This is a genomic window from Pontibacterium sp. (assembly GCF_964228735.1).
GTDB lineage: Bacteria > Pseudomonadota > Gammaproteobacteria > Pseudomonadales > Balneatricaceae > Pontibacterium.
In genome coordinates this window covers 1-57,671 of the sequence record NZ_CAXRBQ010000032.1, presented here as the reverse complement: position 1 = coordinate 57,671, position 57,671 = coordinate 1, and the positions used below count along the sequence as shown (strand labels likewise).

44 protein-coding genes and 1 pseudogene are annotated in these 57,671 nt (G+C 56.5%); 29 read left to right on the top strand and 16 right to left on the bottom strand.

Annotation, left to right across the window (positions count from 1 at the left end):
* Positions 1-96: 96 nt before the first annotated feature.
* Positions 97-657 (bottom strand): hemerythrin domain-containing protein, encoded by a 561-nt coding sequence (locus ACEQ15_RS03355; RefSeq protein ID WP_370277622.1) that lies wholly within the window; start codon positions 655-657, stop codon positions 97-99.
* A gap of 214 nt (positions 658-871) precedes the next feature.
* Entirely contained in the window at positions 872-3,103 is a 2,232-nt protein-coding gene (locus ACEQ15_RS03350; protein ID WP_370277621.1) for a bacteriohemerythrin, read from the bottom strand.
* 491 nt (positions 3,104-3,594) lie between these two features.
* Here ACEQ15_RS03350 and ACEQ15_RS03345 point away from each other — a divergent pair, with 491 nt between their 5' ends.
* The 8 genes from ACEQ15_RS03345 (at position 3,595) to ACEQ15_RS03310 (ending at position 13,287) form a co-directional block, all read left to right on the top strand.
* Entirely contained in the window at positions 3,595-4,419 is an 825-nt protein-coding gene (locus tag ACEQ15_RS03345; protein WP_370277620.1) for an alkaline phosphatase family protein, read from the top strand.
* The gene (locus ACEQ15_RS03340) at positions 4,419-5,105 is read left to right on the top strand and encodes an HAD family hydrolase (RefSeq protein ID WP_370277619.1); all 687 of its coding nucleotides are present in this window, start codon (positions 4,419-4,421) and stop codon (positions 5,103-5,105) included. The genes ACEQ15_RS03345 and ACEQ15_RS03340 overlap by 1 nt, the downstream gene beginning before the upstream one ends.
* Before the next feature lie 27 nt (positions 5,106-5,132).
* On the top strand, positions 5,133-7,190 hold the full coding sequence (locus ACEQ15_RS03335; RefSeq protein ID WP_370277618.1) for an ABC transporter substrate-binding protein: 2,058 nt from the start codon (positions 5,133-5,135) through the stop codon (positions 7,188-7,190).
* Positions 7,191-7,338: 148 nt separating this feature from the next.
* Complete coding sequence (locus tag ACEQ15_RS03330) at positions 7,339-8,535, top strand: ABC transporter permease (RefSeq protein ID WP_370277617.1); 1,197 nt, start codon at positions 7,339-7,341, stop codon at positions 8,533-8,535.
* 2 nt (positions 8,536-8,537) lie between these two features.
* Positions 8,538-9,779: an ABC transporter permease gene (locus ACEQ15_RS03325; RefSeq protein ID WP_370277616.1), complete on the top strand. Its 1,242-nt coding sequence runs from the start codon at positions 8,538-8,540 to the stop codon at positions 9,777-9,779.
* Between the two features lies 1 nt (position 9,780).
* On the top strand, positions 9,781-11,493 hold the full coding sequence (locus ACEQ15_RS03320) for a dipeptide ABC transporter ATP-binding protein (protein WP_370277615.1): 1,713 nt from the start codon (positions 9,781-9,783) through the stop codon (positions 11,491-11,493).
* Position 11,494: 1 nt separating this feature from the next.
* Positions 11,495-12,415, top strand: a complete 921-nt coding sequence (locus ACEQ15_RS03315) for a LysR family transcriptional regulator (RefSeq protein ID WP_370277614.1) — start codon at positions 11,495-11,497, stop codon at positions 12,413-12,415.
* Between the two features lie 152 nt (positions 12,416-12,567).
* Positions 12,568-13,287, top strand: a complete 720-nt coding sequence (locus ACEQ15_RS03310) for an ureidoglycolate lyase (protein WP_370277613.1) — start codon at positions 12,568-12,570, stop codon at positions 13,285-13,287.
* A gap of 607 nt (positions 13,288-13,894) precedes the next feature.
* Here ACEQ15_RS03310 and fghA read toward each other — a convergent pair.
* Both fghA and ACEQ15_RS03300 read right to left on the bottom strand, forming a co-directional pair.
* The gene (gene fghA, locus ACEQ15_RS03305; protein ID WP_370277612.1) at positions 13,895-14,743 is read right to left on the bottom strand and encodes an S-formylglutathione hydrolase; all 849 of its coding nucleotides are present in this window, start codon (positions 14,741-14,743) and stop codon (positions 13,895-13,897) included.
* A gap of 49 nt (positions 14,744-14,792) precedes the next feature.
* Complete coding sequence (locus ACEQ15_RS03300; protein WP_370277611.1) at positions 14,793-15,923, bottom strand: S-(hydroxymethyl)glutathione dehydrogenase/class III alcohol dehydrogenase; 1,131 nt, start codon at positions 15,921-15,923, stop codon at positions 14,793-14,795.
* Between the two features lie 115 nt (positions 15,924-16,038).
* On the opposite strand from ACEQ15_RS03300, the gene ACEQ15_RS03295 reads away from it, so the two are divergent.
* Positions 16,039-16,908, top strand: coding sequence for a LysR substrate-binding domain-containing protein (locus ACEQ15_RS03295; RefSeq protein WP_370277610.1), 870 nt, complete (start codon positions 16,039-16,041; stop codon positions 16,906-16,908).
* Positions 16,909-17,023: 115 nt separating this feature from the next.
* Complete coding sequence (locus tag ACEQ15_RS03290) at positions 17,024-17,500, top strand: DUF6882 domain-containing protein (protein WP_282352049.1); 477 nt, start codon at positions 17,024-17,026, stop codon at positions 17,498-17,500.
* Between the two features lie 60 nt (positions 17,501-17,560).
* Here the strand turns inward: ACEQ15_RS03290 and ACEQ15_RS03285 are convergent, their stop codons facing one another.
* Positions 17,561-18,112, bottom strand: coding sequence for a winged helix DNA-binding protein (locus ACEQ15_RS03285; RefSeq protein WP_370277609.1), 552 nt, complete (start codon positions 18,110-18,112; stop codon positions 17,561-17,563).
* A 497-nt stretch (positions 18,113-18,609) separates the two neighbouring features.
* Between ACEQ15_RS03285 and ACEQ15_RS03280 the strand changes: the two genes are divergently transcribed.
* A complete protein-coding gene (locus tag ACEQ15_RS03280; protein WP_370277608.1) occupies positions 18,610-21,129 on the top strand; it encodes an EAL domain-containing protein in 2,520 nt (839 codons plus the stop codon).
* A gap of 117 nt (positions 21,130-21,246) precedes the next feature.
* On the opposite strand, the gene nhaB is transcribed toward ACEQ15_RS03280, so the two are convergent.
* Positions 21,247-22,755 carry a sodium/proton antiporter NhaB gene (gene nhaB / locus ACEQ15_RS03275; RefSeq protein WP_370277607.1) on the bottom strand — a complete coding sequence of 503 codons (1,509 nt, stop codon included), beginning with the start codon at positions 22,753-22,755 and terminating at the stop codon, positions 21,247-21,249.
* 239 nt (positions 22,756-22,994) lie between these two features.
* Between nhaB and nadE the strand changes: the two genes are divergently transcribed.
* A complete protein-coding gene (nadE, locus tag ACEQ15_RS03270) occupies positions 22,995-23,780 on the top strand; it encodes an NAD(+) synthase (RefSeq protein WP_370277606.1) in 786 nt (261 codons plus the stop codon).
* 36 nt (positions 23,781-23,816) lie between these two features.
* Here nadE and ACEQ15_RS03265 read toward each other — a convergent pair whose 3' ends face one another.
* Together ACEQ15_RS03265 and ACEQ15_RS03260 are read right to left on the bottom strand one after the other, a co-directional pair.
* Positions 23,817-24,761 carry a DMT family transporter gene (locus ACEQ15_RS03265; protein ID WP_370277605.1) on the bottom strand — a complete coding sequence of 315 codons (945 nt, stop codon included), beginning with the start codon at positions 24,759-24,761 and terminating at the stop codon, positions 23,817-23,819.
* 92 nt (positions 24,762-24,853) lie between these two features.
* Positions 24,854-25,783 (bottom strand): LysR substrate-binding domain-containing protein, encoded by a 930-nt coding sequence (locus tag ACEQ15_RS03260; RefSeq protein WP_370277604.1) that lies wholly within the window; start codon positions 25,781-25,783, stop codon positions 24,854-24,856.
* A 162-nt stretch (positions 25,784-25,945) separates the two neighbouring features.
* Here ACEQ15_RS03260 and ACEQ15_RS03255 point away from each other — a divergent pair, with 162 nt between their 5' ends.
* The 5 genes from ACEQ15_RS03255 (at position 25,946) to ACEQ15_RS03235 (ending at position 30,846) form a co-directional block, all read left to right on the top strand.
* The gene (locus ACEQ15_RS03255; RefSeq protein ID WP_370277603.1) at positions 25,946-26,293 is read left to right on the top strand and encodes a RidA family protein; all 348 of its coding nucleotides are present in this window, start codon (positions 25,946-25,948) and stop codon (positions 26,291-26,293) included.
* 112 nt (positions 26,294-26,405) lie between these two features.
* Complete coding sequence (locus ACEQ15_RS03250) at positions 26,406-27,383, top strand: TRAP transporter substrate-binding protein (RefSeq protein WP_370277602.1); 978 nt, start codon at positions 26,406-26,408, stop codon at positions 27,381-27,383.
* Between the two features lie 150 nt (positions 27,384-27,533).
* Entirely contained in the window at positions 27,534-28,103 is a 570-nt protein-coding gene (locus tag ACEQ15_RS03245) for a TRAP transporter small permease (protein ID WP_370277601.1), read from the top strand.
* Entirely contained in the window at positions 28,103-29,413 is a 1,311-nt protein-coding gene (locus tag ACEQ15_RS03240) for a TRAP transporter large permease (protein WP_370277600.1), read from the top strand. Before ACEQ15_RS03245 ends, ACEQ15_RS03240 begins: the two co-directional genes overlap by 1 nt.
* 149 nt (positions 29,414-29,562) lie before the next feature.
* On the top strand, positions 29,563-30,846 hold the full coding sequence (locus tag ACEQ15_RS03235; protein WP_370277599.1) for an NAD(P)/FAD-dependent oxidoreductase: 1,284 nt from the start codon (positions 29,563-29,565) through the stop codon (positions 30,844-30,846).
* Positions 30,847-30,900: 54 nt separating this feature from the next.
* Here the strand turns inward: ACEQ15_RS03235 and ACEQ15_RS03230 are convergent, their stop codons facing one another.
* The 5 genes from ACEQ15_RS03230 to ACEQ15_RS03210 form a co-directional block, all read right to left on the bottom strand.
* Positions 30,901-31,527: a response regulator transcription factor gene (locus ACEQ15_RS03230; RefSeq protein WP_370277598.1), complete on the bottom strand. Its 627-nt coding sequence runs from the start codon at positions 31,525-31,527 to the stop codon at positions 30,901-30,903.
* Positions 31,528-31,583: 56 nt separating this feature from the next.
* Complete coding sequence (locus ACEQ15_RS03225; protein ID WP_370277597.1) at positions 31,584-33,143, bottom strand: PAS domain S-box protein; 1,560 nt, start codon at positions 33,141-33,143, stop codon at positions 31,584-31,586.
* A gap of 263 nt (positions 33,144-33,406) precedes the next feature.
* A complete protein-coding gene (locus ACEQ15_RS03220) occupies positions 33,407-35,068 on the bottom strand; it encodes an acyl-CoA synthetase (RefSeq protein WP_370277596.1) in 1,662 nt (553 codons plus the stop codon).
* A gap of 96 nt (positions 35,069-35,164) precedes the next feature.
* Positions 35,165-35,710, bottom strand: coding sequence for a hydrolase (locus ACEQ15_RS03215; RefSeq protein WP_370277595.1), 546 nt, complete (start codon positions 35,708-35,710; stop codon positions 35,165-35,167).
* A gap of 17 nt (positions 35,711-35,727) precedes the next feature.
* The gene (locus tag ACEQ15_RS03210) at positions 35,728-36,162 is read right to left on the bottom strand and encodes a MaoC family dehydratase (RefSeq protein WP_370277594.1); all 435 of its coding nucleotides are present in this window, start codon (positions 36,160-36,162) and stop codon (positions 35,728-35,730) included.
* Between the two features lie 249 nt (positions 36,163-36,411).
* Between ACEQ15_RS03210 and ACEQ15_RS03205 the strand changes: the two genes are divergently transcribed.
* The 3 genes from ACEQ15_RS03205 to nhaD all read left to right on the top strand — a co-directional run bounded on the left by ACEQ15_RS03205 (position 36,412) and on the right by nhaD (position 40,010).
* On the top strand, positions 36,412-37,791 hold the full coding sequence (locus ACEQ15_RS03205; RefSeq protein WP_370277593.1) for a malonyl-CoA decarboxylase: 1,380 nt from the start codon (positions 36,412-36,414) through the stop codon (positions 37,789-37,791).
* Between the two features lie 23 nt (positions 37,792-37,814).
* On the top strand, positions 37,815-38,558 hold the full coding sequence (gene phbB, locus ACEQ15_RS03200) for an acetoacetyl-CoA reductase (RefSeq protein WP_370277592.1): 744 nt from the start codon (positions 37,815-37,817) through the stop codon (positions 38,556-38,558).
* A gap of 207 nt (positions 38,559-38,765) precedes the next feature.
* On the top strand, positions 38,766-40,010 hold the full coding sequence (gene nhaD, locus ACEQ15_RS03195) for a sodium:proton antiporter NhaD (RefSeq protein WP_370277591.1): 1,245 nt from the start codon (positions 38,766-38,768) through the stop codon (positions 40,008-40,010).
* Positions 40,011-40,074: 64 nt separating this feature from the next.
* Here the strand turns inward: nhaD and ACEQ15_RS03190 are convergent, their stop codons facing one another.
* Entirely contained in the window at positions 40,075-40,779 is a 705-nt protein-coding gene (locus ACEQ15_RS03190; protein ID WP_370277590.1) for an aspartate/glutamate racemase family protein, read from the bottom strand.
* Between the two features lie 290 nt (positions 40,780-41,069).
* Between ACEQ15_RS03190 and ACEQ15_RS03185 the strand changes: the two genes are divergently transcribed.
* The 6 genes from ACEQ15_RS03185 to ACEQ15_RS03160 all read left to right on the top strand — a co-directional run bounded on the left by ACEQ15_RS03185 (position 41,070) and on the right by ACEQ15_RS03160 (position 49,668).
* On the top strand, positions 41,070-41,981 hold the full coding sequence (locus tag ACEQ15_RS03185; RefSeq protein WP_370277589.1) for a LysR substrate-binding domain-containing protein: 912 nt from the start codon (positions 41,070-41,072) through the stop codon (positions 41,979-41,981).
* On the top strand, positions 41,981-43,663 hold the full coding sequence (locus tag ACEQ15_RS03180) for a transporter substrate-binding domain-containing protein (protein ID WP_370277588.1): 1,683 nt from the start codon (positions 41,981-41,983) through the stop codon (positions 43,661-43,663). Before ACEQ15_RS03185 ends, ACEQ15_RS03180 begins: the two co-directional genes overlap by 1 nt.
* A complete protein-coding gene (locus ACEQ15_RS03175) occupies positions 43,660-45,069 on the top strand; it encodes a sigma-54-dependent transcriptional regulator (protein ID WP_370277587.1) in 1,410 nt (469 codons plus the stop codon). Before ACEQ15_RS03180 ends, ACEQ15_RS03175 begins: the two co-directional genes overlap by 4 nt.
* Positions 45,070-45,445: 376 nt before the next feature.
* A complete protein-coding gene (locus tag ACEQ15_RS03170; RefSeq protein WP_370277586.1) occupies positions 45,446-46,843 on the top strand; it encodes an aspartate ammonia-lyase in 1,398 nt (465 codons plus the stop codon).
* 60 nt (positions 46,844-46,903) lie between these two features.
* On the top strand, positions 46,904-48,184 hold the full coding sequence (locus ACEQ15_RS03165; RefSeq protein WP_370277585.1) for a dicarboxylate/amino acid:cation symporter: 1,281 nt from the start codon (positions 46,904-46,906) through the stop codon (positions 48,182-48,184).
* A 137-nt stretch (positions 48,185-48,321) separates the two neighbouring features.
* The gene (locus tag ACEQ15_RS03160; RefSeq protein ID WP_370277583.1) at positions 48,322-49,668 is read left to right on the top strand and encodes a DEAD/DEAH box helicase; all 1,347 of its coding nucleotides are present in this window, start codon (positions 48,322-48,324) and stop codon (positions 49,666-49,668) included.
* Between the two features lie 77 nt (positions 49,669-49,745).
* On the opposite strand, the gene ACEQ15_RS03155 is transcribed toward ACEQ15_RS03160, so the two are convergent.
* Positions 49,746-52,517, bottom strand: a complete 2,772-nt coding sequence (locus ACEQ15_RS03155) for a hypothetical protein (protein ID WP_370277582.1) — start codon at positions 52,515-52,517, stop codon at positions 49,746-49,748.
* 471 nt (positions 52,518-52,988) lie between these two features.
* On the opposite strand from ACEQ15_RS03155, the gene ACEQ15_RS03150 reads away from it, so the two are divergent.
* Both ACEQ15_RS03150 and ACEQ15_RS03145 read left to right on the top strand, forming a co-directional pair.
* Complete coding sequence (locus ACEQ15_RS03150; protein ID WP_370277581.1) at positions 52,989-55,280, top strand: ABC transporter substrate-binding protein; 2,292 nt, start codon at positions 52,989-52,991, stop codon at positions 55,278-55,280.
* Positions 55,281-55,326: 46 nt separating this feature from the next.
* Positions 55,327-55,674, top strand: coding sequence for a VanZ family protein (locus ACEQ15_RS03145; RefSeq protein WP_370277580.1), 348 nt, complete (start codon positions 55,327-55,329; stop codon positions 55,672-55,674).
* 459 nt (positions 55,675-56,133) lie between these two features.
* Here the strand turns inward: ACEQ15_RS03145 and ACEQ15_RS03140 are convergent, their stop codons facing one another.
* Positions 56,134-57,084, bottom strand: a complete 951-nt coding sequence (locus ACEQ15_RS03140) for a DUF3179 domain-containing protein (protein WP_370277579.1) — start codon at positions 57,082-57,084, stop codon at positions 56,134-56,136.
* A 250-nt stretch (positions 57,085-57,334) separates the two neighbouring features.
* On the opposite strand from ACEQ15_RS03140, the pseudogene ACEQ15_RS03135 reads away from it, so the two are divergent.
* A pseudogene (locus tag ACEQ15_RS03135) lies at positions 57,335-57,671 on the top strand (ribonuclease R); the annotation flags it as partial.

The following is a 57,671-nucleotide window of genomic DNA, read 5'->3' as shown; positions in this document are numbered from 1 at the left end:
GAGCAATCAAACGTTTGTTTAAATGCAAATCAGGGAGAACGGCGGTGTATCAAAATAGCAGTTTGATACACCATCCAGATTAGAACAGCACGGGGCTTAGATGTAGTTTGGGATGCTCACATCGGTGTGACGCATATGCAGGGACAGCCCTAGGGAAGACAAGCCACGCTCGCCCAGAATTTTAGCGGACAGCGGCAGAAATTCCTGCTCTTCGAAGTTGGCATGCGCCAGGTATTCCGTCGCCAGCTTCGCGGCAGCGTCCTGATCCAGCGTCGCAGGTTTGCCTTTGGAGAGCAGTTTAATATCCGCTTGAATCGCTTTCCACTGCGCCTCCAGAGAACGATGCTCTTTGGTGAGCTGATCGATCATCGCCAGCGCTTTGGCTGCATCATCGCCACCATGGCGGGCAGAATCCGTAACTTCTGCGAACAGTTCCTGCTCCTCTTCGGAGTGATGCTCCAGCACCACATCCTGGAAAAACGCCAGCAAACTTTTGGCAGCGTCTTTCACCTCCGCTTGCACGGGCACTTCAATCTCGGTTTCCGCCAGCTTACGCAGACGTTCGAAGTTCTTGGTAATGCCTACGTGACAGTTGGAAAAGTCCATCAATGGATCTTCGTTGCTTCCTGCACCTGTTGAGTTTGGCTCATTAATCATCGGTGTAAACCTCGGCTATCGGGATCAGCCCATTGGTATGCGGAATGCGACCTCTGATCCGGTTCGGATGGGGATCGGTGAGTCTGTCTTAATGATAGGAGAGGCCTGGCTTGCCCGTTAATGACGAAAGTCAATTAATGATACACTTAGCAAACATTAAGCATTATTAATGTATCGCTTTATTGACAATATAGCCGGCCGATGTAATGGCAGGTTAAACGTCCAAGGCCCGAGTCTTTTCCGTTTCCAGCTGGCAGTGTTCATCGTAACCAACCACGCGGTCACGGCCCGATTCCTTGGCGTAATACAGCGCCTGGTCCGCCTGCTCCAGCATATCGCTAATGGTTTGTGCCTGGTCAACATCCCAGGCGGTAACACCGATACTGACGGTCAGGGTATTCACCCGATCACGGGTCCCCACCTTCACCACCAACTGACTGATGGCGTAGCGGATACGGGCGGCTAGTTCCAGCGCCTGCTTCAAATCGGTTTCCGGCATCAGGATGGCGAACTCTTCACCGCCCAGGCGAGATACAACATCTGTACTGCGCACCTTGCCGTAACAGGTCTGGTAAAACATCCGCAGCACATCATCCCCGGCGGCATGCCCATAGGTATCGTTAACCCGTTTAAAGTGGTCAAGATCCAGCATCATCACCGACAATGGCCGCTTGTAACGCTCGGCACGTTCGATCTCGTTCTCCGCCAGTTCAGTGAATTTGCGCCGGTTTACTGCGCCGGTTAGAGGATCCGTTGAAGCAAGTACCCGGAAGCGCTCCTTTTCACGGATACGGGCCTGCAGTTCCACCTGCTGTCGATGGTTGCTCACGGTCGATGCCACATCCGCCCGCAACAGGCTGCGACGACACTCCTCGTACGCCGCCGCCATCCGTCCCAGCTCGTCCCGCGCAAAGTGGTCGGTAAAGCGCAGGTCCCGCTCGCCTTCGGCCAGGCGAGTCATGGCACGGGTCATACGGCGTACAGGATCAATCACACTGCGGTTAAGCAGCCAGGAGAGCAGAATGGTCAGGCTCAGGATGATCATCAAGGTGATCGTGGTGATCACAAGCCCCCATTTGAGTTCGCTGACCTGCTGGGTCGCCCGGGCATCAATCACCTCACCCAGTTGATCGGCCAGTGTTTTCAGACCGTCAATACGCGCCGAGGTCACTTCAAACCAGCGCTGGCTGTCCAGCATGGCCAGCCGATCTTCCTGTATCGCACGGTCGATCAGGCTCTCGAACCCCTGCATCCGGATCGCTGCAGGGCCTTGGATATGGGCCTGCCAGAGTTTTTGCTGCTCGGGGCTCACGAACTGGTTAAACACTTTGCTAAAGCTACGTTGCTCGCCGATCAGACTCGCATAACGCTGGTACAGTCCCGGTGAAAATTCGCCTTGCAGGATCGCCTGGGTACCGATCGCCCGCTGTACCCCCGCCGCTTCTTTCATATGCAAAAGTGCGGTGTACGCTGTCATGGAGTTGACCAGGTCCGAATCCATTTCCAGCTTGAGCGTGCCTTCCGGAATCTTCTGCAGACTATCGATCAGCGTAGAGTAGTAGCCCAGTGACTGGATCACCGTCAGCGAACCGCTGTCGATCTGATCACGCAGACCGGCCAGTTCATCCAGCTTCTGGCGGGTGATCTGAATCTGCGTGGCCAGCAGGGGATCTAGTTCAGGTAATCCCTGCAATTGATCGAGAAAATCCGTCACCGCCTGATCAGTCTGCTGCCTCTGGGACTGCAGTGAGGGCTTAAACGCAGCATATTCACTGGAGATTACCCCTGCGCTCAGACCACGTTCCTTCTGCAGCTGATGGCTGAGGTCGTTTATCTCCTGCACAATCGCAGTCACCCCCATCAACTGCTGTACGTGGTAGAAGCGCTGGAAACTTATCCACAGCACCAACACGCTGAGCAGACTGACGCCGACAATCGGGATCAATGCAGTCAGGAAAATCCTGCGACCTAACGTCAGGCGGTTGCCCAACCAAGCGGTCATACGGCGCAGGCGGGAAGGTTTGCGCTGCTTCTTGGTACTGAGACCGGAATCATGCGCCAACTGGGCAAAACACATATCCTCGCCAACGATATGGTTCATCAGCCAGTCGAACAGGAACAGGTTGATTTCCGCTGCCACTTCCGTGGAGTCGGCGTTGAGCAGTTCCCGTTTTAATTCCGGCACCTTGGCGGTGAACTGACGGTGTTGTTTGATGTGGGCTTTCAGATCGGGATAGCGGCATTGGCGCATCAGCGCCTCTTCCCGGGAGAAGTGCTCGACCACATAAGCTTCGAGTTGAGCGAATACATCCTCAATAACAGCGGGTGCTTTGTTCCGATCAATGGCATCGGAGATCTCGTTAATCAGTGCCAGGAGCTGCTTGTGGTCGTTGTCGATCGCCTCGACCCCAACGCTCATCCCCTCATCCCACTCTAATCTTTGCATCAATCTGATCTTGTTATTCAGGACTACCCGGCCAGCTACTTGGGCCGCTCAAAAGATGGAAATTATATACCATTTTTTGCAGTGCAAACCCCTTACCATCGTCTTGCACCACACTTCCGTGTTTGAAACGCGGTGAACGCTCCCCGTACAACAAACCAGAAGTGCCCCTTAAAAAGTTCTTTTATGACAGCCAATCCTGGCACCAAACCACGAACCCGATCGCACCTCCACGCTTAAACCACCGCAACAGCCCCTGACTAACCCTTATATTTCAATGGGTTTCACTCAACCTCCTCTAACCATCAATTCAATTACAAAACCCAAGAATTAGTTATACACATAAGCTCAAACCACCACCTTTCATCATTTTTACTTATTTCCTACACAGACCAGTCACACAGCAACCGTATCTTAGACCCTGTTTTCAACGCCTGTCCGCGCACACCTGATCCATAACACGCGGGCAGCTAAAGGCTGAGCTACAGGTTTCTATGTCTAAAAAAGTCATTCTGGTTGTGCTGGACGGTCTCAACTATCAGGTCGGTGAGACCTGCATGGGTTACCTTCAGGCACTGAAAGAGCAGGGGATTGCGACCCTGTACAAGGTGGAATGCGAACTGCCTTCCATGTCCCGTCCTCTGTACGAAGCGATCCTGACCGGTGTCGCACCGGCAGTCAGCGGTATCGTGCATAACCATGTGACCCGTAATTCCAACCAGCAGAGCATCTTCAGTCTCGCGCGTAACGCGGGTCTGACCAGCGCTGCCGCGGCATACAACTGGGTGAGCGAGCTGTACAACCGCACCCCGTACGACGCGATCCGTGACCGTTACACCATCGACCCGGAACAGTTGATCCCCTACGGCATCTTCTACCACGAAGACCACTACCCGGATTCCCACCTGTTCCTGGACGCGGAACACCTGCTACGTACCTACAACCCGGAATTCCTGCTGGTACACCCGATGAACATCGATGATGCCGGCCACCGCGCGGGCATCGATAGCGGTCACTACCGCAACACAACCCGCCGCACCGATGCGGCACTATCCGATCATCTGCCGGCCTGGATCCAAGAGGGCTACCAGATCCTGATCACCGCCGACCACGGCATGAACGAAGACAAAAGCCACGGCGGCCTTCTGCCGGAAGAGCGTGAAGTGCCACTGTTTGTGATCGGCAATGGTTTCAGCCACAGCCACAGCGCGGAACCACAGCAACTGGAGCTGTGCGGCGTTGTATGTGAACTGTTGGGTATCAACAACCACGGCAAACCGGTAACCGAAGGCCTGCTGAGTGGGGAAAGGGGACTGTAATGGCACTGGCAATTTTTGATCTGGACGAAACCCTGGTGGCGGGTGATTCCGCATCCCTGTTCTGCAGCTACCTGAAGGCACGGGGTCTGGCAGACGAAGAGTACATCCGCCGCGATGCGGTGATGATGGAGCTGTACAACAACGAACAGCTTTCCATGAACGAATACGTCGAGTTTCTGGTGGAACCGGTACTCGGCCTGCACAGCGATGAGATCGACGCCCTGCTGCCGGACTTTATCAGCGATTACATCCGCCCGCGCATCTACCCGGAAGGCCGCGCACTGCTGCAGGCACTGAAGGCAGAGGGCCATCGCCCGCTGATCATCTCCGCCACCGTGACCTTTATCGTGAAAGCAGTGGCACACGAGCTGGGTGTTGAAGATGTGCTGGCGATCGACCTGGTGAAGAACGACGACGGTTACTACACCGGCGCCATCGACGGCATCCCATCCTTTCGCGAAGGCAAGGTGCAGCGTCTGGCGATCTGGTGTGAAGAACAAAACGAAGCTCTGACCGATGCGCTGTTCCACAGCGATTCGATCAACGATCTGGCCCTGCTCGAGCAGGTGCCTAATCCGGTGGCAACCAACCCGGACACCAAGCTTTCAGAGATCGCCAGCCAGCGTGGCTGGTGTACCTTGAATTGGCAATTGACCGAAACCGAAGCTCCTACTTTAACCCTTTGATAAACCTAAAAATTCAGGAATCAAACCATGTCTAAGTTACTGTTCGCAGGCGCAGCTGCGCTGCTGGCTACCAACGTGATGGCCGCTTGCCCGTCAGTATCCGGTCCTAATGAAGGTGGTGCATTCCCGCACCTGTTTGAACGCGCTGAGTTTGAACAGAAGTACGGCTGTGCGATGTCTTTCTCCGAGAACCCAGCTATCGCTAAGCTGAACGCACGCATCGCCGGTAACCCAGACCTGATGCCGCTGGCTAAGCGTCTGCCAGCTGAACCTCTGGTGATTGCACCTTACGGCCAGATCGGTATCTACGGCGGTGTTCTGGACGGTATCTCCAAGGCAACTGAATCAGGCACGTCCGACCTGCTGTCTGTACGTCACGTGAACCTGGTGCGTTACAACGACGACCTGCAGACTGTGGTACCAAACATTGCTAAGTCCTGGACATGGAACGAAGACTTCACTCAGCTGACTTTTGAACTGCGTAAGGGCCACAAATGGTCTGACGGTTCTGCCTTCACCGCAGACGACATCGCGTTCTGGTACAACAACATGCTGATGGACACCAACATCATCGAGAAGCCAAAGGATCGTTTCATGTCCGAAGGCAAACCGATGAAAGTTGAAGCGCTGGACGAAACCACCGTGCGTTTCACCCTGAACGCGCCAAAACCAGGTCTGCTGGCTAACTTCGCACTGGACTACGCTCAGCCATTCCAGCCTAAGCACCTGCTTTCCAAGTTCCACCCTGAATTCAACAAAGACGCTGACAAGCTGGCAAAAGAGCTGGGCTTCGATAACGGCTACGCGGTAATCAACTTCTACTACGGTCAGTCTGACTGGAAAGACGTTCCAACGCCGTTGCTGAAAGACAAAGCCGCGTCCGACCGTTTGGTAAAAGCGGGCTTCACTGCCATCGCCCCAACCCTGGAATCTCACCTGGTTGTAGAAGAGACGCTGGAAGGCCGCCGTCTGGTTGCTAACCCATATTTCTTCCAGGTTGATACTGCGGGTAACCAGCTGCCATACATCAACGAAATCAACGAAGTATTCATCGGCGATCAGGATATCCAGACCGCTAAGCTGATCGCAGGCGACGTGGACTACAAGTCTCAGGCCGTTAACCTGCCGCAGGCACCGGTACTGCTGGAAAACAAAGAGCAGGGCAACTACGAGATCGCACTGCGTCCAACCATTGGTGAAACCACGTTCGCCTTCAACCTGACCGATAAGGACATGGAGAAGCGCGCAGTATTCAACGACGTGAACTTCCGTCGTGCAATGTCTGTTGCGGTTAACCGTGATCAGATCAACGAGATTGCATACTTCGGCTTGGGTAAACCCACTCAGTACACTGCATTCGACGCTGACACTGCATCTTTCGTAACTGAAGATCTGAAGAGCGCGTGGACTCAGTTCGACCAGAAACTGGCGAAAGAGCTGCTGGACAAAGCGGGTGTAGTCGACAAAGACGGCGACGGCCTGCGTGACCTGCCTTCCGGCAAGAAGTTCGAGCTGAACATCCAGTACGCAACTCAGGGCGCCGCAACCGAAGTGGTTGAGATCATCGCCAACAACTGGAACGACGTGGGTGTGAAAGCGACCATCAAGGAAGTCACTTCTGACGAGTACCGTAACTCTCAGACGGCTAACGACCTGAGCGTAATGTTCTGGGTAATGGGCCGTCCACTGGCGACTCTGGCAAGTGATACTCAGACTCTGCTGCCTCCTTACGACAACTTCTTCGGTCTGCGTACCGGCATGCTGTGGGCTCAGTACCGCGACACCAACGGTACTGAAGGTGTGAAGCCACCTCAGACAGTAAACGAAATGCAGAAGATGGCTGACCGCTTCGTAACCCTGCCATCCGGTTCTGACGAGTCTAACAAGCTGGGGGTAGAGATCGCTAAACGTGTTGTTGATGACCTGTTCATCATCGGTACTGTGAAAGCGGTTAACCCAATCTACCGCAGCAACAAGCTGGGCAACTTCGAAACACCGAAGACCTGGTCTTACGACTACTACCGCGTATACCCATACCTGCCATCCCAGTGGTACCTGGACGAGCAGGGCGTTGCTAAATACTAAGCATCACTGATGCCTTAGAAGCAAAGGGGGAGGCATTGCCTCTCCCTTTTGTTCGTTTAAAAAACACCTGATTCAACCCAACGCATATCAGCTTACTAATCCAATGCCTGCCCAGAGGCATTCGCTTAGTAGGTTAAGGATTTTTATTGTGATCGCAGAATCTATCTCTAACTTTTTCGCCGATAGCTGGCTACTGTGGATTCTCCTCAGTATCGGCAGCTTACTCTGGTGGAGCGGCCGCGACAGCCAGTATTTCAACTACGTCTTTAACCGCTTTGTACTGGCGTTGATCACATTGTTGATCGTCAGCGGCATTGTGTTCTCCCTGATGGAAGTCCTACCGGGTGACTGTGCCGAGAAATACATCGCCTATAAAAATACCCAGGGCGAAACCATCACCCAGGCGGATATCGACGCTGAACGCGCCCGCATGGGCCTGGATCAGCCCCTGGCTATTCGCTGGGCGAGCTGGGTAACCGATCTCACACTGCGCGGCGACCTGGGCTTCAGCTGCGCCAAACGTCAGTCCGTAAACCTGGCGCTGGGTGACCGTTTCTGGATGAGCTTTATGTTCTGCATGGCCGGTCTGGTGTTCTCTTACCTGATCGCCGTACCGTTTGGCATCCTGTCTGCGTTCACTATCAACAAGACCTGGACCGACAAGAATCCACAACACAGCAAAACCGAGCGCATTATCAACAGCATCGGCCTGAGCTGCCAGAAAGTGCTCGACCTGGTGCTGCGTATTGTCAGTTATCTGGGCCTGGCGCTGCCAAACTTCCTGCTGGCACTGACCATCATCCTGCTGTACGTCTTTGCCGGTGAATCCATGCCAACCGGGTTGTACTCCGATGAATGGCGTAACGTACCGTGGTTCGGTACGGACGGTTTCTCCTGGGGCAAACTGGACGACTTTCTGGGCCACATCTGGCTGCCAATCTTTGTCATTGGCTGGTCTGCCACCGCGCTGCAGCTGCAGACCGTGCGTGCGCTGGTGGTGGACGAGTCCAACAAACTCTACGTCGACGCGGCCCGTGCACGTGGCGTGGACGGCGTGGCACTGTGGGCCGGTTACCCGGTACGTCACTCCATCAGCCCACTGTTCAACTCTGTGGGTTTCGACTTCCAACGTGTCTTCAACGACCTGCCTATCGTAGCGATCGTCATCGGCCTGACCGACGCCGCTGCACTGCTGATCGAAGCCCTGGCGATGACCAATGACCAGGAGCTGGCAGCAGGCATCCTGTTCCTGGTTGCGCTGGTGGTTATCAGCATGAACTTCTTCACCGACGTAGTTCTGGCTGCGATCGATCCACGCGTCCGTAAGAGTGTATTGGGGAACTGATGATGAATGCACTGTTAGCTCGCTTCGGGCGTAAATCGAAGCCAAAAAACGACGATTCCTACTACACCGCGGGTCAGTTCGCGCTGATCAAAGCGCGCTTCAAGCGCAAGACCTCTGGCGTGGTGGCGGCCTGGATTCTGGGCACGCTGGTGCTGATGGGCTTCTTTGCACCGTTCTTCTCACCGGTAGACCCAACCATCCGTGGTGCCGACGCAGATTACCGCCGCGGCGCCCCGCAGGTGTTGTACTTCTGGGATGACAACGGTTTCTCCCTGCGCCCGTTTACCTATACCTACACCAAGGAAAAGCCAAAGCTGGACCTGAGTGCGCTGGCAGGTGGCAACCTGAACGCCCTGGATGCACTGACCTCCGGCAACGCACTGAAAGCGTCCAGCCAGAACAAGTTCACGGTGGATAAAGAGCAGCGCCGTTATATACAGTTCTTTGTCAAAGGCTGGGAGTACAGCCTGATCGACCTGAGCGTCGCTGGCCTGGACCTGGATATCCGTTGGGATCGCCACCTGTTTGGCGTGGAGCAGGGCCAGATCCACCTGATGGGGACCGACGAAGACGGCAAGGACGTGTTCTCCCGCACCCTGCACGCTATCTGGGTAACCATCAGCATCGCCATCGTGGCGCTGATCGTAAAACTGTTTACCTCGCTGCTGGTGGGCGGTGTGAGTGGTTACTTTGGTGGCCGCATCGATGCCATTCTGATGAGCATCACCGAAGCGGTGCGTGTGATCCCTGCCATCCCAATCTATCTGGCCTGTGCCGTAGCGCTGTCGCAGATGGACCTGACCCCGATCCAGCGTTACTTCGCCATCGCAGTGGTAATCGGCGCACTGGACTTCGCCGCCCTGGGCCGTCGCCTGCGTACCCACATCCTGACCGAACGTAACCAGGATTATGTGCTCGCCGCACAGCTCTGCGGCTCCGGCGCCGGTCGCATCATCTGGCGACACCTGATCCCAAGTTTCACCAGCTACATCATCGTCGACACCCTGATCAACTTTCCCTACGTGATCCTGGCGGAAACCAGCCTCAGTTTCCTGGGCCTGGGCCTGACCGAACCGGTCAACAGCCTGGGTGTACTGCTGCAGAAAGCGCAGGACCCGGACATCCAGCAGAACATGATCTGGCAGTTCTTCCCGGTGGCGGTGTTTGTATTCCTGATTATGGCGTTTGTATTTGTTGGCGATGCCCTGCGTGATGCAGCGGATCCTTACTCGGAGAAGAAATAAGATGATGATCAATCAAAGCATGAACAACAAACTGCTTGAGATCCGCGATCTGACCATCGACTTTAATACCGATGAAGGGCTGGTGCGGGCGGTGAACAACGTCAACCTGACCGTGCGTCCGGGTGAGGTGATGGGCCTGGTAGGGGAGAGTGGCTCAGGTAAATCCGTGACCGCCAAAACCATTATGCGTCTGACCCCGGGCAATGCAGTGATCCAGCACCCAAGCCAGATCAGCCTGCAGCACGAAAACCGGGACCTGAACATCCTCAAGCTGCGTGGCCGCGACCTGCGCTTAGTGCGTGGAGACGCGGTCTCCATGATCTTCCAGGAGCCGATGGCCAGCTTCGCCCCGGCCCTGCGCATCAGCGACCAGATGATCCAGACCATGCAGATCCACCTCGGCTACAGCAAGGACCAGGCACGCCATCGCGGTATCGAGCTGTTTGAGCGTGTCGGCATCGTGGATCCGGAAAAACGTTTCGACCAGTACGTATTCGAGCTGTCCGGCGGTATGCGCCAGCGCGCCATGATCGCCATGGCCCTATCCACCGAACCCAAACTGCTGATCGCCGACGAACCCACCACCGCACTGGACGTCACAATCCAGGCCCAGGTACTGGACCTGATGCTGGAGCTGCGCGAACAGATGGGCATGGCGATGATCTTTATCACCCACGACCTGGGTGTGGTCTCCAAGATTGCCGACAACGTCACCGTAATGAAGAAGGGTGAAGTGGTGGAAGCGGGCACTGCCGAGCGCGTGTTGTTCCGTCCGGAGCACAGCTACACCAAACGCCTGCTGGACGCCTTGCCACACTTGGAAGATCTGCCGGAAGCGCCTAAACACACCCCGGACCCGCTGCTGTCCGTTAAAGACCTCTCCATCACCTACCCGCTGGCAGGTAACGGCCGCAAAACCGAGTATTTCACCGCCGTGAAGAACATCAGCCTGGATCTACCAGAAGGCCAGGTCATCGGTCTGGTGGGGGAGAGTGGCTCCGGTAAAACCACCCTGGGTAAAGCGATGCTGGGCGCAGCCCCGATCAGCTCGGGTCAGGTAGAATACTTCCACACCAAAAAAGAGGTGAAGTTTGGTGCGGGCATGAAGATCAAGCGCAAACGTCTGGCTCAGACCGCACAGCTGGTCTTCCAGGATCCGTACAGCTCCCTCAACCCCCGTATGACCGTACGTGACATCATCGCCGAACCACTGGAAGCGATGAAGATCACCAAAACCCGCGAAGAGACCGACGCCCGCGTGATTGAAGTGGCCAAGCGCTGCCATATCGAAGTGGAACACCTGCGCCGTTTCCCGCACGCCTTCTCCGGCGGTCAACGTCAGCGTATCAGTATCGCCCGCGCCCTGGTGTGTAATCCGAAATTTATCGTCGCCGACGAATCGGTGGCAGCGCTGGACGTATCGATCCAGGCGGAGATCCTGAAGCTACTGAAGGAGCTGAAAGAGGAACTGGGCCTGACCATACTCTTTATTTCCCACGACCTGAGCGTGATCGCCAACCTGTGTGACCGAGTCTGTGTCATGAAACACGGTGAGTTCGTGGAGGAGGGCACGGTGCGTGAGATCTTCCTTGAACCTAAACAGGCCTACACCCAGAAACTGATCGCGTCCATTCCGTTGCTGGAAGCACCGGATAAAACACGCCTGCGCACCGGCGCCCAGGTCGCAGCAGAACCTGTAATGGAGAGTTTCTGATATGGACCTGACCCTGACCGAAATCCGCGCCTTCAACGCGACACTGCAAACCGGCAACTACACCCGTGCAGCGGATGCGCTTGGGGTCAGCCAACCCGCAATCACCGCCCAGATCCGCAAGCTCGAAGGTCGCTTTGACCATCCGCTGCTGGAGCGTGTCAATAAAGGTGTTCGTGCCACCGAACTCGGCATGAAGCTGTACCGTATCACCCGCCAGTACGACGACCTGGACAACTCCATCGACGCCCTGATGCATCCAGGGCTGGAGTCCGGTATGCACACCGTGCGTGTAGCCACCGCGTCTCCTCTGATCTTTATGCCACTGATCGCGGAGTTTAACCGCCGCTTTCCCGGTGCAACGTTGAAGATCAGCACTGCAACAACCGACGAGTGCAAGGCAAAGGTCCTCAATCGCGAAGTGGATATCGGCCTATTCCCGATGCATGACAACGAAACCAACATCTCCCGTCTGGCATACTACGTGCACAGCCTCACAGCCGTGGTCCATCCCGATCACCCTCTGGCCAATGAGCGCTCCCTCAGCGTGCACCAGCTGAAAGATGAATCACTAATCTTCTACCGCGAGCAGGCGTTCACCCAGCAGTTGGCCAACCGCACTTTTGCCCGCCACAACCTGCACCCGACCTCCCACGTGATCATGGAAACCCGCCAGGATATCTGTGAAGCGGTGGTACACGGGCTAGGGATAGGCTTTGCGCTGGCCAGTGATATTCGCCAGGACAACCGCTTCCGCTCCATCCCGGTGGAGGAAGCCACCGAGCAGGTAACGGAACATGTTGTGTGGCTGAAAACCCGCAGCAACCTGCCGGGTATCAAAGATTTTGTCGAGCTGGCATTGGAACGCCAATGTAAAAGCATCGGCATGACTCCGTCGGTCGCTACTCCGGTTACAATCGAATGAGCATTTCAATTCCCAGAGAACCTGAGAAGTAAAAGACGCGTTCTTATAGCCAGCGGAGCCTCATTAGCAAAGCTGGCATTTTTTTGTAACAAACCACTGGTATATACCAGATACAGAATTTGATTTTAGCCATCATCAATGAGGTATCTCATATGAGCCTTGCACCTGAATCCGCTAACCCAACTATGCCGGAACCCAGCTCCACCATTCCAATGGAAGGCCCGGTATCCCTGCACGCAGACAACATCAAAGTACACGAAGTACCGCTGGTCATCGCCACACCGAAAACCTTCGAAGAGGCCGGTTACGGCAAGATCGAGAGTTCTTTCGAAGATGCGGTGGTGGATATCGTCACCTGGCCAAAGCAGGGCTGGCGCGACGTGGTACCGGGCACCGGTAACGAAGGCGGCATCACCCAGGGCGAGTTTGTCTTCACCTGGGAAGGCGATATGGCCGTAGCCCGCAACCACGCGGTAGACGGCCACTACGTAACTGGCTGGTTCACCGACCCGATGACCGCATCCTTCGACAACAAAAACGTCAACCGCTCCCGTATCTTTGTGCGTGAAGCCAACTACCACCCGGACGGCTCCCAGATCTTCTGCCCGAAGGACGGCAAACCGTTTGTGGCGCTGCTGGCCTTACCGGGCGATGATGTAAAGCCGGAAGATTTTGTGGCGTTCTACTGTGATGGTACCTTCGGTATCAAGATCCACCCGAATATCTGGCACCAGCCGCTGTTCCCGATCGCGGAACGGGCGGTATTTGAGGACAAGCAGGGTAAGGTACATGCGTGTATTGCAGTGGATTTTGTTGAGGAGTTTTCGACGTATTTGAGTGTGCCGTTGCCGGTGGAGAAGCCTGTGATTTGAGGCTTTGCTTTGTCTCTTTTCGCCCAGATTGGGCGAGATAAGGGGAGTCTCTGAACTCCCCTTATCAATGCCTGCGCGGCCCGCCCGGCAGCCCTACAGTTTGGTTGGCTACGCCAACTTCCCTGCGCGTTTCGCTTTCCCGGGAGGCTGCGGAACTCGTCGCTGCGCGCCTCAAACAGTCCTCGCCTTGAATCCCGGAAAACCTGCAATGCTCGGCTGCACTGAAGGGAGGATTATCCGTGCCAATCTGAAGCTTAATTCTGCGAACTATCTATCGGATGGCACGGGCCGTATTCCCCTCTACGCCGCCGAGCATTTCATAAATGAAACGATTAAAAGCAAATTCTGTTTGAGGCCGAAGGCCGAGTTTATTTGCTTCGTTTTATTTGTGGAACGCACAGGGAACCGGGCTTTGCACGGCAAGTAGCGGGGTTGGCTGGGATTGGTAAGGGAGGGCCAACACCCTCCCTTGCCTCGCCCAGCAGGGCGAAAGTAGGGGTATGTGTATCACTATATAAACCGGCTAACCGCATAATCTAGATACAAAAAAGACGAAATCACCTCTCAGCAATTCCGCCTTTCCAAGCACCTTAATGCCAATTAATCCTCACACTCCCAGATGCTTCCCATGGAAACGCAGGTGGTCTTCAATAAAGCTGGCGATAAAGTAATAGCTGTGGTCGTAGCCCTCATGACGGTTCAGCTCCAGCGGGTAACCACTGGCCTGTGCCGCCGCTTCCAGAGTTTCCGGACGCAGCTGACTCTCCAGGAAGTCATCCGCTTCACCCTGGTCCACCAGCGCAGGCAGAAACTGCTCGCTGCAGGCCTGCTGCATCAGCACGCTGGAATCGTACTGCTGCCACGCCGCCGGGTCATCACCCAGGTAGGCACGGAATGCATCCTGTCCCCACTGACAGCTGATCGGGTTGCAGATCGGGCTGAACGCTGACACGGAGCTGAACCGTTCCGGGTTCTTCATCGCAATGGTCAGGGCACCGTGACCACCCATGGAGTGACCGGAGATCGCGCGCTGATCCGTTACCGGGAACAGTTCCTCCACCAGCGCAGGCAGCTCGTTCACCACGTAGTCGTACATGCGGTAATGCTGCGCCCATGGCTCCTGGGTGGCGTTCAGGTAGAAACCGGCGCCTTTACCCAGGTCGTAACGCTCTGCTTCGTCAGCTACGTCGTCACCACGCGGGCTGGTATCCGGCGCAACAATCGCGATACCCAGTTCAGCCGCGACCCGCTGAGCGCCGGCTTTCTGCATGAAGTTTTCGTCGGTACAGGTCAGGCCCGACAGCCAGTACAGGACCGGTACCTTCTCACCGTGCGCGGTCTGGGGCGGTAGGAAGATGGCAAAGCGCATCTCGCAGCCCAGGCTGCTCGACTGATGCTTGTACTGCTTGTGCCAGCCACCAAAGCTACGATTCTGGCTCAGGTTTTCCACTGTCATTTTCTGCTCCTTGGCCGCCCCGCCTTAAACGAAGCGGCGACAAACGGGATTACTTGTCGTAGTGGACAACGCTGCGGATACTCTTACCTTCGTGCATCAGGTCGAAGGCTTCGTTGATCTCATTCAGACCCATGGTGTGGGTGATGAAGTCATCCAGCTTGAACTCACCGTTCATGTATTGATCCACGATGCCCGGCAGTTCGGAACGGCCTTTAACGCCACCGAATGCGGTACCACGCCATACACGCCCGGTTACCAGCTGGAATGGACGGGTGGATATCTCCTGACCGGCACCGGCTACACCGATGATCACGGACTCACCCCAGCCTTTGTGACAGCACTCCAGCGCCGCACGCATCACGTTGACGTTACCGATACATTCGAAGCTGTAATCTACGCCACCGTCTGTCAGCTCAACGATCACTTCCTGAATCGGTTTGTCGTAGTCATTCGGGTTGATGCAGTCGGTCGCGCCCAGCTGCTTCGCCAGTTCAAACTTGCTCTCATTGATGTCGATGGCAATGATGCGGCTTGCTTTCGCCATGGTCGCACCAATAACGGCAGCCAGACCGATACCGCCCATACCGAAGATCGCGACAGTTGAGCCTTCCTCAACTTTGGCGGTGTTCTTTACTGCGCCCATACCGGTGGTGACACCGCAACCCAGCAGGCAGACCTCTTCCAATGGTGCTTCTTTGTTAACTTTCGCCAGGGAGATTTCCGGCAAGACGGTGTATTCGGAGAATGTGGAGCAACCCATGTAGTGGTAGATCGGCTTACCGTCTTTGTAGAAACGGGTGGTGCCGTCCGGCATCAGGCCTTTACCCTGGGTCTCACGGATCTTCTGACACAGGTTGGTTTTGCCGGATTTACAGAACTTACACTCGCCACATTCCGGGGTGTACAGTGGGATGACGTGATCGCCCACCTCAACGCTGGTCACACCTTCGCCAACGGCTTCAACGATACCACCACCTTCGTGGCCCAGGATCGTTGGGAAGATACCTTCCGGGTCTTCACCAGACAGGGTGAACGCGTCCGTGTGACACACACCGGTCGCTACGATACGTACCAGAACTTCGCCTTTCTGCGGCGGCATTACATCCACTTCTTCGATGATCAGTGGCTGGTTCGGACCCCAAGCAACGGCGGCGCGGGATTTAATCATCTTGTCACTCATGACGGCAGCTCCTGTTATTTTTGAATGCCGATAATATAGGTAAGTACCAGTGTAGTTCTTTCTGAATACGAGATAATCTAAGCTTTAAGCAAATTACTTTTACGAGACAGTAATAATGTTCAACTGGGAAGGGGTCACTGAGTTTGTCGCCGTCGCCGAAACCGGCAGCTTTACCACTGCCGCCAAACGCCTGGAGATCTCCGTCGCGCAAGTCAGTCGTCAGATCAGTGCACTGGAAAGTCGCCTGGCCACCAAACTGTTCTACCGCACCACCCGCAAGGTGACCGTGACTGAAGCAGGGCAGGTGTATTACCAACACTGCCGCCAGGTACTGGACGGCCTGGAGGAAGCCGAGCGCACCCTGACCAATATGCAACGCACCCCACGCGGAAAGCTGAAGATTACCGCCCCGACCACCTACGGCGAGAACCGTATCGCGCCGCTGCTCAACGACTTTATTCGCCTCTATCCCGATCTGGAGCTGGACTGCCACTTCACCAACCAAAAGGTCGACCTGATCGACAACGGTTACGACCTGGCGATCCGTCTCGGCAAGCTGGAGGACTCCAGCCTGATGGCGAAACGCCTGGCCTCCCGCCGCCAGTACGTCTGCGCATCACCCGCCTACCTCGCCGCCAACGGTGAACCTCACCTGCTGTCTGAGCTGGAGCAACACAACTGTCTGCGCGGTACGCTGGAGTACTGGCGCTTTCAAGAGGGTGGGCAGGAACGCAATGTGAAGGTCAGCGGCAATATCCACTTCAACAGTGGCCAATCCCTTACTGATGCCGCCCTAAAAGGCCTGGGTATCGCTCAGCTGCCCGACTACTACGTGAAGGAGCATATCAACGCTGGCACGCTGGTCGAAGTGCTTACCAACCACCAGCCCGCCGATGAGGGGATCTGGGCACTGTATCCGCAAAACCGCCACCTCTCCCCCAAGGTCCGGATGCTGGTTGATTTTCTCGCCGAGCAGCTCGACTGACATACGCAGCCGTCACCATCCACACATCAAAATATTGACAAATTGTTGCGATCTGCGCGAAACGACTATGCTTAAAGGCGTATAACCCTTAATCACAAGCGTCTGGAGTAGTGTTATGACAGATGTAATTGCGAAAGAGGAGTGGTGCACAACGGTGTCCGACGCCTGCCATTTTCTGACCGAGCGGCAAGACGAGTTGATGCGTGATTATAAGTTGAAAGAGCACCAGCGCTTCGAGTGGGATCAAGCGACCGGTGTGCTTACGTTCTCCAATAACGGGGTGCCAGCGGTCAGGGCAAAGATACAGTTTGTCGGCTCCGTTTCTACACTCTCCAACACCTGGCTCTGGTCCTGGGCCAACCCGTCGGTTGGTGCCTCGGTTAAGGACAAGATGACCTGGGTGAAAGTTTACGGAGAGGAGCGCAACTTCGCCGCCCTGACAGAAGACCAGTGGGTGGGCGACGAGATAGACGGCTGGGAAATGACTTGTGTCGCTGCCCTGGTACTTAACGCCAAGGGCGCCTACCGCACCGAATCGGAAGCGGGCTATACCTATCTACTTATCACCGACATCCAATGGGTGTTGAATTAAAATCCAGTCGTATAACACATACAGACAGGGGGAGAGGGATACTCCCCGCCCAACCCTGAATTATTCGTCGTCAAAGGTACTGGAATAGGTGGCCGAGATCCGACCCGCTTCATCGTAGATACCGGTCAGCATACTGATCAGGCGGGCGGTCTGTTGCAGCTTTTCATCTACGCTATCGATACTGCTGGTTTGGTCGGTCAAAAGCTTACCGCGTAGCTCCGCGTACATGTCGAGTTTGCGGCGCCCGATATCCGTCATGGAGTAGGTGTAGTTTTTCCCCTGCAGCTCTTTCTGCTTCACGATCAGTTCAAGACCGGCCAGTTTACGCAGGCTGTACTGAATGTTGGGGATGTCATCCCGGTTGAGCAACCGGGCGATGATCGTCACCGGCTTGGGGCGATCCTGCATGCGGATCACGTTGAGGATAATTAACTCCTGATAGGAGAGATTGCCCAGCCCCACGGTACTGCCCAGCTGCAGGCAGAAGCGCTCGAAGGCCTGGTTAAAGCGCAACACCACCCATTCAAATTCAGTGGTGATGGCGTCGTGCTCGGTCTGGGCCAAGTGCCAGGACCGGTAGAGACTCATATCGTCGATCAGTTTTGTGGTCACGTCGTATACCTGTTGTTCTTATTATCGGGAAAGCTGCTTACACGATGTTGCTGTAGGTATGCTGAGATGCAGGCAACCGGCAATTGCTAAAGTTTAGTCGAATATTCCACACGTCCAGCCCATAAAGGCACTCCCGACAGATGACGCCATCGTCGGCGCCTATACAACTTACTTATGGTACGAACACTCAGCCACAAGTGGATTGTTCCTCCTCAACAAAACAAGGGATACGGCAATCACGCTCTTGTTTGCCAGCTGTTCACGGCATCCAAATCCAATAAAAATTCAAACAGATTAAAATCAGAGGCGACCAGCCGCCCTGCCTATTAATTAGTGCCTCCAACAGTTGATCTGCGCCAACTTTCAAACAAAAAAACCAAATTTGTTCTAGAATGAATCGCGCGGCGCCGTATAATCGGGAGATTTGAAAAATCTCATCGAGGCTGCAGGCTCAAACACACTGGCCAGACGAGGACGCCGGTATTATTGGAGAAAGCATGGATAGCCAGATAGGCCAGGACCTTTCCGGTACAATCAAACGGGATGTGCGCTCAATCGTGCAGCGCAACGTTGTTACCTGCCCGCCAGATTTCACCCTGCAGCAGGCCACCGGACTGATGTTCGAGCGTCACTGCAGCTCGATTGTGATCGTTGAAGATGACTGCCCGATCGGTATCTGGACCGAAGCCGACGCCCTGAAGATCGATTACACCTGCGTCGAGCATTCCGAGGTTGAGGTGCGCCACCTGATGAGCGCACCGGTGAGCACCATCGGCATCAACGCCTCGCTGGACGAAGCCACCTGCCAATTCCGCCGCAACGGCCTGCGCCACCTGGTTGTTGTGGAAAGCGACAACAAGCTGGCCGGCATCATCACCCAGAGCGATGTGGTGATCAATCAGGATGTGGCTTACTTCCTGCGTATGAGCGAAGTCAGCGCTATCGTTCCTCCCCAGCCACCAACCACGATTGAATTTTCCGCTTCGCTGCCGGATGCCATCGCCGAGATGCGTTACCGCCGCAGCGATTGCATCCTTGTCACCCGCGACGGCCAGCCTGAAGGGATGCTGACCGAACGTGACGTGGTACGCTTGATCGCCCTGGACCAGATCGACCGTCCCCTTGAGGACGTAATGAGCAAACCGCTGATCAGCGTGTCCGAAACCATGAGCCTGCTCTCCGCCCGCGCGCTGATGGAACGACGCCATATCCGCCACCTCTGTGTCACCCGGGAAGATCAATCGATCAGTGGCGTGATCTCCTTTGCCGACGTCTTGGCCAATATCGAGCAGGCGTACGTCAACCGTCTGCGCGAAGCGCTCGATAACCGCATCGCCGATCTGGAGCAGAGCGAAAGCAGCCTCAACATGGCCAAGGCGCTGATCGACGCCTCCATGGACGGCATCATGGTGACCGACGAAAGCGGTACCATCCTCTCGGTCAACCCAGCTTTCACCATCCTCACCGGTTACTCCGAAAGCGAAGCGCTGGGGCAGAAACCCAGCCTGCTCAGCTCTGGCAAACAGGGCCCTGACTTCTACCAAAAGCTTTGGTGCTCGTTGAAGAAAAAAGGCAGCTGGCAGGGCGAGATCTGGAACCGCCGTAAAAACGGCGAAGTCTACCCAGAATGGCTGACCATCACCGTGGTGCACGATGCACGCAACAAGCGTCGTCTGTACGCGGCGATCTTCAGCGACATCACCGAGCGTAAAAAGTCTGAAGCGATCATCGAAAACCTGGCCTATTACGATCCGCTCACCAAGTTGCCCAATCGCCAGCTGCTGTTTGACCGTTTGGAGGTGGCCATGGCCACCGCCAAGCGTATGAAACATGGTCTGGGCCTGATGTTCGTCGACCTGGACCTGTTCAAGCGGATCAATGATACCCTGGGCCACTCTGTGGGGGATCAGGTGCTGTGCGAAATTGCCGACCGCCTGCGTCACTGTGTGCGCGAGGGGGACACTGTCGCCCGCATCGGCGGTGACGAGATGATCATCCTGATGACGGAGATGGAGCACACCGACACGATCCATCGCGTGGTGCAGCGTATCTTCAGTGCTCTGAAGCAAAGCATCAACGTGGCGGGGCACGAACTGCATATCACCGCCAGTATCGGCTGCAGCACTTACCCGGAAGACGGCACCGACCGCGATACCCTGCTTAAGCATGCCGATACCGCCATGTACCGCGCCAAGAGCAACGGCCGCAATAGTTTCCAGCTGTATTCCGCGGACATGAACCGCAGCTCCATGCAGCGTCTGAGCCTGGAGAGCCGCCTGCACACCGCCCTGAACAACAACGAGCTGTTCCTGCACTACCAACCCAAACTGGAGCTGGGTACAAACCGCATTGTAGGGGTGGAAGCACTGCTGCGCTGGAACGACCGCGAGCAGGGGGTGATCCCACCCGACCAGTTTATTCCAGCTGCCGAGGAGCTGGGCCTGATCGGTAAGATCGGTGCCTGGGCACTGCAGGAGGCCTGCCGCCAGTGTAAAGAGTGGCACGATGCCGGCTTTGACGATCTGCACGTATCGGTGAACGTTTCACCGCAGCAGTTTACCCGTCGCAACCTGACGCTGGATGTGGAGCAGGCATTGCGGGCTTCAGGCCTGCCCGCCAACAAGTTGGATCTGGAGATCACCGAAAGCTGTGCAATCCAGAACCTGGAAGAGGTGGTAGAACCGCTCAACCAGCTGCGCGACCAGGGCATCACCGTGTCGATGGATGACTTTGGGACCGGTTACTCCAGTCTGAGCATGCTCAGCCAGCTGCCGCTGGACCAGTTGAAAGTCGACCGCAGCTTTATCTCCGGCATCCCGGAGCATAACAAGGATCAGGAACTGGTCTCCACCATGGTGCTGATGGCCCACAACCTGGGGTTAAATGTGGTGGCGGAGGGGATCGAAACCGGCACCCAGCACGACTACCTCAAGCAGATTGGTTGTGACCAGGGCCAGGGCTTCCTGTTCAACCGTCCGCTACCGCCGGAAGATATCGACAAGCTCCTGCGCCATTAACCAGCCGTAGGTTGGCCACCGCGAAGCGGTGCCCAACATGTTAGGCATCGCATTGCGATGGCTAACCTACAAGAGAGTCACAAAGCGTTGTACGTGCTCTTGTAGCTACTCTTTTCCCTAAAGAAACAACATCACCGCAAACAGACCGCTAAGACTCAGGCTCAGGGTGTAGGGCAGCGCCATATACACCATGCGCATGTAGGAGAGTCGTACCAACGGCGCAATCGCAGAGGTCAGAAGGAACAGGAACGCCGCCTGACCGTTTGGCGTGGCCACACTCGGCAGGTTGGTCCCGGTATTGATCGCCACCGCCAGGGTATCAAAGTGCTCCCGACTGATGCGCCCCGCCTGAAAGGCATCGTTCACCTCGGTGATATACACTGTCGCCACAAACACATTGTCACTGATGGCGGACAGCAGACCGTTGGCGATAAAGAACATCGCCGGTTGCTGCGACAGGTCTTTACTCAGTACCCACTCAATCACCGGTGAAAACAGGTGCTGCTCGTGAATCATCGACACGATGGTAAAAAACACCACCAGCAGGGCGGTGAACGGCAATCCCTCCTGAAACGCGCGTCCCAGGCGGCTTTCATCGGTCACACCGTTAAAGCTGGTGAGCAGGATAATCACCGTGAGGCCAATAATCCCCACCTCGGCCAAGTGCAAGGCCAGCGCAAACACCAAAAAGATCGCCCCGGCAAACTGCACCATCAGGGCAAACATATCACTCTTGGTACGGGTTTCGCGTTCCTGCTCATCAAACTTGCGCAGGATCTCGAACACCTCATCCGGAATGGTGGCGCCATACCCAAACAGGTGAAAGCGCTCCACAACCACCACCGTCGCCAGGCCCACTAACAGCGTAGTGGCCGATACGGGCGCAACATGTACCAGAAAGTCCACGAAGTCCCAGCCCATCTTCTGGCCGATCAGAAGATTCTGCGGTTCACCCACCAGCGTGCTCACGCCCCCCAGGGCCGTACCCACGGCACCATGCATCAGCAGGCTGCGCAGGAAGGCACGAAACTGATGCAGGTCGTGGCGACGCTCCGCCTGGAAGTACTCGTCGTTATTGTTGTCGTGCGGTTCCTCCGCACGCTTGCCCGACGCCACCTGGTGATAGACCGAGTAGAAACCCACGGCGGCACTGATCAGCACTGCGGTCACCGTGAGTGCATCCAAAAAAGCCGACAGCAGTGCCCCCAGGAAACTGAACAGCAGTGATAGCAGCAACTTCTGCCGCACCTTGATCAGCAACTTGGTAAACACAAACAGCAGCATATCTTTCATAAAAAAGATCGCTGCCACCATAAACATCAGCAGCAGAATCACCGGCAGATTAGCGCTCACTTCCAGGTAGATCTGATCGGGATGGGTCAAGCCCGCCACCACCGCTTCGATTGCCAGCAGGCCACCGGGCTGCAGGGGATAACACTTCAGCGCCATCGCCAGGGTAAAGATGAATTCGCCGATCAGCAGCCAGCCGGTCACGATCGGGCCAAACTGCAGCAAAACGATGGGATTCAGCATCAGGAAGAACACGATGGTCAGCTTGTACCATCCGGGAGAGTTACCGAGAAAGCGGGTTAATGCCGCATTGGCGTAAGTGTTCGAACGTCTCATACGTTATTCCTTGAAAAACAGCTTATCCACTCTGGGATGAAGTTACGCGCTGTCTTTAAGCGTAGCAGCCTGTCGGGCTCAACGCCGATCTGCCGCTCGCTTTGGGCGGGAATCGGTGCCCGATGATTGACTCAATCGGTTTTCACGTTAGTCTGTAGTGCACACCCATCTGTATCGGCTACACGCCGCGCCGCTGCACTGTTTTGATGCATCTGCGTTATGAAAATAAGGAACCTGCAATGAATACCGAAGCCGTCATTGACCATATCAGCCAGTGGTTGAAATCCTACATCGACAACTCGCCGTGCAAAGGCTTTGTTGTGGGTGTATCCGGTGGTATCGACTCGGCGGTTTCCTCCACCCTGGCAGCCCGCACCGGTTACCCGGTCCTGTGCCTGGAGATGCCGATCCACCAGCATGAATCGCAGGTGTCCCGAGCCCGTGAGCACATCAACTTTCTGGAAGCGACCTACCCGAACGTGAGCAGCGTCGAGGTGGAGCTGACCGATACCTACGAAACCTTCCGCGCGGCTCTGCCTAATCTGGAAGCCGATCAGGATAATCAGATGGCGCTGGTGAACACACGTGCCCGTATCCGCATGACCACGCTGTACTACTTTGCTGCGCTGCAAAGTGCATTGGTGGTGGGTACCGGCAACAAGGTTGAGGATTTTGGCGTGGGTTTCTACACCAAGTACGGTGACGGCGGTGTCGACCTGAGCCCGATCGCGGACCTGGTGAAAACCGAGGTGTATGCGCTGGGTGCCGCGCTGGGTGTCAACGATGCGATCCTGCAGGCGGCACCAACAGACGGTTTGTGGGGCGATGACCGCACCGACGAAGATCAGATCGGCGCGTCTTACCCTGAACTGGAGTGGGCGATGGAATTCGACGGGGACGAGAGCGGCCTGAGCGAACGTCAGACCGAAGTGTTGGCGATCTACCGACGTCTCAACCGCGCCAACCAGCACAAGATGGAACCGATCCCTGTGTGCATGATTCCGGCTGAGGTGCGCGGCGCTTAAGCCACGTACGTCTACAAAGCGAAGTGGCTTAAGCAGTCACTTCGCCACACTTTCCTGCTCTTTCAGACTTTCTGCCCGGTCTGACTTCGCAGCTTCCTGCCGAGCTCCCAGAGCCATCACCATTCCCAGCGTTACCACCACAATCCCGATCCACTGGTAAGCGCTCACCGGCTGCTGCAAAACCAGCCACCCGGCAATCGCCGCACCGCCCGGTGCCAGCGCACTGAACAGCGCCGCCTTCTGCGCGCCCAATGCGGCCCCGGCCCGACTCACTGCGTAGATCGCCACACCCGCCACCAGCAGACCCTGGTAAAACGCCTGGAAGATCCACTCTCCCAGCGAAATGGCAAAAAACTGCGGCGGCCAGAACCACAACCAGAACACCACAAAGGGCAACGACCCCACGCTGGTGATCGCCACCGCCAACAACGACGGCACCTGCCAACGGGTGGTAAATACACCAAACACTGCCCAGAGCAGGGCACAGGTCAGCAGGAGCAGATCACCGATCCAGCTGTTGGCACCGCCCTGAGAAAAGGCACTGGAACCAAACACCGCCAATCCAGCCAGCATCAGCGCAACGCTGAACACCGCCTGTTTGCTCAGTGCCTGCTGGAAGATCACACGGGACAATAGCATGGCAAACAGCGGCACCAGCCCCAGTGCAATCACCCCGGCATGGGAGACCGGTGCAAACTGCAACGCGGCGCTGTTGATCAGGCCAAAAGGCACACCCACGCAGCACACCATCATCAGGCAGCGCCAGAAACCCAATCGCTGAACGAGACGCCAGCGCTTCAGCAAATAAGGCCAGAGCAGGGCACCGGCCACCAGTGCCCGCAGACCGGTAATATCGGTGGGAGTCAGACCCGCCTGCAGGCCCAGCGTGGTCGCGGTGCTGTGACCGCTCCAGATCAACGCCGCCAGCAGGCCATAGAACAATCCCCGCAGCAGATCCTGCGAGTGAAATAGAGTACGCACATTACTTCTCCAGTATGGATTCAGGAGAAGCCACAGAAATTGAGATGTCGGATGTCGAAGAAGAGAAGGCGATAGTAACCGAGCCGAACGACTCAGACTACCCCCACCTCGTCCGGCTCGATGGGTGTGAGTGGGAAGTTATAGGCCGCATAAGCCTCAAAACTGTCGATAAACTCCTGCGCCAGACCGGATACCGGGCGGTTTACCGGGGTGATAAATCCAAAATAGAGCGGCACCGACGGTTCAAACGGGCGCACAATCAGGTTTTCATCGGCAAAGGTATGGGCAGTGAATGCATCCACGATCGAAACGCCCAGTCCCTCTTTCACCATCGAGGCCGCCGTGGAGAGCAGCAGGGTTTCCATACGCTCATCGGGGCGCGCCAAATTTTCCCGCAGGGCAGAATCGATCAGAAAACGCGTCACCGTATTCTGCTGGCCAATCGCCACAAACGGTTCGCGGTGCAGGTCGGACGCGTGCACTTTTTCCTGGTCGGCAAAACGGTGACCTTTAGGTGCAATGCAGACACAGTCGATTTTGTAGCAAGGTCCATAGGCGATCTCTTTGCTTTCCACCGGCAACATCACAACCCCCAGATCAAACTGCTGCGCGCCCACACGGTTTGCCAGCTCAACAGACAGGTGCGGAGCGAATACGGCGGATACATCCCCGTGGCTGCGCAGAAAGCGACTGACAATGGTGGGCATCACACTGAACGCCAGTGCTGGCATCGCCCCAATACGCAAACGACCGCTGCGCATCATGCGGATCTGATCCGCCGCCTGGGAGAGGTTATCCATGCCAATAAAGTGGCGTTCCACCTCCCGGTAGAACGCATGTGCCGCCTGGGTCGGGTAGAGACGGCTGTTGCGGCGATCAAACAGGGTAAAGCCCAGCGACTCCTCCAGATCCTTGATCAAACGCGACACCGCAGGCTGCGAGACATAGAGCATGCGCGAGGCATCACTCATTGAACCTGCCAACATCACCGCCCGGAACGCCGCTAACTGTTTGGAATTCATAATATTTCACCCCACCCATAACATTGCCGCATAGATCATTGAAATAATTGTATTGGAACTTATACCCCAGAGCCAATAATAATAATTCTCGTCGAGAAGCACAGAAATTGATGCGCAGGTACTGATCCGGGTTCCTCGCAAACTGGATGGAGAGAACACTCAATGTCTATTGAACGTCATGACAGCGGCCAGCGTATGAGCCGCGCCGTGATCCATAACAACGTGGCTTACCTCTGTGGTCAGGTTCCAGCCGATGAAAACGTAGGTATTCGCGAACAGACAGCGTCCACGCTGAAAAAGATCGAAAACCTGCTGGCCGAAATCGGCAGCGACAAGAGCAAGCTGCTCTCCGTTACCGTGTATGTCCGCGACATGAAAGATTTTGCAGGAATGAACGAAGTTTGGGATGCCTGGGTTGAAGAGGGTCAGGCCCCAGCACGTGCGTGTGTGGAAGCACGTATGGCACGTCCATCACTGCTGGTAGAGATGTCCTGCATCGCTGCCATCTGATGCATCTTGAAGATGCATCACTTAGGGCTACTTGAATCGCTTATGGCTACTTGAATAACCCTACACCCGGTAGAACAATAAATAGATCAAACAGGTGAAACGAAACATGGCTATGAAACTGAATAAACTGATCAAGCACATCGCAGCGGCAACGCTGGCCGTATCCAGCACCTTTGCTATGGCTGGTGAGAAGTGGGATATGCCGATGGCATACACCGACTCCAACTTCCACACCCAGAACGCAAAAGCGTTTGCGGAAGCGGTGAAGATCGCAACCGGCGGCGAACTGGAGATCAAGGTCCACGGCGGCGGCTCCCTGTTCAAAGGTAACGAGATCAAGCGTGCGGTACAGACCGGTCAGGCTCAGATCGGTGAACGTATCCTGTCGGCTCACGCCAACGAAGATGCGCTGTTCGCCTTCGACTCCGTACCTTTCCTGGCGACCTCTTTCGAAGAGTCCGACGCGCTGATGAAAGCAGCCCGTCCGGAGCTGGAAAAGCTGCTGGATAAGCACAACCTGGTACTGCTGTACTCCGTGCCATGGCCTCCGGGTGGTTTCTACGCGAAGAAAGAGCTGAACGGCACTGCCGACCTGCAGGGTGTGAAATTCCGCTCCTACAACAGCGCCACTGCACGTATGGCTGAGCTGGCCGGTGCGGTACCGGTACAGGTTGAAGCCGCCGAGCTGAGCCAGGCGCTGGCAACTGGTGTAGCTGAATCTTTCATCTCCTCCGGTGCAACCGGTTACGACCGTAAGGTGTGGGAGCACCTGACCCACTGGTACGACGTTAAAGTATGGCTGCCACGCAACTACGTGTTCGTGAACAAACAGGCTTGGAACAGCCTGGATGAGAACACCCAGAACATCGTTAAAGGTCTGGCGCTGATGGCAGAAAAAGCCGGTGCGGCACGCTCCGAGCAGCTGGCAGGCTGGTACATCGAGCAGCTGCAGAAAAACGGTATGACCGTTCAGCCAGCAGGCGAAAAACTGGCAGCTGACTTCGGCCAGATCGGTGACACCATGACTGCCGAGTGGCTGAAGCACGCCGGTGACAGTGGTCAGGCGATCCTGGACGCGTACAACAAGTAACATCTCAACCCGGTTATTCGACCTCATCAACGGATAACCGGGTACCTCCCTTGCACGGCGACCCGCTGCTTCGGGTGTGCCGTGCCTTTTCCTGCGCTGACAGGGAAGTAGCGCGCGAGCACGACTAATATAAATAGAACGATAATCACCATGACTACCGAAACCATGACCCGGGAAAATACCCGTACAGCAGGCACATCATTGCTGCGCAAAGGTCTGGATACGCTGTATCTGGCTTCCGGTGCGGTAGCAGCGCTATTCCTGCTCGCCATTTTGGGCATCATTGTCGCCCAGATGGTCTGCCGCTGGACTGGCATTCAGTTCCCCGGCTCTACCGATTACGCCGGTTACTGCATGGCCGCCTCCTCCTTCTTTGCGCTGGCTTACACCCTTAACCGCAACGCCCATATCCGCGTCAGCCTGGTCCTGAATATCGCCAAGGGCAAAGTACGCCGCGCATTGGATATCTGGTGCCTGAGCATCGCCTCGCTGCTGGCGGGATACCTTGCGTATTACTCCATCCGCAACGTACAGCTATCCCATATGATCCACGATATCTCCCAGGGCCAGGATGCGACTCCACTGTGGATTCCACAGATGGCGATCGCGATCGGTTCGGTGATCTTCACCATCGCCCTGCTGGATCACCTGGTGCGTACCCTGATGGGCCACGACGACACCTTTGCCGAAGAGCACCACGTTGAAGGGGAGGAGTTCTGATGGACGAGCTGACACTCACAGGTATTTTCCTGTTTACACTGTTTTTCCTGCTCGGCAGCGGCGTCTGGATCGGACTGGCACTGCTGGGTGTAGCCTTCGTCGGCATGGAGCTGTTCACCAGCCGGCCAACCGGCGATGCGATGTTTACCGCGATCTGGTCCGGCTCGGCGAGTTGGACACTGACCGCGCTGCCACTGTTTATCTGGATGGGTGAGATTCTGTTCCGCACCCGCCTGTCCGAGGATATGTTCAAGGGGCTTGCCCCGTGGATGGCGGGCCTGCCGGGCCAGCTGCTGCATACCAACGTGGTGGGCTGTACCGTGTTTGCGGCCGTATCCGGCTCCTCCGCAGCCACCCTGACCACCGTGGGCAAGATGTCGATTCCGGAGCTGCGCCGCCGTGGTTACCCGGACTACATGACCCTGGGTACCCTGGTAGGTGCATCCACCCTGGGTCTGATGATTCCACCGTCCCTGACCCTGATCGTGTACGGTGTGACCATCAACGAGTCGATCTCCAAGCTGTTTATGGCGGGTGTCTTCCCGGGTCTGGTACTGGCAGGCCTGTTTATGGGTTACATCGCGGTCTGGTCCTTTGTGCGCCGTCACGAAGTACCACCAAAAGAAGCACGCATGAGCTTCGGCCAGAAGCTGTATAACTCCCGCTTCCTGATCCCGGTGATCCTGCTGATCGGTCTGGTCATCGGCACCATCTACACCGGCGTGGCGACAGCAACTGAATCCGCGGCCTTTGGTGTGATCGGTGCGCTGACGCTGGCGGCGCTGCAGGGCTCCCTGACCAAGAACACCTTTATCGAGAGTCTGATGGGAGCTACCCGCACCTCCTGCATGATCGCGCTGATCCTGGCAGGTGCTGCGTTCCTGGCACTGGCGATGGGTTTCACCGGTCTGCCGGCCACCGTAGCCGAATACATCGGCTCGCTGGAGCTGTCACCACTGACGCTGATCTTCGCCCTGATGTGTTTCTACATCATCGTCGGCATGTTCCTCGACGGCATCTCTTCCGTGGTCCTGACCATGGCAGTGGTGGAACCGATGATCCGTCAGGCCGGTATCGACCTGCTGTGGTTCGGTATCTTCATCGTGGTGGTGGTAGAGATGGCCCAGATCACACCGCCAATCGGCTTCAACCTGTTCGTAATGCAGGGCATGACCAAGAAACCGATCGGCTACATCGCCAAAACCGCCTTCCCGATGTTTCTGCTGATGGTGGTGATGGTGGGCATCCTGGTGATGTTCCCGGAACTGGCCACCTACCTGCCGGAAAACATGAAGCAAACACCGGGCTAATCGCCTGACCTTTCCGGGGTGGAAACCACCCCGGAGCTCTTTTCTCTCGAAGCACTGTAACAATCAAATATGTCGTCTGCGGATGGCAGGGCAGGTCTTTGCCCGAATACTGCCTCAACTGCCGCAAACGACCGGAGAACATGCCAATTATGGCTACGTTAGACCATTCTCAGCCAAACCCTCGCACCGAAGCCGGCACACCCGATGTGACCGTCATCGGCGCCGGTATTATCGGTATCTCCTGTGCCGTACAGCTGCAGGCGAAAGGCCTGAAGGTGGCGGTAATCGACAAGCTCCCCCCGGCAGATGCCACCTCGCACGGTAATGCAGGCATCTTCGCCGAATGTGGTTGCATCCCTGTGGCAACACCCGGCTTTCTTTGGACACTGCCGCAGCTGCTGATGGACCCACACGGGCCCCTGTCGCTGCCACTGGGTTACCTGCCCAAGCTGACCGGCTGGGGTACCTCCTTTGCCATGAACACCCGTATGCAGCGTTTCCAACATATCAGCCAGTCTCTGGCGGCACTGCTGAAGGACGCCACTAGCCTGCACCTGGAACAGGCCGCGATGACCGGCGCCGAAGCCTATGCCAAGGCAGCGCCGTACTACTACCTGTACAAGGATCGCGCCGCCTTCGAAGCCGACAAACTGGCGTGGGACACCCGCAGCAAATTCGGTAACACCTACGACCTGTTGGAAGGGGACGAGGTGCACAACCGTGAAGAAGCGGTATCACCGGAGTTCAACTTCGCCGTATCGCTGCACAACCACGGTTTCTCACCGAACCCGGGTATGCTGGTGAAAACCATGGCCAAGCACTTTGTGGAGCAGGGCGGTGAGCTGATTACCGGTGAAGTGCGGGAACTGCGTCGCGACAACGGTCAGGTGAATGGCATCGTGACCGACCGTGGCATCTACCCGGTCAACCGTCTGGTGATCGCCGGGGGCGCCTGGTCTGCCAAGCTGGCCGAGCAACTGGGTCACAACGTGCCGCTGGAATCGGAGCGGGGTTACCACGTGCAGATCCAGAATCCGGGTATCGAACTGCACGCGCCGATCATGTTCTCGGCGGGCAAGCTGGTCGCCACACCAATGGAAGGCGGTATCCGCTTTGCCGGTCTGGTGGAGTTCGGTGGCCTGAAAGCCGACCCGAACTACGACTTCTGCGACCGTTTGCTTCACCACGCCAAAACCCTGTTCCCGGAGATCGACACCAGCGATCACGTGAAGTGGATGGGGCACCGCCCGTCCATTACCGACAGCCTGCCGGTGATCGGCGAATGTCCGAACTACGACAACGTGCTGTACGCCTTCGGCCACCAGCATATGGGTCTGGTGCTGGGACCACGCACCGGTCGCATTATCACCGAGCTGGTGACCACCGGGTCCAGCGAGATCAACCTGGCCCCTTACCGGATCGATCGCTTCTGACAGGTTTAGAGACACAAAAAAGGCGCCCATTGGCGCCTTTTTTTAATTTTGGCGTTATTCGCTGGCTACCAGCCCGATCACCACCGCCATCTGGATCAGCTCCGCCAGGGATTCTGCAGCCATCTTGTTCATCATATTGGCGCGATGGCCCTCGATGGTTTTACGGTTGATCGCCAGATCATCCGCCATCTCCTGGTTGGACATCCCTTGGACCACCCGCTCAAATACCTGCTTTTCCCGCTTGGTCAGGCTGTCGTAACGGGCCTGGAAGCTGTGTTTGCGGTTCAACCGCGAGCGCTGAGCCAGATCGTCTGCCAGGGCACGCTGTACCTGGTCGATCAGAGTCTGGTCGTTGAACGGTTTTTCGATGAAGGTTTGTGCGCCCTGGGTCATAGCAGTAACCGCCATATCCACATTACCGTGGGCAGAGATCATAATCAGCGGGATATCGATTTGGTATTCGGGCAATTTTTTTTGCGCGCTGATGCCGCTCAAACCGGGCATACGCACATCCATCAGGATGCAGCCGCCCTGACCGACCTGGTAGCCATCAAGGAACGCCTGTGCGGAGTCAAAGCTCTCGACGTTCAGATCCACCGATTCCAGCAACCACTGCAGTGAATCACGCACATCTTCATCGTCATCCACCACATATACGATCTGATCCTGGCTGCTGCTCATCGATTTACTCTACCTGACTGCTGTTTTGCTGCAATTGAGCGCATTTTACCGCAGGTTCATACCTTTTCCAGCGTGAAGCTGAAAACCGCACCACCTTCAGCAGTGTTTTCGGCCCATAACTGACCGCCATGGGCTTCTACCAAGGAGTGGCTGATCGCCAAACCCATGCCCAGACCATCCTGTTTGGTGGTAAAGAACTGCTCGAACAGTTGCTCGGGTTCCCCCTGCGGCAGGCCAGAGCCCTGATCGGACACGCGGATCACCACCTGTCCAGCTTCGAAGTTGGATGCTTCCACCCACACCTGTTTTGGTTCGCGCTCTTCATCACTCTCTTGGTCGCTGTGGCAGGCCTCGATGCCGTTGAGCAAAAGGTTCAGCAGAATCTGTTCCAGCTGGATACGGTCGGCCAGTACTGCCATCTGCGTATCTGTAATTCGGTTTGTCAGCTGTACGTTGCTGCGACCGGCACTGCTGGCACAGAACTGCAGCACCTCGTCTACCAGGGCCGCCAGCGGTATCGCTTCCCGTTGTGGCTGCCCCTTGCGGGCAAAGTCCATCATACGGCGGATAATCTCACCGGCGCGTAGGGCAGTGGCACTGATCCGCTGCAGCGGTTTGCTCAGTTGGGCAGAGGCGACCGTGTCGCTGCGCTCCACCCGGCGCTCGATACCACTTACGTAGTTCACGATGGCGGTCAGCGGCTGGTTGAGTTCATGGGCCAGGCCCGAGGCCATCTCCCCCATGGTCATCAGGCGACTGGCACGGCTCACTTCTGCCTGGTACTGCTGGCGCTCCGCCTCCATCGCTTTTTGTGCACTCAGGTCGCGCGCCTGCAGGGAGAAATATTCGATCCGTCCATCAAAGGACCGGTGGGCCAGCAGCTCCAGCATCACGGGGATAACTTCGCCGGTTTGTGCACACATCTCCACTTCACCACGCCACTGTCCCTCCTGCTGGGCTGTGGGTAACGCCTCGTCCTGCAATTGTTGATAACTCTGCGCCATCAACAGGTCGCGGAGGATAAGTGGCTGCTCCGGGTTATCCACACCCAGGCGTTCGCGCGCCGCTTCATTAAGGTCGCTGATGCGGTTATCCAGATCGACAAAAGCCACCAGATCGCTGCTGCTCTCCAGCACCCGCGCCAGGCGCCGGTTGGTCTGCTCTGCCTCAATACGGCGACTGGCGTCACGCGAAACCACCAAGATCTCTTCCAGCGCACCGCTGTCCGGATTACGGATCGAGCGACTGGTGCTTTCCAGCCAAGTGTAGTGGCCATCTTTACAGCGGAAGCGGTAGGTGTGGGTATAAAGTCCGCGCTCGTAACTCACGCTGGGGGAGCGCCGTTTAAAGTCTTCCACATCGTCCGGGTGGTAAAGCTCATAGGCGGACATGCCGATGATTTCATCCACCGTGTAGCCCAGCAGGTTTTCCACAGCGGGGGAGGCGTAGATAAAACGCCAGTCACCCGGCGTGTGGCGGGAGATCATATCGGTGGACTGCTCGGCCATCTCCGCCAGCAGGCGGTTACGTTCGGCATCGTCGGTGAGTGCGGAAAGCCCCTCTTGCGGGCTGGACCTCTCCATGGGCGGGTACTCGCTCGGGTAACTCAATAACATCTGATCGGACCTCCGATGGTACCAGAAAAGGGCGGCTGGGCAGGCCGGAAAAAGAAAGAGCCGGGGCCAGCAGCCTAATAGACTGCAAACGCCGCACCGGCTCAAGGAGGGACTCGGGTAGAGCAGGTCGTTGAAAAACGCTTTCGAGGCAGTTAGTACAAGGCAAAAATCGACGAAAAAGCGGAGTTTATATGTCATAAATGAGCATTTTGAGTCGATTTTTAACGCCGTAATAACAACGCAGATAGATTTTCAACGGCCTGCTAGATGTCCTGCTCAGTTATGTCCGCCGGTATCTCTTTGAGCATTGCCCGCAGGGCAAACTTCTGCACCTTGCCGGTGGAGGTTTTCGGCAACGGTGCAAACACCACTTGTTTCGGACATTTGAAATGGGCCATGTGGTCGCGGGTAAAGTCGATGATCTCCTCAGCACTCACCTCCGTCCCCTCTTTCAGGGTGACAAAAGCGCAGGGCACTTCACCCCAATGTTCGTGGGGTTTGGCCACCACCGCCGCTTCCAGCACCGCCGGGTGACGGTAAAGGATGTCCTCCACCTCGATGGTGGAGATGTTCTCGCCGCCGGAGATGATCACGTCCTTGGAGCGATCCTTCACCTCAATGTAGCCGTCCGCATGCCATACCGCCAGATCACCGGTATGGAACCAGCCACCGGCAAAGGCTTCCTCGGTGGCGGTTGGGTTCTTCAGGTAGCCTTTCATGACATTGTTACCACGCATAAAGACTTCACCCAGGGTGCTGCCATCACGGAGCACCGGTTCGAGCGAAACCGGATCAGCGACCATCAGCTCTTCCAATGCCGGTGCACGCACGCCCTGACGGGCCATCTTCGCCGCTTTCTGCTCCAGCACCAGCGCGTCCCATTCATCCTGGTGGGCACAGAACACACTCGGGCCGTAGGACTCGGTCAAGCCATAGGCATGCACCACCTTAATACCAATCGCTTCCATTCCTTCGATGATCGCTGCAGGAGGTGCCGCACCGCCAGTAGTGACGGTGACCGTATGGTCCACCAGCGCCTTGGATTCTTCCGGCGCGTTGAGCAACATATTCAGTACCACCGGCGCACCGCAGAAGTGGGTCACACCGCAGGCCTGAATCAGCTCGAATACGGACTCCGGTCGCAGATGACGCAGGCAGACATGGGTACCGGCCACGGCGGTCACCGACCAGGGATAACACCAGCCGTTGCAATGGAACATCGGCAAGGTCCAAAGATAGACCGCATGGGGCGGCAGATTCTGGCCAATGATGTTGCTGATCGCATTCAGGTGCGCGCCGCGGTGGTGATACACCACCCCTTTGGGATTGCCGGTGGTGCCGGAGGTGTAGTTGAGGGTGATCGGTTGCCACTCGTCCGCAGGCGGTTGCCAGGCAAAATCGGGATCACCTTCAGCCAGTAACTGCTCGTAGGTTAGGGTGCCAATCAGGTCACCACCTGCAAACTGCGGATCATCCACATCCACCACCAGCGGCTCCACGCTGGCCATTCGCAACGCGCGGTGCATCACATCGGAGAATTCGCGGTCGGTGATCACGACACGGGCTTCACCGTGGTCGAGCATAAAGGCGATGGTTTCCGCGTCGAGGCGGGTGTTCTGGGTATTGAGCACCGCACCGGTCATCGGTACGGCAAAGTGCAGCTCCAACATCTCGGGGATGTTGGGCAGCATCACGGCAACGGTATCACCTTCGCCTATGCCTCGTTGCTGCAGGGCCGAGGCCAGTTGACGGCAACGTTGGTAGGTTTCGCACCAGCTACGACGCACATCACCGTGGATAACGGCGGTACGATCGGGGTACACGCTCGCGGCGCGTTCGATAAATGACAGCGGGGTCAGGGCAGCGTAGTTGGCTGCATTCTTATCCAGGCCCAGGCTGTACGGATTGTTATTCTTATTTTCCATACGTCTACCTATGGTTCTGATTTTTAAAGAAAAGGGCTTAAAGACCCAGATACCTTAACGACAGAACTACAGGCATCCGGGCCTGGCATGATTACCTCAGCGCAGGAACTTCATGCTGAAATCTTTGAACTGCGGTGCGTCAGAGCGGCCGATCCACTCGAAACCCACCATCTCGCGGGTCACCATCTTCACACCTTCTTCACGCATACGTTCAATCGCTGCGGCGGTATCGATTGGGTCGCGGGCAGAGATCGCATCACTCACCACATAGACCTGCTTGCCCTGTGCCAGCAGACGCAGGGCGGTCTGCATCACACAAACGTGCGCTTCCATACCACAGATCACGATCTGTTCGCGGTCCAAAGCATCGATACGCGCACTGCACTCCGGTGCATCTGCGCAGGAGAAGTGGGTTTTACCGACAAAGTCGTTTTCATCCAGCATGTCACGCAGGGTCGACACAGTTGGGCCAACACCCTGTGGGTACTGTTCGGAACCCAAAACCGGGATCTCCATTAGCTGGGCCACGCCCATCAGCCACTGGCAGCTGGCCACCAGCTTTTCGTTCTCGAACACACCCGGCAGCAGTTTTTCCTGCACGTCGATCACCAGCAGGGCGGACTTGTTTGCTTCAATCAGCATCGTTTTTCTCCTGCTGCTTATTCGGTCGGACGGCGGTCAACCATGTTGGTCGCCACACCTTCAGCTACAACTTTTTCACCCACCTTACAGATGGTTTCCAGCTTCACGCGGCGGCGCTTCTCGTCGATCTCCAGTACCTTGGCGGAGGCCACCACGGTGTCACCGATATGCACCGGTGCCTTGAACTTCAGCTGCTGATCGATGTAGATCGCACCCGGCCCTGGCATGCGGGTACCCAGTACGGCAGAGATCAGACCGGCACTGAACATGCCGTGCACAATGCGCTGCTCGAACATGGTCTGCGCCGCGTACTCGGCGTTGATATGCACCGGGTTGTCATCACCGGTGATACCGGCAAACAGCACTACGTCCGCTTCGGTGATGGTTTTTGCGTAGCTGGCGGTCTGACCGATCTCCAGGTCTTCCAGGTAGTATCCGTGCAGTTCCTGCATCTGGCTGTCCTCTCAAAAGTCTCAATGATTTCATCTGCCCCTGTACCCGGGACTATTGTTATAAGGTCGCCATACGGTCTTGGAGCCGTTACGCTGACGACGAAGTAACCACACCTTAGACGTTCCAAAAACAAAAACCAAGTATTAACCCTTGGTTTTTAAATTTTTCTTTGCTAGCTTTCCCTGACATATGCACTGTTCATCAAACAGCCAGTTGGAAAGATGTCAGGTGCACTTTAGGAGATACCCATGCCCAGCCAGATCACAGCCAGTTTTCTTGATCGCACCGTGAGCCACCTGAAAAAGGTGTGGCATGACCTTTCCGTTGATCGACTCAAAGAAACCCTCGAGCTATTCCCGGATCTTGATGACAAAGACCTGGAGCTGCTGCAGCAGTGGATGGACAGCTGCCTGAGCAATACCGGCGGTGAGGTAGCAGCTCGCCGCCGTGCCGCACAGCTGGGGGAGAACTACCTGGCGCTGAGCCCAACCGGCCGCCGCAAGTTCCTACAGCTGCTGTGCGATAGCTACGATGTGGACGATGGCGCGGTGGAAACCGCCATCGAACAGTGGCGCGAAGCAGACCCAGAGGACCGCGCTGCCGCACGCCTTAAGCTGCGTGACACCCTCGATCCACCGCGTATGAAACTGCTCACCCAGTTCACTGAGCTTCCCGAAGGAATGAAGTTCCTGGTGGATATGCGCGCCGAACTGCTCAGTCTGAAAAAAGAGGTACCGGAGCTGGCGCCACTGGAAGCGGACCTGAAACGCCAGTTGGTCAGCTGGTTTGATATCGGCCTGCTGCAACTGGAGCAGATCAGCTGGCAATCCAGCGCGCAATTGCTGGAAAAACTGATCGCCTATGAGGCCGTCCACGCCATTCAGAGTTGGGACGACCTGAAAAACCGCCTCGAATCCGATCGCCGCTGTTTCGCGTTCTTTCACCCCAATATGCCGGACGAGCCGCTGATTTTCGTCGAAGTTGCCCTGGTGAAAGGCCTCGCCGACAGCGTGCAAAAATTGCTGGATGCAGATGCGCCGATCCTGGATTTCAACGAAGCAGATACCGCGATCTTCTACTCCATCTCCAACGCCCAGCGCGGTCTTGCAGGCATTAGCTTCGGTAATTTCCTGATCAAACGAGTCGTGGCGGAGTTGCAGCACGATTTCCACGATCTGAAGCAGTTCTCCACCCTGTCACCGATCCCGGGCTTCATGCGTTGGCTCGATAAGCAGGACGACAATACCCTGCAGCAGCTGCCGGGCGGCAAGGCCTGGGTACAGCTGCCAGAGCCACGCCTGCCGGACGACTGGCACCTGGATGCGTCTCTAGCCGAACAGCGCCGTGAGCCGTTGCTGCAGCTCTGCGCCCATTACCTGACCCAGGAGAAACGACCGGGACGTATTACCCCGCTGGATAATGTGACCCATTTCCACCTCAGCAACGGTGCGGAAGTGGCCCAGCTCAACTGGTTGGCGGACAGCTCCGCCAACGGAATCAAACAGTCAGCAGGCATGATGGTGAACTACCTCTACGACCTGCCGCATATCGAAAGCCGCAGCCAGGATTACAGCGCGCAGGGCAGCATCGCCCAGTCCGCCAAGATCAAGGCTTTGTGTAAAACCTAGAGAATAAAAATAAGGAGAAGAGGATGACGCAACGTGTCGCCGTCGTAACTGGTGCCCAGGGAGGTCTGGGTGAAAGTATGTGTAAGGCCCTGTGTGACCAGGACCGTCGAGTAGTGGGCAGCTACCTGCCATCTCAGGCAGCGGAAGCCCAGGCGTGGCAGGCAGAGATGAAAGACGCCGGCTACGAGATCGCCATCTACCCGCTGGATGTGACCGACTACGACTACTGCTGCAGCTTTATCGCCAAGGTGGAGGAAGAAGTGGGCGCCATCGACATTCTGGTGAACAACGCCGGTATCACCCGCGACGGCCCACTCAAACGCCTGCAGCCGGAGCAGTGGCAGGCGGTGCTGCGCACCAACCTCGACTCCATGTACAACATGTGCCAGCCGGTCTTTGAGGCGATGTGTAACCGCGGTTTCGGCCGTATCGTCAACATCTCCTCCCTCAATGGCGAGAAGGGCCAGTTTGGCCAGGCCAACTACTCCGCCGCCAAGGCCGGTATCTACGGTTTCACCAAGGCGATCGCCCAGGAAGGTGCGCGCAAGGGTGTGACCGTAAATGCGGTCTCTCCGGGTTACATTGATACGCCAATGGTTCGTCAGGTACCGGAGAAGGTGCTGGATGCCATCGTTGAGGGGATTCCAGTAGGTCGGCTGGGCCAGCCGGAGGAGATCGCCCGTGCGGTAACCTTCCTGACTGCAGAGGATGCTGGCTTTATCACCGGCACCAACCTGTCGGTGAACGGCGGCCAGTATATGAGCTAACCGGCCCGAAGAGTCCAAGACCTACACCTGCTACGCAGCGAAAAGGCCCTGCCCCAAATTAGAGGCAGGGCCTTTTTATTGTGCTCAAACACATTTGTAAATGTATGCCGCCGCAAAACCAATTACGAGACACCCGCAAACTGGTCTACACTCAAGCCTCTATCACTTATTGGTATCCGGCCGTCTGGCTGGATGGAGTCTAACCCTATGACTATCTTGCTTTTGGCATTGATCGTTTTCGCGTTTGTGATGATCGTGATCGAGGACGTGGTCCACGTGAACAAAGCGAAATCAACGCTGTTTATCGGCACCCTGGTATGGATACTCGCCTTTATCTTCCCCGAGCAGATCATCCACGACGGTAACGTTCAGGAAAAACTGAACGAAAACCTGTTGGAGATCGCCACCCTCTGGCTCTTTCTGATGGCCGCGATGACCTATGTTGCGTACCTCAACCAGAAAGGGCTGATCACCCAGTTGGTTTACCGGGTTCTGCCCGAACAGATCACCCAGCGTAAGCTGATGCTGATGATGGCCCTGTTGGCATTGCTGTTTTCGTCACTGGCGGACAACATCACCGCCTCCCTGATCATGCTGTCGCTGCTGGCATCACTGAATCTGGAGAAGAAAGACCTGTTAAAGTTCGCTACTTTGCTGGTATTTGCGGTGAACTCCGGCGGTGTTGCGCTGATTACCGGTGACGTAACCACCCTGATGATCTTCCTGGCCGGCAAGGTAGAGATCCTCGACCTGTTCCTGCTGATTCCGCCTGCCACCATTGGTGTTGCGGTGCTGGTGCTCTGTCTGATGTCGGGCTCCAACCAGGAATTCCAGCTGCCACGTTTCCGCCGTCCGATCTCGGGACGGGATAAGGTGATTGGTGCGCTATTCCTGTTAACTATCCTGAGCACACTGAGTTTCAGTACGCTGTACCAGATCCCACCGCTGCTGACCTTCCTGTTTGGCCTGTCGGTGATGTTCCTGGTGCATCAGATGCTGCATAAAAAAGACGATGAACGTCCGAACATCCTGGAATACATACGCGATATTGAGTTCGATACGCTGCTGTTCTTCCTGGGGGTTCTGCTGCTGGTTGGCATGCTGAAGGAGTTGTCGGTGCTGGATCACCTGCCGGAACTGTACAACGTGCTGCCAATCGCCATGGCCAACTACATTGTCGGTTTGCTCTCCGCCCTGGTGGATAACGTGCCACTTACCGCGGCGATTCTAAAATCCGGTGTTGTGATGGATAAAGCCCAATGGCTGGGTCTGACTTACGCCACCGGTGTGGGCGGTTCGATCCTGATCATCGGCTCTGCAGCGGGTGTGATCGCAATGAGCAAGATGAAGGAGCTGACCTTCCTCAGCTACATGCGCTTTATCCACTGGCTGCTGGTTGCCTATACCAGCGGTTACGTCTGTGTATTGGTGGCAGGATCGCTGTTCATCTAAAACATGCCGAGGCCAGCGCTCCCCGTCACAAAGGGAGTGCTGGCCGTACCCGATAATCCTCCGATTAATGGGGTGTTTGTGCTTGTTGATACCAATGCAGGCACGCCTCGGCCAAGGCATCGGTCGCATCCACGCCGACAGCTAAGTTGCTTGAGTCTATGTGCTCCAGCGCCAAGGGTATTTCAGTGCAACCCAGGATCACCCGCTCCAAGCCGTGCGCCAGAAACGCATCCACACACTTGTCCAACAGCGCACCACCTTCAGCCAGATTTCCCGCCTTCACCTGATAGATCCCAGCCATGATCTGTCGCTGCAACGACTCGTCCGGCAACGTCAGGGCGATACCTCGTTGCTCTAGCTGTTGCGCATAAAAGTTGGCCTTCAGGGTTCCATCGGTCGCCATCAGCCCAACGGAACGAACACTCTGCTGAACGAGCCTGTCACTGCACGCCTTGGCAATATGTAGCACCGGTACCGGACTGATCTCGACCAGATCCGGATGCCAGTAATGCGCTGTATTGCACGGGATGGCGATACAGCCCACACCGGCATTGGCCAGTGTCCGGACACCGTGCGATAGCGCCTTGAGAGGGGAAGCTTGGTTATCCAGCAGGTACGCGGTACGGTCAGGAATCTGTGGCACCGAATGCACCAACAACGGCAGATGATCCTGGTCTTTTTCGGCCGGTGTCTGGCGGATAATTTTCTCGACAAAATCAACGGTGGCAAGCGGCCCCATGCCACCCAAAACTCCGATCATCGTGCTCATCAGGAAATCTCCAGGGAATTTTCCGATACCCTAGGTTGTGTTGGACTCCACCGCCAATGCCATCTTGGCAGGCCCCATACTGCAACCGCATAAGGCTGATTAAACCCTTGCATATCAGACAGATACATACCGCATACCAAACTGGTATCGGTCAGGGGGTGTTGTTATAAAAAGAGCCCGCTCAAGAAACTTAGACCACGCGGTAGTACACTGAATAGGGCATTAGCCTTGGCGTACAAGCCGGTTTCGGCGTATATATGCCATCAATATCGGGTGAAGAGTTTTCCGTCATGAACATCGAAACGAAGTGGTTAGAGGATTTTCTGTCGCTGGCGAAAACACAGAGTTTCTCCCGTTCCGCCGAGGCACGGCATATGACCCAACCCGCCTTCAGCCGCCGCATTCGCGCGTTGGAAGAAGCAGTAGGCTGTGAGCTGGTCGACCGTACCAGCGTGCCGATACAACTCACCCCGGCCGGGCACCTGTTCCAGATCACCGCACAAAACCTGGTGAGTCAATTGGACGACTGTGTCTCCCATCTGCAGTCGCTGCAGCAGCGTGGTCCCGAGGTGATCGACTTTGCTGTGTCCCACACACTTTCGCTGTCGCTGTTTCCCCGTTTCCTGCAATCGCTGCAGGACGCATTGAGTAACATCCGCACCCGCCAATTGGTCGCCAATGTGGACGACAGCGTGCAGGCGCTGAAAAACGGCATCTGCGACTTCCTGCTCGCCTTCGAAAACCACAGCCTGACTACAGATCAGTTTCAGGCACTGCCGTTGGGGCAGGAGCAGCTGATCCCGGTCTGCCGTGCCAACGACGCGGGCAATCCGCTGTTTGACCTGGATAATCCCGGCCAGCAAACCATCCCCTATCTGGCCTACCCGAAGGAGATCTATCTGGGTCGCTGTGTTGAACAATTACTGCGACAGCCGCCCCGAAAGCTCGAATTGCAGCAGGCATTCGAATCCCCGCTGGCCGACAGCCTCAAGGTGATGGCCTTGCAGGGGATGGGAGTAGCCTGGGTGCCCAGCTTTGCTATCGAGAACGAACTGGAGCAGGGTTTTCTCGTGGCCTGCGGCGGCGAGCAGTGGCAACAACCGCTGAAGATCTACGTGTACCGCTGCAATCGGCCACTGTCGGCCAGCGCCGAAGCCTTGTGGCAGGTGCTGCAACAGCGATACGGAAAAGGGGAGGGCTAATGCGTATCAGACACTATCTGCCTGGGCTTCTCCTTTGTTGGTTCAGCCTGATCACGGCAAGCGCCAGCGCCGCTGCACCGGACGATCTGATCCGTATCGGCGGCGACCACAACTACCCGCCTTATGAATTCATCAACGAAGACGGCCAGCCGGATGGGTATAACACCGAACTGACTCGCGCCATCGCTGAGGTGATGGGGATGAACATCGAGATCCGGCTGGAACAGTGGGATACCATGCGAAACAACCTGGAGAGCGGCCAGGTGGACGCGCTGCAGGGTATGGTGCTGTCCGAGGACCGCACTCGCACCTACGCGTTCTCTCCGCCCCACGCCATTATTAACCAGTCGATTTTTGCCCGCCGAGGCGAGGCCCGAGCATCTGATCTAGCCGACTTGCGCGACAAAGAAGTTATTGTGCAGAACGGCGGCATCATGCACGACTATCTGCTTCAGAATAACGTTGGCGCCAACCTGATTCTGGTTGATACGCACGCCGATGCCCTGCGCCTACTCGCCTCCGGTCAGCACGACTACGCCCTGGTGGCTAACCTGCCGGGCCTCTATCTGGAGCGGGAGCTGGAACTGTCCAACATCACCCCGGTGGGTCAACCGTTTGGCGCTCAGCATTACGGCTACTCGGTACTCAAGGGCAACGAAGCCCTGTTAGCCCGCTTCAGCGAAGGTCTGGCGATCCTAAAGAACACCGGCCGCCAGCAGGAGATCTACGACAAGTGGCTGGGCCCGCTGGAGCAGCCCGGCTGGCCATGGGCGAAGATCGGTCAGATCACCGCCTGGGTTTCCGCCATCCTGCTGGTTGTTCTGGGTGGTATCGTGGTCTGGAACCGCATGCTTACCCGCCAGGTCAGCCGCCGTACCGCAGAGCTGAAACTGCAGCAACAACAGCTGATCCAGGCGGACAAGATGACCTCCCTGGGTATCCTGGTGTCCGGGGTCGCCCACGAGATCAACAACCCCAGCAGCCTGTTGCTGCTCAATCTGCCGGTGGTGAAGGACGCCTATCAGGATCTGGAAACTATTTTGGAAGAACACTATGAGCAGCATGGCGACTTCGACATGGGGGGACTGGCGTACAGCCGCATGCGCGACGAGATTCCCCGTATGCTGGACGACATGCTCGCCGGTACACACCGTATCCGCCGTATCGTTGATGACCTGCGCGACTTCGCCCGCCAGGGCCCGGCCGAACTGGATGAAATGGTCGACCTGAACGACGTGGTCGCCACCGCAATCCGCCTGGTGGACAACACCATTCGGCATTCCACCGATCATTTTGAGGCGAGCTACGGCGACAACCTGCCTGCGTTTCAGGGCAACGCCCAACGCATCGAGCAGGTGGTCATCAACCTGATCGTCAACGCCTGTCAGGCGCTGGAATCCAGCGATCGCAGCATTCAGGTGCGCACCTTGCTCACGCCTGACCGAAAACTGCACCTGGAAGTGCGCGATCAGGGTCGTGGTATCGAAGCCGACGATCTGTCGCGCCTGAGCGATCCGTTTTTCACCACCCGCCGCGAGCAGGGTGGGACTGGGTTGGGCCTCTCGGTCTCCGCCAGCATCGTGCAGGAACACAACGGCGATCTGACCTACCGTTCACAACCGGGCAAGGGCACCATCGCTATTCTTACATTACCGCTAAGCCAAGGAACCTCCGCACCATGAGCAGCAACCGCTACCCCAACTTCGGCATCCTACTGGTCGACGACGAGGCACCGTTCCTGCGCAGTCTCAGTATCGCGCTGGAACGTCGCGGCGGCTTCAACCATATCTACCAGTGCCAGGATAGCCGCGAAGCGATGGGCATCATTGCCCGCGAACCGATCGGACTCGTATTGCTCGACCTGACCATGCCCCACCTGTCCGGCGAAGCATTGCTGCAGCAGATCGTGGAGGAGCACCCCGAGGTGGGCGTAATTATTATCAGCGGCCTCAACCAGCTGGAAACAGCGGTCAACTGTATCCGCTTGGGTGCCTACGACTACTTTGTCAAAACCACCGAGGAGGATCGTCTGATCGAAGGCATTCGCCGCGCAGTACGCATGCAGGAGATGCGCCTGGAGAACCAGGAGATGCGCCGCCGCTTCCTCACCGACACCCTCGAGCACCCGGAGGTGTTTAACGACATCGTCACCCAGGACAAGGGGATGCGTTCGGTGTTCCAGTATCTGGAATCGGTTGCGGCCAGCAACCAACCGGTACTAGTCACCGGCGAGAGTGGGGTGGGTAAGGAGCTGATCGCCCAAGCCGTGCACACCCTGAGCAACCGTGCCGGTCCACTAGTGTCGGTCAACGTCGCAGGCCTTGATGACAACGTCTTTGCCGACACCCTGTTTGGCCACAGCCGCGGCGCCTTTACCGGGGCCGACAAGGCCCGCGCCGGGATGATCGAGCAGGCGGCCAACGGTACCCTGTTCCTCGACGAGATCGGCGACCTGAGCCAGGCTTCGCAGGTTAAGCTGCTGCGCCTGCTGCAGGAGGGGGAGTATTACCCGCTAGGCAGCGACCGGCCAAAACGGATCCACGCCCGCGTGGTGGTCGCCACCCACCAGGACCTGGAGCAAAAACAGCAGAGCGGCGAATTCCGTAAAGACCTCTACTACCGCCTGCGTATTCACCAGATCGAGATTCCGCCGCTGCGCAAACGCAAGGATGATATACCGCTGCTGCTGGAGCACTTTCTCGCCGTCGCGGCCGAAGAGATGGGCAAAACCAAACCCACCATCCCCAAGGAACTGCCGGTATTGCTGGAGAACTATAGCTTCCCAGGCAACGTGCGAGAGCTGCGGGCGCTGGCCTACGACGCCATGAGCCAGCACCGCGCCAAGATGCTCTCTATGGAGGTGTTCCGTCGCGCTTTGGGACAAGACACACCCATGCAGAGCGAAACCAGCAGCGAACCGGACTCCCTGTTCCCGGCTGACCGGCCGCTGCCAACCCTGCAGGAAGTGGGCGATCTGCTGGTCAACGAGGCAATGCAGCGCGCCCAGGGCAATCAGTCGCTGGCGTCAAAGCTGCTCGGCATTTCCCAGCCAGCGCTGAGCAAACGCCTGAAAAAACTCTCCTCTTAAATACCACCCCAGGAACCGTCCCCTGCCTCAGGCAGGGGAGTACGACCTCATCTTTCTGAACCCCTATAACCAGGGTTTGGGTTATAACCAATGGAATCACGTCTAACCCGTTGATTAAAAACACTAATCCACAAAAGCGCAGTTTCTGCTCATTCCTTTGGTTATACCCCTTTGTTTCACCATACCCTCCTGAAAATTCTGATATTTACCCAGCAAAAACAAACACTTAAACAACAAATACAAGTTTGGCACCCACCTTGCAAAGTCCTCTGTATCCAGGCTGTGGTTCTGTCGCGCCACCGCCTCACAACAAGAAGAAACACCAAGAGGACCACACCCAATGGGAAACACTGTTCAGCCACTCCGAGAGCCATCCATGCGGCGAGAAAAGGACCTGCTCGGCGAGGCGCGCGTACCCTACGATGCCTACTTTGGCGTTCAGACCCAGCGTGCCCGCGATAACTTCGACCTGAGCGGCGTACCGCTGAACCACTTTCCCCAGTTGGTTAACGCATTGGCGCTGGTCAAGCTGGCCTGTGCCAAGGCCAACCAGACTCTGGGCCTGCTGGATGACGGCAAAGCCGAAGCGATCGAGCAGGCGGTACAACTGATCCTCGACGGCCAGTACCACGATCAGTTCGTGGTCGACATGATCCAGGGCGGGGCCGGCACCTCCACTAACATGAACGCCAACGAGGTGATCGCCAACGTTGGCCTGGAACAGCTGGGCTACGCCAAGGGCGAATACAGCCATCTGCACCCGAACAACCACGTCAACATGTCGCAGTCGACCAACGATGCCTACCCAACAGCGGTACGCCTGGCGATCCTGCTGAAACACGGTGAGCTGGTGCAGGCGCTGGCATCCCTGCGCGATACCTTCGCCGCCAAAGGCGAGGAGTTTGCCGAGATCCTCAAGATGGGCCGCACCCAACTGCAGGATGCGGTACCGATGACCCTGGGCCAGGAGTTCCAGTCCTACGCCACCACCCTGGGCGAGGATATCGACCGCATCGCCGGTCTGTCCGAGTTGCTGAAAGAGATCAACCTGGGCGGCACCGCCATCGGCACCGGCATCAACACTGATCCAGAGTACGCCAAGCTGGCGGTGTGTCACCTGTCCGAACTGAGTGGTTTTGAGTTCAAACGAGCCTCCGATCTGGTCGAAGCCAGCTCCGATATGGGCGCCTTTGTGCTGTTCTCCGGCATGCTGAAACGCCTCGCCGTGAAACTCTCCAAGATTGCCAACGACCTGCGCATGCTCAGCATGGGTCCACGCTGTGGCCTCAACGAGATCAACCTGCCACCGCAACAACCGGGCAGCTCCATTATGCCGGGCAAGATCAACCCGGTGATTCCGGAAGCGGTCAACCAGGTGGCGTACCAGGTGATCGGCAACGACATGGCCGTGACCATGGCCGCCGAAGCGGGTCAGTTGCAGCTCAACGCCATGGAACCGCTGATCGCCTACAACGTGCTGGAGTCGATCCGTATGCTGACCCAGGCGATGCACATGCTGAAAAACCGCTGTGTACGTGGCATTACCGCCAACACCGAACGCTGCCAGGAACTGGTCGACCAGAGCATCGGCATCATCACCGCCGTGGTGCCCTACATCGGGTACGAGAACTCCAGCCGTATCGCCAAAACCGCCCTGGAAACCGGGCGTGGTGTGCTGGAGCTGATCCGCGAAGAGCAGCTGATGAGCGAAGAGGCCCTGGGCGAAATCCTGCAACCGTCCAACATGATCCGCCCCCAGCGCCGACGCGGCTGAGGGCCTAAATCCTGCTGCCTGCGTGCGGGCAGAAAACAACGATAAGAAAGGTAAATTGTGATGCAAGAGACAACTCTCACACCGAGCCGTAGCGGCTTTTGGAGCGACCTGGCGCTCTGGAAAAAAATCCTGGTCGGTATGATCCTGGGTGTTATCGTCGGTGCCGTGATGGGCCCGGATGCCGAGATGCTGAAACCAATCGGTACCCTGTTCATAAACGCCATCAAGATGCTGATCGTACCGCTGGTGTTCTGTTCCCTGGTGGTGGGTGTCACCTCCATGCAGGACACCCGTAAGATGGGCCGCATCGGCCTGAAGTCCGTGGTGCTGTACCTGGGTACCACCGCGGTGGCAATCACCATTGGCCTGGGTCTGGCGACCATCCTGACTCCGGGTGCGGGCCTGAACATGAGCCCGGCGGAAACAGCCGCAGTAGCAAAAGAAGCCCCAACCTTGGTGCAGACGCTGCTGAACATGATCCCGAAAAACCCGATCAACGCGCTGGCCGCGGGTAACATCCTGCAGATCATCGTCTTTGCCCTGGGTCTGGGTATCGCCCTGACCATGTGTGGTGAAAAAGCGGAACCGGCGATCAAGGTGTTCGAAAGCCTGGCAGAAGGCATGTACAAGCTGACCGAGCTGGTAATGAAGCTCGCGCCTTACGGTGTATTCGGCCTGATGGCCTGGGTAGCCGGTAAATACGGCATGGATATCCTGCTGCCACTGGCGAAAGTGATTGCGGCTGCGTACATCGGCTGCCTGATCCACGTAGTGGTGTTCTACAGCGGTCTGATCAGCACTGTGGGTCGCCTGAGCCCGGTGCGTTACCTGAAAGGCCTGGTAAACCCGGCAGCGGTTGCCTTCACCACTACCAGCAGCTCCGGCACTCTGCCTGCAACCATCAAAGCGGCGCGTGAAGAGATGGGCGTATCCAAAGGGATCTCCAGCTTCGTACTGCCCCTGGGTGCAACCATCAACATGGACGGCACCGCCCTGTACCAGGGTGTTTGCGCCCTGTTTATTGCCCAGGCATTTGGTATCGACCTAAGCATGGCCGACTACCTGCTGATCATCATGACTTCCACCTTGGCGTCTATCGGTACCGCCGGTGTTCCGGGTGCGGGTCTGATCATGCTGTCCCTGGTACTGACCACTGTGGGTCTGCCAATGGAAGGTTTGGCAATCGTCGCGGGTATCGACCGTATCCTGGATATGGCACGTACCAGCGTCAACGTATGTGGCGACCTGATGGTATCCGTGCTGGTTGGTAAGAGCGAAAACGAGCTGGACGAAGATATCTACAACGGTAACGAACCTACTCCGGCAAAAGAGCTGGCATAAACACCGTGTTCTCCTCGCCATTGTGGTGCCCCTATGGGGCGCTGCAATGGCACTCTCCCGACCACCTGAAGTCGCACCCACTCCCGCTTTCCGGTAAGCTGCACCCTGTTTTTCACAGTCAGTTTGATCGGGTTTCTATGTCCAACTTCTCCTCCCTCGGTTTATCGGATGCTCTGTTGCACGCGCTGGACGCGCTGAACTACCAACAACCTACACCGATCCAGACGCAGGCCGTGCCACAGGTACTGGCGGGGAAGGATCTGATGGCCGAAGCACAGACAGGTACCGGTAAAACCGCCGCCTTTGCGCTGCCGATCCTGGAGAAACTGGCGCAGCAGCCGGTCGAGGAATCCGTACGCCCGGTACGTTCCCTGGTGCTGGTACCCACCCGCGAGCTGGCGGTACAGGTGACCGACAGTTTTTACGCTTACGGCGAACAGCTGGGCATCCGCATTATCCCGATTTACGGTGGCGTGCGCGCCGAGAACCAGATCAAACGCCTAAAGCGCGGAGCGGACATTCTGGTGGCCACACCAGGCCGCTTGCTGGACCTGCTGGGTCGCGACGTGATCAGCCTGGAGAGCTTGCAGACTTTGGTGCTGGATGAAGCCGACCGCATGCTGGACCTGGGTTTCAGCCGCGAGATCGACAAACTGATGGCACAGATGCCGAAGGAGCGCCAGACGCTGCTGTTCTCGGCGACGTTTGCCGACAATATCACCGAACTTTCCCAGAAGATCCTTACCAATCCAGCCAAGATCAGCGTCGCCAAGCGCAACTCCACCGCCAAGACTGTGCAACAGCTGGCCTACCGGGTGGATAACCAGGACAAGGCCGATACCCTCAGCTACATGATCCACGGCGGTCAGTGGGCCCAGGTGCTGGTGTTTACCCGCACCAAGAAACGCGCCGACATTCTTACCGCCCATCTGCTGGAGGAGGGGATCAGCGCTGCTGCGATTCACGGCGACAAGAGCCAGCGTGACCGCTCGCGGGCACTGGATGCTTTCAAGCAGAACCAGGTACGGATTTTGGTGGCTACCGATGTGGCTGCCCGTGGCCTGGATATCGACGCACTGCCACGGGTGGTGAACTTCGACCTGCCCAACGTACCGGAAGCCTATGTACACCGCATTGGCCGTACCGGCCGAGCCGGTAGCAGCGGCCAGGCGATCTCGCTGGTCGCACCGGACGAGAAGGGATACCTGAAAGAGATCGAAAGCCTGATCAAACGGCCGCTGAAACTGAAACCGGTGCCGTATTACGAAGAGGGCAGTACCGAACCGGTCGACGTGGAGGAAGCACCACGCAAACCCAAACGCGCAAAACAGCCTGCCAAAGCCGCAGCTAAACCCCAAAAGAAGCTGACACCCCAGCAGCAGGCACGCAAAAAAGCCGAAGAGGAAGCGGACCGCCAAGCCGATGCCCGGCCAAGCCTGCGCCCTTCATTTATGTCCCTATCGGGCCGTAAAAAGCGCAAATAAGACGCCAATTGCGGAAAACACAGCAAAAAAGGCCATCCTCAGGGATGGCCTCTTTCGTTCTGCGTTACCACGCTTTATCAGAAGTTATCCGGCAGAATATTGGAGTAGTTGGAAAGCACATCCAGCTCCTCCTCAACGATCACAATGGCACCGCCGTTGCTGAAGGTTTCTGCCGCCGTACCGTTCACCACGGTATCTTCCCCCTGCACCCAGCCATCACCCAGCAGCAACACCTTGTCGCCACTGTCACCGGTGACAGTCAGCGTATTATCACCGTCGGTCAGGTTAAGTAGTGCATCCAGCGACACCGCCACCTGGGTAACCTCACTGCCTTCCAGCGTCAGCAATTCCAGATCGCTCACTTCGCCTTCCAGACTATAGAGGTGGAAGGACTGGTCGGTAGCCACGGTGGTGTTACCGGCACCGTCCACCGTCACGGTTTTGGGTTGTGGTGCGGCGGTCGCGCTTGATGCGGATTCAGCTTTCAGGCCAGTTACCGACGCATACATCTGAATATGGCTGGAGTGGCTGTTCACCTGGAACTCGTCACCCACAGCATTGCCGTCGGCATCGTAACGCTGACCAAAGATACCTTCCTCGGAGCCGTCGTTGCGGTCGGACGACCAGGTCACCACAAATCCGCCGTCGGAGAGGGCGCTGATATCGGTGCCTTCCTGGTCACGGTCGGTGTAAGTGTTCACCAGGAACTGGCCCCCTTTAGGGTCGCCATGTGCGTCAAACATTTGGGCATAGACACCGGAACGGTCACCATCTTCGCCGTAGAAGGAGTCCCAGCTGATCACGTAACCACCGCCCTCGAGGCCGGTCACCGCCGGTTCAGACTGGTACCCCTGGGTGGTGGTGTTCACCAGCATTTCGCCACCCTCCGGGTCACCGTTCACATCATACTGCTGCGCGTAGATTCCGGTTTGGGAGCCGTCCTGACGATCGGAGGTCCAGGTAATAATAAAACCACCGTTGCTCAGGGCGGCGATATCGGAGTGGTTCTGGTTGTTCCAAATATGACTGTTGGCCTGAAACTCGGTGCCGACTTTGTTGCCGTCTTCGTCGAATCGCTGGCCATAGATACCGTCACCGCGACCATCCTGACCGTAGGAGGTCCAGGTCACCACGTAACCACCATCTACCAGCGCTGTCACGGTGGATTCGTCCTGCTGCAGGAAGGTGTAGGTGTTGATCTGGTATTCGTCGCCTACCGGGTTACCCACCTCGTCGAAGTTCTGGCCAAACACACCGTAACCGCGACCGTCCTGGGCATAGGAAGACCAAGTCACCACAAAGCCGCCGTTTTCCAGGCCGGTGACGGCCGGTTCGTACTGGATGCCCTTGGTAAAACTGTTGATCTGGAACTCACCGCCCATCGCTTCGCCCTGGGCGTTATAGCGCTGACCAAAGATCCCCTCGTCACCACCGTCCTGCTCGTTGGAGACCCAGGTGATCACAAAGCCGCCGTCGCTCAGCGCACTGATCTGCGGCGCGGTCTGGTTACCGTAGTCGAAGGTGCTGACCAGGAACTCGTCACCTTCAGGATTGCCGTCCTTGTCGTAACGTTGTGCGTATACGGCCCAGTCTTCATTGCCGTCCTGACGGAAGGAGAGCCAGGTCACCACAAACCCTGCATCGCCAGCGCCTCCACCGGCCTGCAACAGGTTGAAACCACCCACGCTGGAGTCTTGCTGTACGTGATAGGAGGTGTCGTTGATCTGGAATTCACTGCCGACTGGGGTCGCGTCCTGGTCGAACATCTGCCCAAAGATACCGTTGGCGTGACCATCCTGCTCATCGGAGGTCCAGGTGATCACCACACCGCCGTTCTCGGTGGCGCTGATCGCCGGCTCGTACTGTTCGGCATAGGTTTCGGTGTTCACCAGGAACTGATTACCGACGGTGTTGTTACTGCTGTCGAACTTCTGCGCATAGATACCCCAGCGGTCGCCATCCTGGTCTTCGGAGGCCCAGGCGACGATGTAACCACCGTCACCCGTGGCCGCTACCACCGGGCTGCGCTGGATATCCGCATCATGGGTGTTGATCTTGAATTCGCTGCCCACCGGGTTGGAGTTGGCGTCATAGCGCTGACCATAGATGTCGTCACGCAACACCGCATCCAGGCCACCCTGGCCGTAGGAGGACCACACCACGATATAACCGCCGTCATCCAGTCGGGTAACCGACGATTTGGCCTGGTTGTTGGTTTCGTAAGTGTTAACGCGGAACTCGGCACCGTCCGGCTGGTTGTCCTTATCGTATTGCTGCGCAAACACACCCCAACCACGCCCATCCTGACCGTAGGAGGTCCAGCTCACCAGATAGCCACCATCGTTCATGGCAGTGATCTGGGAATCAAACTGCTGGTTGTAGTCTTCGGTATTAACCTTGTACTCGGTCACCTCGTACGCCACTCCGTCCTTGTCGTAACGCTGGGCATAGAGGTTGTAGTTGGAAGTACCGCCATCGTAAGCGGTCCAGCTGATCACGTATCCACCGTCATCCAGACCGGTCACATGGGGTTTGTACTGGATACCCGCGATGGTGTCGTTAACCTGGAACTCGACACCCACCGTATTACCGTCAGCGTCGTAACGCTGGGCGAAAACTCCTTCGTCGGAGCCGTCGGCATCGCTGTCCACCCAGGTAACGATAAAGCCGCCATCGAGCAGCATCGCCACAGTTGGATCGGACTGGTTATTGGCAGTGGTGGTGTTGACCTGGAATTCGGCACCGATCGGCTGCCCGTTGTCATCAAAACGCTGGGCAAAAACGCCCCAGTTGTCGCCATCCTGCTTATAGGAAACCCAAGTGCTTACAAATGCCGTTGCGGTACTCATGAACCTGTCCCTGGTGGTTTACCGAAATGGGGTTACCTGTGCACCGGTATGTCCTAAATAGAGGGGGACACCACCGCATATACAGATCGTTTAATATCAATTGCACTGGATAATAATCCACCAACCCTGGCACGGGTACTACGAGTAGTTACAGCCAATTATTGAACGAATAGTATTCGTTGACCTGACGCAAACAAGCGTTTGCCCCGTTTAGAAAGGTGCTTTGAAAAACCAGTCATTGCGAACCACGCCTGTCCGCTCATGGTTTTCGTTGAAAAATGAGTTTTCGTTAAAAAACTTGATCTTATCCACCCCTGAGACGCTCTCCTGCCACAATTTCGGTCTACTCTGAATACATAGACTCTACCTTTTTGTAGTCAAGATGATGATTCAAAGGACCATGAGCAACATCTGCTCCAGCCCCCAGATTTTCCCTAATACATCCAATTACCTAGGAGCACGTTCCCTCCCATGAAGTGGTTTCTGGTGTTGCTTATTGTTATTCACAGCACGATTGCCTTTGCCTTGCCTAAGCAAACAGCGCAGGGGCAACAGGCGGTATCCCTGCAGCTGCTGTGGAAACACCAGTTCCAGTTCGCAGGTTATTACGTCGCCAAAGAGAAAGGCTTTTACGAGGAAGCAGGCCTGGACGTTGAGATACGCGAGTTCAATAACCAGGTGGATCTGGTGGGGGACGTGCAGAGAGGGAAATCAGACTTTGCCGTAGGTCGCTCCTCACTGCTGATTGATAAAGCCAAGGGGCAGGATATCGTGGCCCTGTTTGCCGCCTTCCAACAATCGCCGTTGATGCTGCTGTCCAAGGCAAGTTCCGGGATCAAGAGCCCCAAGGATCTGAAGGGCAAGCGGCTCATGATCACCCATGATGCGGAACAGGTGGCCGAGGTGATGGCGATGCTGCTGCAGGCGGGTCTACGCAACACTGACTACGAACACCAGCAGCACAGCTTTAACCTGCAGGACCTGATCGACGGTAAAACCGACGCGATGGGTTCCTATATCTCCAACGAGCCGTTCCAAATGGAACAGAAAGGGATTCCCTACACGATCCTGTATCCTGCCGATTTCGGCTTCGATATGTACGCCGATATCCTGTTTACATCGCGCAAGCTGGTTGACGAACACCCCGATCTCACCCTGCAATTTTACGAGGCCTCACTGAAGGGCTGGCACTATGCCTTTGAACATATCGAGGACACTGCACAGCTGATTCACGAACACTACAACTCGCAGAACCGCAGCCTCGACGCCCTGATCTACGAGGGCAATGCGCTGAAAAAGCTCGCCTTTGATGAAAAGGGTTACTTCGGCACACTCTCCCCTGAGCAGTTCGAGAGCATGGCCAAGTTGTACCTGATCATCGGTGCCCTGAGCCCCAACTACGACATCAGGGACTTCATCTATAAGCCCGAAGGGCTCATGTTCACCGAGCGGGAACGGGCCTACCTGACCCACAAAGGCGACATTACTATCTGTGCCAGCCGGGACTGGATGCCGTACCAGGGCTTCAAGGACAACAACTATCAAGGTCTGGTATCCGACTACATGAGCCTGCTGCTCGGAAAACTGGATGTAAACATCACCGTGATGCCGAGCGATTCCTGGCCGCAAACGCTCACCATGATCCGTTCCGGTCTGTGTGACATCGCGCCTGGTGCCATGGCCACCCCTCAACGCGGGCAGTATCTGGCCTTCACACGTCCTTACCTCAGTATGCCAGCCGTGGTTGCTGTCCATAACCGCTCCCAATTTGGCGATACGGCAGAGGAGCTGGCGGACAAACGTCTGGCCGTACGGTCCGATTCCGCATTTTACGAAATCCTGGTCAATCGCTACCCCAATGCTGCGATTGTGCCGGTAGCCTCGGTCAGCGACGGCCTGCGCCGTCTCGAAACCGGCGATGTCTTTGGCTTCATCGATGCACCTGCCAGTATCAGCTACACCATGCAGGCGGAGCACCTTCTGGATATCACCCTGTACAACTCCCTCAACGACCAGTGGGATCTGAGTGTGGCCGTGCGACGGGACAACCAGATTCTGCTGGATATCTTCAATCGCATCATCGGCACGCTGAGCCCCCAGGAGCATAACGGCATCGCTAACCAATGGCTCAATATCCGCTACGCCTACAAGGTTGATTACTCCCGTGTCTGGTTGGTGGGTGCGATCTTCCTGCTGATCCTGGCGTTGGTAGCCTACCGCTACAAAGTCGTGGCGGGTTATAACCGGCAGCTCAAATTTATGGCGCAGCACGACGCCCTGACCGGCATCTCCAACCGCAACAAACTGTATGAATACCTCGACAACGGCCTTGAGCTTTACCGCCGTTACGAGCGCCCATCGGCGGTGATCTTCTTTGATGTGGATGACTTCAAGCAGGTAAATGACCAGCACGGCCATAATGAAGGTGACCGGATACTGATTGAGATCGCCGACATCGTAAAAAGCACGATCCGTAAAACCGACCAGATTGGACGCTGGGGGGGCGAGGAGTTTCTGATCATTCTGCCCGAATCCGACCTGGAGATGGCCGCCGTGCTAGCGGAAAAACTGCGCGCAACCATCGAGCAGCACGACTTTGGCCTGGGTACAGGCAACCTGACCTGTAGTTTTGGCATCTCCCAGGTGCAGCAGGCCGATACCATCGCCAGCCTGGTCCATCGGGCCGACAAAGCGCTGTATTTATCCAAAAATGGTGGCAAAAACTGCGTACGTATTGCTGAATCTTCACCGCAGTCTGCGTAAACTGCGAGCCTGATCTGGTTATCACCGAGCCCGTTAAGGATATCCCATGCTGCCGCTTCAACTGCGCCAATTGCCGTTCTATTGCCTGCTGTTTCTGGTGACCTACCTGAGCGTAATGCCCTCTGTAGAAACACCGGGGTTTGAACTATCCGACAAAGTACTGCACTTCCTTGCCTATCTGGGCCTGGCGGTCTGGGCCTATTTCGGTTTTCCCAAGGCCGGGTGGAAGCTCGCGCTGATTGTTGTGCTGTGGGGTATCGGTATTGAACTGGTGCAGTGGCAACTGCCGACCCGCGCCTTTGAACTGCTTGATATCCTGGCCAACTCCCTGGGTGCTCTCGCTGGCTGGCAGATTATGAAAGGGCTGCAGCGCATCTGCCCCAGATTAGCCTGACCGATCCCCTCGCAAGTCACCCTCGCAAGGGCTATGGCACTCGCCACGCCCTTCACTGCCAGATATGACACCATCCATTAAAGCCACATGCCATATCTGTCATTCAAAATGCAGTCCCTGACTCTGCATTAAGACAGCATCAGCAACAAATACATTTATATTTCATAGAGTTAAATCATCAAAATCTAAGTTGGCACCGCCGTTGCTATATACAAGTCAAAGGCTTAAGACTGTGAGAGGAATCAAGCTATGTCTCATGACGAACAAGGTGTTGAAATTATTGGTGTAGTGCCTTCCATCCTGATGGTTCTGGTGGGATTGATCATCGCCATCTTCCCGATGCTGGTCCAGGTCGGCCTGCTGCTGTAAACCCGATAGGCTCCAACAGATTTCCATTTCTTCCCGTTCTATCACCCTGCCCAATCAGGGTTTTTCGCCGGAGCAGATTGCTCCGGCTTTTTATTGCCCGCTATATACAGCGGTATCCGGATGGAACGCGTACCAGGCAAACCAGAACAGATTCACGGCTGGCAGCTCCGTACCCGCTGAGGTGAAGATCCGACCGGTGCGTTTAGCCGCATCGAAGCGAATTTCCAGGGTTTGTCCGGCAAATTCATCCCACACCCACTGCACTTTTTCTTTGGCTAACTCCGCAAAAGGGTAGGCCTTAAACTGCCCATTGATTTCGATGCCCAGCACCCGCTCTTTGGGGTGGTAACGACGGCTGCTGAATGCCACCGGGAAAAATACCCCCTCGTCCCGTGCGTACTGGTAATAGGGGTTGCGGTGGTAGTCCCGCTTAAACCCGGTATCCCGGCTCAAGACCTCGCCCTGTGGATAACGCGCACGCCAATCCGACCAGCGTTCGAGACTTAACGGAATCAGTTTCAACGTTTCCCCTTTCAACGGGCCAGAGATCGCTTGTGAACGGATTTGTGACCAGAGCGATTTGGTTTCCTGGTCATACAGCAGCACATCGCTGTTGTAGAGCAGCCCAGACACACCAAAAGTGAGATTACGACCGGCAACGTTGGGGGAGAACGCCATACCACTGCCACACAACGGGCAGTAGGTGATCAGAATCGGATTGCCGGCAACACGGTCATTCACCACTTCATGCCAGTTAAGGATAGGAAGGGGGTAGGCGCGTTCTGCACCGTGCCAGGTCAGTGCCAGGACCAGTGCATCCGCTTTCAGCCAGCGCACCTGATCGGCTTGATCAAAACGGGGATGGGTAATCGCAGGGATGCCGTCTTTGTCTGGACCACCTGCATGAATTTCATCTGCGGGAATAAGTGTGTTGGAAATATCGAAGCCGTTGTAAGCCTGCACATGGGAGCGAATTACCCAGACAACCAGCAACGCAAACATGACGACCAGCCAGAATCGGGAAGATCGGAATAGCGCCATAGCAAACACCCAGAACGGTAATGTCTGATGTTTTTGATCAATTACTATGGGAAAAATTCAATTTGGAGGGGAGGGCACCGATTGGTGCAGATGGGGAGACTCGAACTCCCACGCCCGTGAAGGCACTAGCACCTGAAGCTAGCGTGTCTACCAATTCCACCACCTCGGCGAAGAGGAGCCGCAGATTACTAGGACCTAGTGATTCTGTCAACGCGAGCCGGACCGCAACCGCAGTTGCAAGGACATTAAAGTGAGCCAAAAAGACCCCCCGGCATCACGAGAAGCCGCGCGCTATGCGGTGCCAATTGCAAGCCGAGAATGGATCCTGACCCTTTTAGATGAAGTCGGCAAACCACTTACAGCAAAGCAAATCGCCGGTCGATTATCCATTGATTCAGCGGAATCAAAAAAAGCCCTGAAGTCTCGATTGGCCGCGATGTTGCGGAGTGGTCAAATATCCATCAATGCTCGGTCGGGATATTCATCAAGGCCAGCGCCATCCCTGCTTGAAGGGACGGTTTCGGCGCATCGAGATGGCTTTGGGTTTTTGGTTCTTGACGCTGAGTCTGACGACATTTATCTAAGCT

Bases quoted from the DNA above. Each gene is read 5' to 3' on its own strand.
- ACEQ15_RS03355 (WP_370277622.1), bottom strand. From the start codon at position 657: ATGATTAATGAGCCAAACTCAACAGGTGCAGGAAGCAACGAAGATCCA.
- ACEQ15_RS03350 (WP_370277621.1), bottom strand. From the start codon at position 3,103: ATGCAAAGATTAGAGTGGGATGAGGGGATGAGCGTTGGGGTCGAGGCG.
- ACEQ15_RS03345 (WP_370277620.1), top strand. From the start codon at position 3,595: ATGTCTAAAAAAGTCATTCTGGTTGTGCTGGACGGTCTCAACTATCAG.
- ACEQ15_RS03340 (WP_370277619.1), top strand. From the start codon at position 4,419: ATGGCACTGGCAATTTTTGATCTGGACGAAACCCTGGTGGCGGGTGAT.
- ACEQ15_RS03335 (WP_370277618.1), top strand. From the start codon at position 5,133: ATGTCTAAGTTACTGTTCGCAGGCGCAGCTGCGCTGCTGGCTACCAAC.
- ACEQ15_RS03325 (WP_370277616.1), top strand. From the start codon at position 8,538: ATGAATGCACTGTTAGCTCGCTTCGGGCGTAAATCGAAGCCAAAAAAC.
- ACEQ15_RS03320 (WP_370277615.1), top strand. From the start codon at position 9,781: ATGATGATCAATCAAAGCATGAACAACAAACTGCTTGAGATCCGCGAT.
- ACEQ15_RS03315 (WP_370277614.1), top strand. From the start codon at position 11,495: ATGGACCTGACCCTGACCGAAATCCGCGCCTTCAACGCGACACTGCAA.
- ACEQ15_RS03310 (WP_370277613.1), top strand. From the start codon at position 12,568: ATGAGCCTTGCACCTGAATCCGCTAACCCAACTATGCCGGAACCCAGC.
- fghA (WP_370277612.1), bottom strand. From the start codon at position 14,743: ATGACAGTGGAAAACCTGAGCCAGAATCGTAGCTTTGGTGGCTGGCAC.
- ACEQ15_RS03300 (WP_370277611.1), bottom strand. From the start codon at position 15,923: ATGAGTGACAAGATGATTAAATCCCGCGCCGCCGTTGCTTGGGGTCCG.
- ACEQ15_RS03295 (WP_370277610.1), top strand. From the start codon at position 16,039: ATGTTCAACTGGGAAGGGGTCACTGAGTTTGTCGCCGTCGCCGAAACC.
- ACEQ15_RS03290 (WP_282352049.1), top strand. From the start codon at position 17,024: ATGACAGATGTAATTGCGAAAGAGGAGTGGTGCACAACGGTGTCCGAC.
- ACEQ15_RS03280 (WP_370277608.1), top strand. From the start codon at position 18,610: ATGGATAGCCAGATAGGCCAGGACCTTTCCGGTACAATCAAACGGGAT.
- nhaB (WP_370277607.1), bottom strand. From the start codon at position 22,755: ATGAGACGTTCGAACACTTACGCCAATGCGGCATTAACCCGCTTTCTC.
- nadE (WP_370277606.1), top strand. From the start codon at position 22,995: ATGAATACCGAAGCCGTCATTGACCATATCAGCCAGTGGTTGAAATCC.
- ACEQ15_RS03260 (WP_370277604.1), bottom strand. From the start codon at position 25,783: ATGAATTCCAAACAGTTAGCGGCGTTCCGGGCGGTGATGTTGGCAGGT.
- ACEQ15_RS03255 (WP_370277603.1), top strand. From the start codon at position 25,946: ATGTCTATTGAACGTCATGACAGCGGCCAGCGTATGAGCCGCGCCGTG.
- ACEQ15_RS03250 (WP_370277602.1), top strand. From the start codon at position 26,406: ATGAAACTGAATAAACTGATCAAGCACATCGCAGCGGCAACGCTGGCC.
- ACEQ15_RS03245 (WP_370277601.1), top strand. From the start codon at position 27,534: ATGACTACCGAAACCATGACCCGGGAAAATACCCGTACAGCAGGCACA.
- ACEQ15_RS03240 (WP_370277600.1), top strand. From the start codon at position 28,103: ATGGACGAGCTGACACTCACAGGTATTTTCCTGTTTACACTGTTTTTC.
- ACEQ15_RS03235 (WP_370277599.1), top strand. From the start codon at position 29,563: ATGGCTACGTTAGACCATTCTCAGCCAAACCCTCGCACCGAAGCCGGC.
- ACEQ15_RS03230 (WP_370277598.1), bottom strand. From the start codon at position 31,527: ATGAGCAGCAGCCAGGATCAGATCGTATATGTGGTGGATGACGATGAA.
- ACEQ15_RS03225 (WP_370277597.1), bottom strand. From the start codon at position 33,143: ATGTTATTGAGTTACCCGAGCGAGTACCCGCCCATGGAGAGGTCCAGC.
- ACEQ15_RS03220 (WP_370277596.1), bottom strand. From the start codon at position 35,068: ATGGAAAATAAGAATAACAATCCGTACAGCCTGGGCCTGGATAAGAAT.
- ACEQ15_RS03215 (WP_370277595.1), bottom strand. From the start codon at position 35,710: ATGCTGATTGAAGCAAACAAGTCCGCCCTGCTGGTGATCGACGTGCAG.
- ACEQ15_RS03210 (WP_370277594.1), bottom strand. From the start codon at position 36,162: ATGCAGGAACTGCACGGATACTACCTGGAAGACCTGGAGATCGGTCAG.
- ACEQ15_RS03205 (WP_370277593.1), top strand. From the start codon at position 36,412: ATGCCCAGCCAGATCACAGCCAGTTTTCTTGATCGCACCGTGAGCCAC.
- phbB (WP_370277592.1), top strand. From the start codon at position 37,815: ATGACGCAACGTGTCGCCGTCGTAACTGGTGCCCAGGGAGGTCTGGGT.
- nhaD (WP_370277591.1), top strand. From the start codon at position 38,766: ATGACTATCTTGCTTTTGGCATTGATCGTTTTCGCGTTTGTGATGATC.
- ACEQ15_RS03190 (WP_370277590.1), bottom strand. From the start codon at position 40,779: ATGAGCACGATGATCGGAGTTTTGGGTGGCATGGGGCCGCTTGCCACC.
- ACEQ15_RS03185 (WP_370277589.1), top strand. From the start codon at position 41,070: ATGAACATCGAAACGAAGTGGTTAGAGGATTTTCTGTCGCTGGCGAAA.
- ACEQ15_RS03180 (WP_370277588.1), top strand. From the start codon at position 41,981: ATGCGTATCAGACACTATCTGCCTGGGCTTCTCCTTTGTTGGTTCAGC.
- ACEQ15_RS03175 (WP_370277587.1), top strand. From the start codon at position 43,660: ATGAGCAGCAACCGCTACCCCAACTTCGGCATCCTACTGGTCGACGAC.
- ACEQ15_RS03170 (WP_370277586.1), top strand. From the start codon at position 45,446: ATGCGGCGAGAAAAGGACCTGCTCGGCGAGGCGCGCGTACCCTACGAT.
- ACEQ15_RS03165 (WP_370277585.1), top strand. From the start codon at position 46,904: ATGCAAGAGACAACTCTCACACCGAGCCGTAGCGGCTTTTGGAGCGAC.
- ACEQ15_RS03160 (WP_370277583.1), top strand. From the start codon at position 48,322: ATGTCCAACTTCTCCTCCCTCGGTTTATCGGATGCTCTGTTGCACGCG.
- ACEQ15_RS03155 (WP_370277582.1), bottom strand. From the start codon at position 52,517: ATGAGTACCGCAACGGCATTTGTAAGCACTTGGGTTTCCTATAAGCAG.
- ACEQ15_RS03150 (WP_370277581.1), top strand. From the start codon at position 52,989: ATGAAGTGGTTTCTGGTGTTGCTTATTGTTATTCACAGCACGATTGCC.
- ACEQ15_RS03145 (WP_370277580.1), top strand. From the start codon at position 55,327: ATGCTGCCGCTTCAACTGCGCCAATTGCCGTTCTATTGCCTGCTGTTT.
- ACEQ15_RS03140 (WP_370277579.1), bottom strand. From the start codon at position 57,084: ATGGCGCTATTCCGATCTTCCCGATTCTGGCTGGTCGTCATGTTTGCG.